The 50,056-nt window shown below is 38.7% G+C and carries 35 protein-coding genes; 27 read left to right on the plus strand and 8 right to left on the minus strand.

The features are described 5' to 3' along the window. The 3 genes from ABIB40_RS18080 to ABIB40_RS18090 form a co-directional block, all read right to left on the minus strand. Positions 1–176 (minus strand): tyrosine-type recombinase/integrase (locus tag ABIB40_RS18080; protein ID WP_502931069.1); only part of this gene is annotated, 176 nt, incomplete at its 3' end. A gap of 292 nt (positions 177–468) precedes the next feature. Further along, positions 469–2,376 (minus strand): DUF3857 domain-containing protein, encoded by a 1,908-nt coding sequence (locus ABIB40_RS18085; RefSeq protein WP_354360853.1) that lies wholly within the window; start codon positions 2,374–2,376, stop codon positions 469–471. Beyond that, entirely contained in the window at positions 2,377–4,350 is a 1,974-nt protein-coding gene (locus ABIB40_RS18090; RefSeq protein WP_354360855.1) for a DUF3858 domain-containing protein, read from the minus strand. A gap of 46 nt (positions 4,351–4,396) precedes the next feature. On the opposite strand from ABIB40_RS18090, the gene ABIB40_RS18095 reads away from it, so the two are divergent. Further along, positions 4,397–4,522 (plus strand): hypothetical protein, encoded by a 126-nt coding sequence (locus ABIB40_RS18095; protein ID WP_354360857.1) that lies wholly within the window; start codon positions 4,397–4,399, stop codon positions 4,520–4,522. 198 nt (positions 4,523–4,720) lie between these two features. On the opposite strand, the gene ABIB40_RS18100 is transcribed toward ABIB40_RS18095, so the two are convergent. Beyond that, positions 4,721–5,611: an AraC family transcriptional regulator gene (locus tag ABIB40_RS18100; RefSeq protein WP_354360859.1), complete on the minus strand. Its 891-nt coding sequence runs from the start codon at positions 5,609–5,611 to the stop codon at positions 4,721–4,723. Between the two features lie 162 nt (positions 5,612–5,773). On the opposite strand from ABIB40_RS18100, the gene ABIB40_RS18105 reads away from it, so the two are divergent. The 10 genes from ABIB40_RS18105 to ABIB40_RS18150 all read left to right on the plus strand — a co-directional run bounded on the left by ABIB40_RS18105 (position 5,774) and on the right by ABIB40_RS18150 (position 19,615). Continuing rightward, on the plus strand, positions 5,774–8,872 hold the full coding sequence (locus ABIB40_RS18105; RefSeq protein ID WP_354360861.1) for a PVC-type heme-binding CxxCH protein: 3,099 nt from the start codon (positions 5,774–5,776) through the stop codon (positions 8,870–8,872). A 23-nt stretch (positions 8,873–8,895) separates the two neighbouring features. Then, positions 8,896–9,660, plus strand: coding sequence for a ThuA domain-containing protein (locus ABIB40_RS18110; protein ID WP_354360863.1), 765 nt, complete (start codon positions 8,896–8,898; stop codon positions 9,658–9,660). 44 nt (positions 9,661–9,704) lie between these two features. Further along, positions 9,705–10,823 carry a Gfo/Idh/MocA family protein gene (locus ABIB40_RS18115; protein WP_354360865.1) on the plus strand — a complete coding sequence of 373 codons (1,119 nt, stop codon included), beginning with the start codon at positions 9,705–9,707 and terminating at the stop codon, positions 10,821–10,823. A gap of 24 nt (positions 10,824–10,847) precedes the next feature. After that, entirely contained in the window at positions 10,848–11,696 is an 849-nt protein-coding gene (locus ABIB40_RS18120) for a sugar phosphate isomerase/epimerase family protein (RefSeq protein WP_354360867.1), read from the plus strand. A 61-nt stretch (positions 11,697–11,757) separates the two neighbouring features. Next, positions 11,758–12,981: an MFS transporter gene (locus ABIB40_RS18125; protein ID WP_354360869.1), complete on the plus strand. Its 1,224-nt coding sequence runs from the start codon at positions 11,758–11,760 to the stop codon at positions 12,979–12,981. 344 nt (positions 12,982–13,325) lie between these two features. After that, positions 13,326–15,620, plus strand: coding sequence for a glycoside hydrolase family 20 protein (locus tag ABIB40_RS18130; RefSeq protein WP_354360871.1), 2,295 nt, complete (start codon positions 13,326–13,328; stop codon positions 15,618–15,620). Further along, positions 15,621–16,934: a gluconate:H+ symporter gene (locus ABIB40_RS18135; protein ID WP_354360873.1), complete on the plus strand. Its 1,314-nt coding sequence runs from the start codon at positions 15,621–15,623 to the stop codon at positions 16,932–16,934. It abuts the gene before it with no gap. Between the two features lie 15 nt (positions 16,935–16,949). Further along, positions 16,950–17,420: a RidA family protein gene (locus ABIB40_RS18140; protein WP_354360875.1), complete on the plus strand. Its 471-nt coding sequence runs from the start codon at positions 16,950–16,952 to the stop codon at positions 17,418–17,420. 2 nt (positions 17,421–17,422) lie between these two features. Beyond that, positions 17,423–18,535 (plus strand): D-TA family PLP-dependent enzyme, encoded by a 1,113-nt coding sequence (locus tag ABIB40_RS18145; protein WP_354360877.1) that lies wholly within the window; start codon positions 17,423–17,425, stop codon positions 18,533–18,535. A gap of 9 nt (positions 18,536–18,544) precedes the next feature. Continuing rightward, positions 18,545–19,615 (plus strand): dipeptidase, encoded by a 1,071-nt coding sequence (locus tag ABIB40_RS18150; RefSeq protein ID WP_354360879.1) that lies wholly within the window; start codon positions 18,545–18,547, stop codon positions 19,613–19,615. A 195-nt stretch (positions 19,616–19,810) separates the two neighbouring features. On the opposite strand, the gene ABIB40_RS18155 is transcribed toward ABIB40_RS18150, so the two are convergent. Beyond that, positions 19,811–20,866 (minus strand): hypothetical protein, encoded by a 1,056-nt coding sequence (locus ABIB40_RS18155; RefSeq protein WP_354360882.1) that lies wholly within the window; start codon positions 20,864–20,866, stop codon positions 19,811–19,813. Positions 20,867–21,249: 383 nt separating this feature from the next. Between ABIB40_RS18155 and ABIB40_RS18160 the strand changes: the two genes are divergently transcribed. From ABIB40_RS18160 to proA, 5 genes are all read left to right on the plus strand, one after another. Then, entirely contained in the window at positions 21,250–21,435 is a 186-nt protein-coding gene (locus tag ABIB40_RS18160; protein ID WP_354360884.1) for a hypothetical protein, read from the plus strand. Positions 21,436–22,131: 696 nt separating this feature from the next. Continuing rightward, on the plus strand, positions 22,132–23,367 hold the full coding sequence (locus tag ABIB40_RS18165) for an exonuclease SbcCD subunit D C-terminal domain-containing protein (protein ID WP_354360886.1): 1,236 nt from the start codon (positions 22,132–22,134) through the stop codon (positions 23,365–23,367). Between the two features lies 1 nt (position 23,368). Beyond that, positions 23,369–27,103: an AAA family ATPase gene (locus ABIB40_RS18170; RefSeq protein ID WP_354360888.1), complete on the plus strand. Its 3,735-nt coding sequence runs from the start codon at positions 23,369–23,371 to the stop codon at positions 27,101–27,103. 45 nt (positions 27,104–27,148) lie between these two features. Continuing rightward, positions 27,149–29,530 carry an AAA family ATPase gene (locus tag ABIB40_RS18175; protein WP_354360890.1) on the plus strand — a complete coding sequence of 794 codons (2,382 nt, stop codon included), beginning with the start codon at positions 27,149–27,151 and terminating at the stop codon, positions 29,528–29,530. A 176-nt stretch (positions 29,531–29,706) separates the two neighbouring features. Continuing rightward, positions 29,707–35,583 carry an anti-phage protein ProA gene (proA, locus tag ABIB40_RS18180; protein WP_354360892.1) on the plus strand — a complete coding sequence of 1,959 codons (5,877 nt, stop codon included), beginning with the start codon at positions 29,707–29,709 and terminating at the stop codon, positions 35,581–35,583. Positions 35,584–35,761: 178 nt separating this feature from the next. On the opposite strand, the gene ABIB40_RS18185 is transcribed toward proA, so the two are convergent. Continuing rightward, positions 35,762–37,114: a M20/M25/M40 family metallo-hydrolase gene (locus tag ABIB40_RS18185; RefSeq protein WP_354360894.1), complete on the minus strand. Its 1,353-nt coding sequence runs from the start codon at positions 37,112–37,114 to the stop codon at positions 35,762–35,764. 168 nt (positions 37,115–37,282) lie between these two features. Beyond that, positions 37,283–38,407: a DUF4407 domain-containing protein gene (locus tag ABIB40_RS18190; RefSeq protein WP_354360896.1), complete on the minus strand. Its 1,125-nt coding sequence runs from the start codon at positions 38,405–38,407 to the stop codon at positions 37,283–37,285. Positions 38,408–38,608: 201 nt separating this feature from the next. On the opposite strand from ABIB40_RS18190, the gene ABIB40_RS18195 reads away from it, so the two are divergent. The 11 genes from ABIB40_RS18195 to ABIB40_RS18245 all read left to right on the plus strand — a co-directional run bounded on the left by ABIB40_RS18195 (position 38,609) and on the right by ABIB40_RS18245 (position 49,249). After that, complete coding sequence (locus ABIB40_RS18195) at positions 38,609–39,283, plus strand: SGNH/GDSL hydrolase family protein (RefSeq protein WP_354360898.1); 675 nt, start codon at positions 38,609–38,611, stop codon at positions 39,281–39,283. A gap of 460 nt (positions 39,284–39,743) precedes the next feature. Further along, positions 39,744–41,030 carry an acetyl-CoA hydrolase/transferase family protein gene (locus ABIB40_RS18200; RefSeq protein ID WP_354360900.1) on the plus strand — a complete coding sequence of 429 codons (1,287 nt, stop codon included), beginning with the start codon at positions 39,744–39,746 and terminating at the stop codon, positions 41,028–41,030. 211 nt (positions 41,031–41,241) lie between these two features. Further along, positions 41,242–42,432: a hypothetical protein gene (locus ABIB40_RS18205; RefSeq protein ID WP_354360902.1), complete on the plus strand. Its 1,191-nt coding sequence runs from the start codon at positions 41,242–41,244 to the stop codon at positions 42,430–42,432. A gap of 233 nt (positions 42,433–42,665) precedes the next feature. Then, a complete protein-coding gene (locus tag ABIB40_RS18210) occupies positions 42,666–42,944 on the plus strand; it encodes a DUF427 domain-containing protein (protein WP_354360904.1) in 279 nt (92 codons plus the stop codon). 167 nt (positions 42,945–43,111) lie between these two features. Continuing rightward, a complete protein-coding gene (gene coxB, locus ABIB40_RS18215; RefSeq protein WP_354360906.1) occupies positions 43,112–44,065 on the plus strand; it encodes a cytochrome c oxidase subunit II in 954 nt (317 codons plus the stop codon). Next, the gene (locus ABIB40_RS18220) at positions 44,065–45,714 is read left to right on the plus strand and encodes a cytochrome c oxidase subunit I (protein ID WP_354360908.1); all 1,650 of its coding nucleotides are present in this window, start codon (positions 44,065–44,067) and stop codon (positions 45,712–45,714) included. Before coxB ends, ABIB40_RS18220 begins: the two co-directional genes overlap by 1 nt. Before the next feature lies 1 nt (position 45,715). Then, the gene (locus ABIB40_RS18225; protein WP_354360910.1) at positions 45,716–46,267 is read left to right on the plus strand and encodes a cytochrome c oxidase subunit 3; all 552 of its coding nucleotides are present in this window, start codon (positions 45,716–45,718) and stop codon (positions 46,265–46,267) included. 12 nt (positions 46,268–46,279) lie between these two features. Then, positions 46,280–47,110: a cytochrome c oxidase assembly protein gene (locus tag ABIB40_RS18230; RefSeq protein ID WP_354360912.1), complete on the plus strand. Its 831-nt coding sequence runs from the start codon at positions 46,280–46,282 to the stop codon at positions 47,108–47,110. After that, positions 47,103–47,372, plus strand: coding sequence for a hypothetical protein (locus ABIB40_RS18235; protein ID WP_354360914.1), 270 nt, complete (start codon positions 47,103–47,105; stop codon positions 47,370–47,372). The genes ABIB40_RS18230 and ABIB40_RS18235 overlap by 8 nt, the downstream gene beginning before the upstream one ends. Next, positions 47,350–47,859, plus strand: coding sequence for a QcrA and Rieske domain-containing protein (locus ABIB40_RS18240; protein ID WP_354360916.1), 510 nt, complete (start codon positions 47,350–47,352; stop codon positions 47,857–47,859). The genes ABIB40_RS18235 and ABIB40_RS18240 overlap by 23 nt, the downstream gene beginning before the upstream one ends. A 1-nt stretch (position 47,860) precedes the next feature. Next, the gene (locus tag ABIB40_RS18245) at positions 47,861–49,249 is read left to right on the plus strand and encodes a cytochrome b N-terminal domain-containing protein (RefSeq protein ID WP_354360917.1); all 1,389 of its coding nucleotides are present in this window, start codon (positions 47,861–47,863) and stop codon (positions 49,247–49,249) included. Between the two features lie 382 nt (positions 49,250–49,631). Here the strand turns inward: ABIB40_RS18245 and ABIB40_RS18250 are convergent, their stop codons facing one another. Beyond that, a complete protein-coding gene (locus ABIB40_RS18250; protein WP_354360919.1) occupies positions 49,632–49,808 on the minus strand; it encodes a hypothetical protein in 177 nt (58 codons plus the stop codon). Positions 49,809–50,056: the final 248 nt, after the last annotated feature.

A 50,056-nucleotide genomic window follows, 5' to 3' on the forward strand; every position in this document is an offset into this window, starting at 1 on the left:
TTTTGTAAACTTTTGGTGCTTACATGTGTATATATTTCGGTGGTCTTGCTGCTCTTATGTCCCAAAATTTCTTGTATATATCTCAAATCGGTTCCTTGTTCTAACAAATGTGTAGCAAAACTATGCCGTCGGTTAATTGATGAGTTGTTTAACAGTTTAACCAACAAGATTTTCATAAATTTAGTTGGCGAAGTGTTTTGTTGTTCAGTTTGAGAAAGGTTTTACAGATTAAAACGGTTTTGGGTTACTTGGTGGTGGCTATTTCGAGGTGGCACGCGGCCTGGATGGTAAGGGCCGAATGCAATGAGGGTTAAGTTTTTTCTTTCAGAAAAAAAAACTTAACGGAACCCCTGTACAGCCAGAAATTGCCGCCCAAAAAAAAAAGGAGCAAAGAGCAAGGAACAAAGAAGAAAGATACAAGAGACGCAAACCCTGAAACGAGTTCAGGGTGATGACGCGCTGATATACCTATTTCTTCAAATTAAGAATGATTTTTAACCCGTCGGCAGCATTTACATCGGTAATAAATTTATAAAAATCTGCATAACTTTCTGGCGGAAAAGTTCCATCGTTTAAAACGAATTTTCTATAGTAGGTTAACTTGTTATCTGTTAAGGTTGTCTTTGCGGTATAACTCCCAAATTCATTTTTAAATTTCTTGTCGATTGGGAAGATGTTGGTCGTTACCACCTCATCTGGCAGTTTATAGGTAATGGTATCTTCGTCGGTATAACCACGATTAATGTATACTGGCAGTTTTCTTTCCATTACCTCTGCAATGCCACTTTTTACATTAAATGCATTCAGTTTTATAAACATTCGGCCATTGTTTACAGCGGCATAATTTCTAATGTCTACTGCAATATTTTCTGTAAGCTCTGGTTTAATGGTTTTTTTTACCACGTAATTTACAGCATCGAAATTTATATTGTCGATGTCGTACACGCTGGCTAAAAGTTTTTGCTGCTCGTTAATGGGTTTGTCTAACATTTCTTCATGATTGTCGAACTGCGAACCGAAAAATAAGGTTTTAATAGTGCCTTTTGCATTTCCAGTAGCTGTTATCTTTAATTCGCTGTTGCGGATTTGAAGGTTGTTTTGGACACTTAATTTGGGCGTCCTTAACAACTTTCCGCCTTCTGGTGTACAGGCAAGTACCAGCCTATCATCTGTAAACGTACTTAAAAACCCGAATGGAATTTTCTGACTCGTACATTCCAGCCAAGTCGTATCGCCTTTAAGCGGCATGCAAAGAATGATGTGATTGCCTTGGTTCATGCTTGCGTAAGAGGGATCTAAACTTACCTTTTGATTTCCGGCCTCTACCACGCAATAAAGAGATTCTATACCGGCGGCTTCTAAAAGACTTTGCGTGTAGTTAACCAAGGCCTTACAATCGCCGTAACCTAAACGGTCGACCTCGGCAGCGGCAACCGGCTGAAAGCCGCCAATACCTATTTGTACGCTGATGTATCGGGTTTTATTCTGCATGTACTCGTAAACTTTTCTTGCCTTATCTTTATCTGTCTTTTCGTTTTTAACCAACGCTTTAATCATTGCTACAGTTTCTGGCGGCAATATTCTACGCGTTTTAAGCAAATCGTTGTATATCCATTTTCCTAAACCTAGCCAATTGGTGTAACTGCCATCGTGCTTGTAGTACGTAAAATCTTTGGCAGAAATTTTTACATTGGTTTGGTAAGTGTCTCTATCTGGACTAAATGGCTCTGGCTTAATGGCATGTACATTGCTAAGTTTCCAAGTCAGCATTTTTTGCTTTTCGTCGGTAGATTCCTCTGGCTTGCCTGTAAAATTTTGGGGCTTAATTCTAAGTTCGTCAGTTGGTTTGCAGATAAAAGTGTAACTGCTTTTTTCTACAGAAATATCATTTGCAGTTTGGGGTGTCCAATCGGGGATAATTAAATTTTGCTTGTATCTTATCTCATAATTGTAAACAACCGTGTAAGGATACGCCGATCCTGTGGGTTTAAAATGCTTTACGCGACTATCAACAAACAAAGAAAAGCCATCGGCAGCGCTTACATCGCTAAAATTCTTTTGATTGAACTTCGTTATTGCTATTCCCGATTCATTGTAAACCTCGCCTTTTATGTTTTTTATAGAAGTATTTTTATCATAAAACAACACCAGCTTGGCGTTTTCATCTCCATTTTCGTTTAAAATGGTAATGGCTTTTGTTACGTTCAACGTCACATTATCGGGCGAACGCATATCAACCACGGTTTCCTCATTTCTAATAACTGCGTTAGCGCGATTTTTTAGATTGGAAGGAATTAAATCTACACTATAATTCTCTTGGGCAAATCCGCGTGCAGCGAATAGAAGCAAACAAAGTACGGTAAGTTTGGCTTTCATTTAGTTGATTTTTTTTAATTGAACATCGGCCTTTTGGTTCTGAATAATCCTACTGTAAAATTCTTTTAAGTATGGATATTGATCTGCTTCATAAATGGCATCGCTAAACTCTAATATTTGGCTTACCGATAACATATTGTTTATCATTTGTGTTTGCAACAGATACTTGCCTCCGCTGTTAGGCAGGCCTATAGCCATGTCTTTAGGTTTTTCGGCTAACTCAAAATCGCCAGGTAGCGTAATGTTTAGGTTTATACGCTGGTAAGATGGAAAACCAAGATCTACAGGGTAAGTTCTCTCTGTTAAGTTAAATGGATTTTTTCTAATTGGATTTATAAAAAACGGATTGAAATTTAATTCGCCGTTTCCGCTGTTTGCCATCGGAGACATTTCTATTTGATAAATCTCAGTTAAAATATTCTCTACGCTATCTATGTTTCTAATTTCGTGCTTTAAGATTTTTAAATTTGGCAAGCGCTCATCTAATTTTTCTACATATTCATCTGGCGAACTGTACTTCTTAATTTCGGTACGCGTGCTAAAGGCTTCATAGCCGGTACTATTTGTTACAATGTTACCGGTAATTTTTCCATCGGCACCCAATTTCGCATCCATTGAATAAGTTACCGTCGATTTTTGCTTAGTGGTTAAGTCTATCCAGTAAGAGGGCTTTTTAAGGTTTATAACGCGCCCCTTATCATTTAAACAGCGTAAAGGCAAGAGACCAAAAGGCAGCAAAGGTTCTGTGGCGTCAATTAAGTAACTTTTATCGCCAATGTTAACTTTCGCTATAAGGTAATTAAAATCAGAAATTACCGGATATAAATTGTTTGGCTTACCGTTTTCGCGGGTAGAAAGAATTACGGCTTCTGCATCTAAATTTGCTGCAGACAAAGCTGCAATTAAACTCAAATTAACATCTGCAACATCTCCAGAATGTAAACTCAGGGCTTTTTTAATGTTATCTTCGCTGTATATTCCATAATACCTATTCCATTTTACTTGCTTTTTAATGTATTCGTAAATGGCTTTAGCTTTGCTTAAATCATCATCGGTATTTTTTAGTATGGATGGCATTAGGTCTTTAAACAATTCATCTCGCTTCATCTGTTTGCCCAATGTTTTTTCGGTTTTCAGCTCATAATCTACATCTTTCCAAGTTTTGGTGTAGCTCTGTCTTCTCCCGTCGGGCATTTGCCAATCGGTTAACTCGAAGTAAATGGCCGATTTGAAATTACTCGGCGCCGTCATATATTCTTCTTCAATAAATGCCGGAATGTTTTTCATTATGTAGGTAATTTTAGAACAATCTATAGGTACACCGTTTATCCGCAAGCATTCTTTTGAAACCTCCGTTTTTGTGTCGCTTAACTTATAATATCCGCGAAGCGAAACATTGTAATTGTAAATGGCTGGAATAAAAACCAAATACTCACTATATACTTTCGGAATGTCTGTTTGAAATTCCCAGGTTCTAAAATTAAATATTCTTGGAGATTCTAAGCTGAAGCTGTATTCTATAACAGAACCATCTTGTATGTTGGGCAATGTAAACTTTGTAAGGGTAACATATTTTGATTTGTTTTCGGAAAAAATTGCCTTTTTATCCATAGCGGTTTCTACAAATTTTCCGTTTACACTATTAAAAGTAGCCGCACGAATTTCTGAAACCGTTTCTTCTCTAGAACCATTTTTATAGGTTGGGATAAGAATATTGGCCTGGCCGTAACCTTCTTTATTATAGATTTTAATTTTTACGTGATAAATAAAAACCAATTCTGACTGCCCTGTATCATCATTAATATTTATACGAGAAGTTCCAAATTCTTTTAAAACAACTGCATTTGCATTGCTGTCTAACTTATTCCTATCGAAATTAAAATCATCGGAAGTGATCTGACCAAAAGAAAAATCTTGCGCAAACGAATTAAAGACGCATAACGAGAGGAAAAAGAATAGAAAAATGGTTTTCATTAGAGCTTGGTTAATTTGCTGCAATATAAATTTCGCGTTTTAAATAATGAAATTTATTACAGAAGTTCCTTATTTTTTTGAGTTTGGCAAACAAAGAAATAAGTTTGGCGAAACGATTAAGCATCATGGTTTTGCGGCCTGGATGGTAAGGGCCGAATGCAATGAGGGTTAAGTTTTTTACTTCAGAAAAAAAAACTTAACTGAACCCCTGCACAGCCAGAAATTGCCGCCCCGTCAGCCATTATCGAACAATCAAAGAGATATACTTGAGCGCTCAGGAAGGACGAACCGTATAAAGACAGACCCCAAAAAACATGAGATTCGTTTCACTCAGCGTTATTTAGTCGTTTAAAGCTGATAAAACTACGTGCTAATACCGGTAGGAATCAGTCGTTACTTTTAAAAACTCATTCCTGTATTGATTCGGTTGCTTACCCATTACCGTCTTAAACTGTTTATTAAAATTAGACAGCGTTTGGAAGCCGCATTCGTAACCAATTTGATCAATATTCATATTTCCTTCTTTCAATAGCTTGCAGGCAGATTCAATTCTGATTTCTTTTACAAAATCTGAGAACGATTTATTTACCCTCGATTTAAAATACCTGCTGAAAGATGTTCGCGTCATATTTACCAGCGAGGCCACCTCAACAGCACTAATGGTATCTTTATAATGTCTCATCACGTATTCATATACTTTGTTCATTCTTGTGGTTTCGGCTTCTGTATTGGATGAAATCTGATAGTTATGGGTAACAAAGTGATATTCGCTAGATTTGGTTAATACATTTAAAATTTTAATCAGTTGGATCACACCGTCCATGCCATCCAGTCCTAGCATTTTACGCATCATCCGGCTTACCGTTTTTTTGGTATGACCATATATTTCCAGTCCACGTTCTGATTTTTTAAGCAGGCTGTCCAGCTGGTTCATTTCGTCTTTTAGGTGTAATGCATCACCAAAAAAGTGGTTGTGAAAGTAGATTACAATCACAGTTGTCGACAGCCGACTTTCTTTATCAAAATATTCATTGTCATTTCTCCATACATGCGGTAAATGAGGGCCGATAAGCACCATATCACCAGCTTTAAAGGAGGTAAGGTTGTTTCCTATAAAGCGGTTTCCTTCGCCTTGCAACACACAATTCAGCTGAAATTCTGGATGGGAATGAAAGGTTGGATCAAAATGTGGTGCGTTTATTTCCTTTACCACATAAACCTTAGTTTTTGATATAGGAGATTTGGGTATTACATGTGTCATATCACAATCGTTACATTAAAATAATAGAATCTACAGTATAGATGATACAATATAGTCATTATCAGGCAACATATTGCAGGTATTATCACTCAATAAAAATTAAGTTTGTAATAGTCAATTATAGTTTGACCAAAACTACATTAGTAATTAAATCCTAACCAGATGAAAAAAATATTGATCTTATTGTTTATCAGCGGTTTATTTTTCTTGAGCTGCGCCAATAAAAGAAAACTAACAGATACCTCGGGAACAACAGATAAACCAACAGAAAGTGCCCGCAGAGCGGAAGTACTTTTTCTTGGTAACGAAGGCCGTCACCATGATTCTGGAAAGTATGCCCCATGGCTCGCCATTGAACTTTTTAAAAGTGGGATTAACCTGACATACACTACTGACCTTAACGATTTGAACGAAGAGAATCTGGCCAAGTATGATGGATTGATCATCTACGCGAACCATGATTCTATAGCTCCATCGCAAGAGGCAGCGTTGAAGAATTTTGTAGAAAACGGAAAAGGTCTAATTCCTTTGCATTCTGCATCGGGTTGTTTCCATAACTCTGAATGGTATATTAAAGCAATTGGTGGTCAGTTTGCCTCGCATGGCAACGGATCATTTACCAGCCATACCCTAAAGCCCTCCCACCCGGTGATGAAAGGGGTTGCTGAATTTACAACTACCGACGAAACTTATGTGCACAAAAAGCTAAACCCGGATATTGAGGTATTAATGGAGCGTGAGGAAGATGGAAAAAAAGAGCCTTATACTTGGGTTCGCAATGAGGGGAAAGGCCGCGTGTTTTACACCGCCTACGGTCATGACGATGCCACTTGGAAAAACCATAATTTCCTAAAGATGGTTAGTAATGGCGTGTTATGGGCTATCGGCGATGAGGTCAAAACTAAGATTGCCAATTTAAAAATTCCGAATGTGAGCATTTATCCAGACAGTATAGCCAATTTTAATGCCCGACATTTGGTACCTAAAATACAAGAAGGATTAAGCCCTGAGGAATCAATGAAATTGATTCAAGTCCCTGCAGATTTTGAGGTTAAGCTCTTTGCCGCAGAACCAGATATTACCAACCCTATTGCAATGGCATGGGACGAAAGGGGACGATTGTGGATAGTGGAATCCGTAGATTATCCAAACACCTTTGTAGAAACTGATGGCGCAGCGAATGATAGGATCAAAATTTGTGAAGACACAGATGGCGATGGTAAGGCGGATAAATTTACCATTTTTGCAGATAGCTTAAATATTCCTACAAGTATTGTGTTTTCTAATGGTGGGATAATTGTTTCCCAAGCGCCAAACATGGTGTTTTTAAAAGATACCGATGGTGATGATAAGGCGGATATTCACCAAATACTCTCCACAGGATGGGGCAAAAATGATACCCACGCCGGCCCCTCAAATCTGCAATATGGGTTTGACAATAAGATCTGGGGTGTTGTTGGCTTCTCTGGTTTCAAAGGTAAAATGAACGGGAAAGATATAAAATTTGGTCAGGGCGTGTACCGTTTCCAACCTGATGGTAAGGATTTTGAATACCTCGCCACGACCAGTAACAATACTTGGGGACTTGGTTTCTCTGAAGATAATAACGTTTTTATATCTACAGCAAATAATACGCATAGTGCGTTTTATTCGATGCCGGCGTCTTATACAAAAAAAACATTTCCTGGGTCAAATCTCCAGTCGGTTCAGAAAATTGACGGTCATTATGATGTACACACAATGACGCCCAACCTGAGACAGGTAGATGTGGTAGGCGGCTTTACTTCAGCAGCAGGACATCATCTATATACTGCCAGAAACTTTCCGGAAGAATACTGGAATAGGGTGGCATTTGTTAATGAACCCACCGTAAAGTTAATACACCAAGCGATTATTGAAAAAGATGGTGCAGGTTTTAAGGAGAAAGATGGTTGGAATTTGATGGCCAGCTCAGATGAATGGGTTGGGCCGGTGCAGGCACAAGTTGGTCCTGACGGGGCGGTTTGGGTTGCCGACTGGTATAATTTTGTTATCCAGCACAATACTTTCGTGCCAGGACAGGCACTTACAGAATATATTTTGCCTCTTACATTTGCCGACCAAAAGCGTGGACAGGGCAGTGCGCTCGAAACCAAATTAAGGGACCTTGATCGTGGTAGAATATACCGTGTTGTCTACAAAAAAGCGAAACCATATAAGCCGTTATCTTTAGCTAAGGATGATGTTTCGGGACTTGTAGAAGCGATTAGCAGCGACAATATGTTTTGGCGTTTGACCGCGCAGCGACTGCTGGTAGAGAAAAAAGACCCTACCGCTATTCCAGGTCTATTAAAATTAATCAACGATAAGTATGTAGATAAAATAGGCTTGAACGGACCAGCTGTAAATGCATTGTGGACATTACACGGAATGGGCGTTTTGGATGGCAGTAACGTAGCAGCAATGAACGCCGTTACATCGGCACTTTCTCATCCGGCAGCGGGTGTAAGAAAGGCGGCCGTAGAAGTGTTGCCGAAAAATGAACATACCGTCCACCTGATTCAGGAAAGCGGTATTCTTAACGATAACAACCTAAACACGAGAATGGCTGCGGTATTAGTACTTGCTGAATTGCCCCCTTCTGCGGGTATTGCCAGTATTGTTTATGATGCCTCCATGAAGGAAGAAAATGGAAAAGATAAGTGGCTTGCCCAAGCTTGGCTGATAACTGCTATAAACAATAAAGTTGAATTCCTAAAGCTGGCCAATGATAAAAATGATAAATTGAGCACTGCCAGTTTCAGCGAACAGATGTTGGCCATGGTAAAACAGGATGTCGATAACGCAGGCAAGGCAGATAAACCCGAAAAAGTGGCTGCGGTAACACCTAAAAAATCAGCCGATGCTGAAGTGATCAAAATAAAAGTTGTGAAAGACCTAATGCAGTTTGACAAAAAGCTTATTGCTGTTAAGACAGGTCAAAGGCTGGTATTTGAGATATCGAATCCTGATGGTATGCAGCACAATATGCTCATTATAAAGCCAGGAACTTTACAAAAAGTAGGCAAAGCGGCAGATGATATGCTGCGTGACCCTAAGGCAGCCCAGAAACAGTATGTACCTGATATGCCCGAGATACTGCATGCAACTAAACTGTTAAACACCGGTGATGTGGTGACTTTTGAATTCACAGTACCTAATATTGCAGGAGACTATCCTTTTCTCTGTACCTTCCCTGGGCACTGGAGAGGAATGAACGGAATAATAAGAGTAACTAAATAATTTATAAAACTAAATATTTGAATATGAGATCTAATGTAGTATTTATCAGGTTCCTGTCGGGCAAAATTATGCTGACGAGCCTAATCCTGCTTTCCCTGTTGGGAAGTGGCTGTGGAGTTCAATCCTCAGCAAATACTCAAAAAAAGTCGGCTATACGCACGTTAATTGTTGGCGGTGGTTCTTCGCACGATTTTGATAAGTGGTACAAGGAAGTAGATGTAGCAACATTAGAAAAGGATGGTTTTGCATCGGTAAAGTATACCAGCAATGTGAGTGAAGTACTTGCACAACTGGCAAATTTAGATGTATTGATTCTTGCAAATAACCAGCCGATGGAAGACCCCGCGCTTCGTAAAGCTATTTTTGCATTTGTAGCCGAAGGTAAAGGCTTAATCATTGCCCATGCCGGACTTTGGTACAACTGGAAAGACTGGCCAGAATATAACCAGCAGCTGGCGGGCGGCGGTTCTAACAGTCATGATAAATATGGCCCCTTTGACGTTACGGTTGTAGATACAAAACATCCGGTTACCAAAGGTGTACCCGAAAAATTTAATCTGAGTGATGAACGCTATTATTACAAACCAGACCCAAGCGGCCCAGGTATAAAAGTTTTAGCAAGTTCCAGCGCACAAGGTTCGGAAGTTATATACCCATCGGTATTTGTTGTCAATAATTCAAAAGCCCGTATTGTTGGCATTGCTTTAGGCCATGATGCCGCATCGCATGACTTGCCTGCTTACCAAATCCTGCTTCGCAATGCAGTAAAGTGGGTAAGCCGTAAATAAAAATATAAGCACTTAAATAACCGTTAATTTTTAATTTAAAAAATATGAACCAAAAAAAAATTACCGTAGTAATTGTAGGAATGGGATTTGGCAAAGAGTTTATCCCGATTTATCAAAATCACCCAAATATTGAAGCAGTTGGTATCTGTACGCGCAATCAAGATACTATTGATGAGCTTGCCACTAAGTTCAACCTGGACAGAAACCTGTGTTTTACAAATTTTGAGGATGTTCCAAAGCGCGACGACGTCGATGCCATCCACATTGTAACTCCAGTTCCAGAACATGCTAAAATGACTTTAGCTTCGCTAAATGCGAACAAACATACGGCTTGTACCATTCCAATGGCGATGACTGTTGAGGACTGCACCGCAATTGTTAAAGCCAAGAGACGTGCAAATAAGGTTTACATGATGATGGAAACCGCTTTGTATACCAGAGAGTTCCTTTACGGATTAAAGCTGGCCGATAATGGTGAACTTGGTCGGATACAGTTTGTTAGAGGTTCGCATATACAAGATATGAGTATGGACGGATGGGGAGAATATTGGAAAGGATATCCGCCAATGCTGAACGGAACACATGCCATCTCGCCATTGTTAAAAATAAATAATACTACAGCAGAAACGGTGGTATGTCATGGTTCAGGTAGATTAAGCGATGACCTAACCAGCAGATATGGTTCTCCATTTGCAGTAGAAACCGCCACATTTACCTTAAAGAACTCGGATGTAGTAGCCGAAGCTACCCGTTCATTATTCGATGTGGTTCGTCAGTATCGCGAAAGCTATGACGTTTACGGCACCAAAATGTCATTTGAGTGGGAACAGTTGCAAGATGAAGATCATATCATATTTGATGGCGGCGAGAATGCACGCAGAATAAGTGTACCTGATACAGATGAGCGCTTGATTCCAGAGATTGCCAATTTTACAAAGCGCGAAAAAATAGATGACCCAAACCATGTTTCATTTTTACAAGGTGCCGGCCATGGTGGTTCGCATCCGCATTTAGTGCAGGAGTTCATTGCCGCTATTGTCGAAGGAAGAGACTCGGCTGTTGATGCGGTGCTGGCAGCAAATTATACTTGCGCGGGTATTTGTGCACACGAGTCTGCAATGAATGGCGGAAAACGCATCAGTATTCCTGATTTTGAAATTTAGTTTAAAAATATTTAATTATCCCACATGCAATTTGGAGTAAGTACATTTCTTTGGAAATCACCTTTTACTTCCCATTCCTTTGATCTTGTTAAAAAGATCAAGGGAATGGGATTCGACATTATCGAAATCGCCGTTGAAAAAGAAGAATTAATAGATTGGCCCAAGCTGAAAGAACTGGTTAGAGAAAGCGGATTGCAGGTAACAATTAGCGGGGCATTTGGCGCTGAACGCGATATATCTAGTGATGACCCTCTAATTCGTAAAAATGGATTGAAATACATCACAAATTGTATTAAATTAGCCCACGATATGGGAAGCCCTATTTTTGGTGGCCCAGTATATTCCGCAGTTGGAAAAACCCGCTTTATCACCGAGGAACAGAAAAAGAGAGAGCGAGGCTGGTGTATCGAAAATCTTGTCGAAGTTGGCAAGATAGCAGAAGATTATGGAATATTTGTTGGCGTAGAGCCCCTAAATAGATTTGAAACTGACATGATCAATACTGCAGATCAGGCCATATCTTTAGTTACCGAAGTGGCTAGTCCCAATATTAAAATACAATTGGATACTTTTCATTGCAATATTGAAGAAAAGAGTATCCCTGATGCCATAAGGAAAATTGGCAAAGACCGATTGTGTCATATTCAGGCAAATGAAAGTGACCGGGGCACTCCAGGAACAGGAAATTTAGATTGGGTCGGAATTAAGCGAGCCCTAACCGAAATTGGATATGACAAAGCAATTGTAATCGAAACTTTTGGTGAGGTATCTGAAGAGATTGCCAGAGCAGCAAGTATATGGCGGCCATTGGCAAATAGTTCGGATGAACTTGCTGTAGAAGGTTTGGCTTTTTATAAAGCGCTTTTTTCCTAAATTACACCGAGAAACGTTGACCACGTCTTTTGAAGATTTTACTAACCAAATAATATAAATTATGAACCAAACCATTAACAAAAGTGCATTATTTAACGGGAGTTGTTTTGCTGTTATCACCACTGCCTTTACCTTCTCTATCAGGGCGGGTATTTTACCCCAGCTTGGTGAGCAGTTTCATCTGACAGCGGAACAACTTGGATTTATTAACCTGATGTTCTTTTTAGGATTTCCTATTTCTATGATCATTGGCGGATTGGTTTACCATACTTTTGGCCCTAAAAATATTATGAAGGCTGCATTTGTAGCACATACTATTGGAATTCTATTGACAATTTTTGCCGGTGGATATACGGGTTTACTTATTTCTACACTTTTTATAGGATTTGGTAACGGATGTACGGAAGCAGCATGTAATCCTTTAATTGCAGATACTTATGCGGGCTCGAAATTGAATAAAATGTTGAGTAGGTTCCACATGTGGTTTCCTGGGGGAATTCTTATTGGCGCCTTAATCTCCAAATTTATGACCGATTTTGGATTTGGCTGGCAAGCTCAAATGTGGATTACAATGGTTCCTACCGTTATTTATGCCGTAATATTCTATGGAAAAACTTTCGTTACACCAAGTGCCGATGGAAGTACGTCACTCGGACGAAATTTTAAGGCTATGCTTAGTCCGTTATACATATTTCTATTTATCTGCATGGCCCTTACGGCGATTACAGAGTTTGGCCCGAACCAATGGGTAAGTGTGATTATGAGCAACAGTGGAGCCAGCCCTATGTTGATCTTGGCACTTACAAGTGGCCTTATGGCAGTTGGACGTTTTTTTGCTGGTCCGGTTGTTAAAGCATTAGGTCAGACAGGGGTGCTATTGGCATCAGCTGTTTTAGCCGCTATTGGTATTTATATGTTCAGCGTAGTTACGGGGCCTCTTGCTTATGTTGCCACCGTAATATTTGCTGCGGGCGTATGCTACTTCTGGCCTGTTATGGTTGGTGCGGTAGCGCAGCGCGTACCATCAAGTGGTGCCTTGGGCATGTCTATTGTTGGTGGAGTAGGTATGTTTTCTACCGCTATTTTCCAGCCTTTTATTGGCAGTTGGATTGATTCTGCAAGAGCGGCTAACAGTGCTGCTGGTCTAACAGGAGGAGCTTTAGAGCTGGCAGCGGGTCAGGATACTTTATTAAAAATTCTTGCTTTTCCTTTAATCCTGATCGTATTGTTTACCATATTCTACTTCTGGCAGAGAAAGTCGCCGGTAGTTGCGGAGGCTCATTAATATATTAATAATCGCTCGTCATCCCGACGGTACATAGTAAAGGAGAAATCTCTTGTTCAGGCACAGTTCAAGAGATTTTTTCTTTTTGTTAACACCACACTAAAGCAATCATGGTCAGTATTACTTCACATGTTAAGCAAATTTTGTAATTCAACTATGCGAGATATTAGCTTAAGCGCATCTCGAACGTTTGATATAAACGGATTTTATTCCGATACAAGTTTAAACTTTTGAAGGATGTATTAAAAGTTTAAAGCCCGCTACTTGTTTCCGCATCATTGATATTCTAGCAATAACAAGAGAAATTAAAATTAAAGCTACCTTAGTTTTTTTTAAATTTCCGCATGATTAAAACAGTCCCAATCAAAAACACACTGGTTAATAGCCAAACCGGCTTGCTTAGTGTTTTCTTTCTGCTTTTTTTCATAAACTGCTTTGGCCAAAATAATGCTTCAACCATTATTCCAAAGCCTAATGAGTTCGTTCAAAAAGACGGCGTATTTAAATTGACCAAACAGACTGTTATTTTTTGTGGTGCGCAAAAAATGATTAATCTAGATTTCCTCCAATCATACCTGACGGATATTGTGGGGTTTAAACTCGAAACCTCTAAAACGCAAAATCAGCGAAACAGCATTAATTTAGTTGTCGATACCACAACAAGCATTCCTGACGAGGGATATAAACTTACAGTAGAGACATCGAAAATAAACATAATTGCAACTACCGAAAGTGGTCTTTTTTACGGAATACAATCTTTAACCCAATTAATAAACAAAACAAAAACCGGCTTAACTATACAAAATTGTGTGGTTAATGATTCTCCAAGATTTGCTTACCGGGGTATGCATTTAGATGTTGCCCGCCATATTTTTAGCGTCCAAACTTTAAAAAAGTGGCTAAATATTCTTGCTTTTTATAAGCTTAACACTTTTCACTGGCATTTAACTGATGATCAGGGGTGGAGGATAGAAATAAAGAAATACCCCGAATTACAATCTAAATCTGCATGGCGTGATGAAACTATAATCGGTCATAAAAGAACTGATCCACATCTGTTTGACGGAAAAAAATATGGTGGATTTTACACGCAAGAAGAGGTTAAAGAAATTGTTAAATATGCTTCAGAAAGATTCATTACCGTAATTCCAGAAATAGAAATGCCAGGGCACGCAAGGAGCGTTTTGGCTGCCTATCCTGCTTTGGGTTGCACGGGTGGGCCATACGGAACAGCCAATTTTTGGGGCGTTTTTGATGATATTTTTTGTGCAGGGAACGAACAAACTTTTGAATTTTTAGAAAACGTTTTGGATGAGGTCATCCCCTTGTTCCCATCCAAATACATTCACATTGGCGGAGACGAATCTCCTAAAACGAGGTGGGAAGTTTGCCCTAAATGCCAGAACAGAATTAAGAGCGAGCATCTTAAAGACGAGCACGAATTGCAGTCTTATTTTATACAACGTATAGAAAAATATGTAAACTCAAAGGGAAAGAAAATCATTGGCTGGGATGAGATTTTAGAAGGCGGACTTGCTGCAGATGCTACGGTGATGAGCTGGCGTGGAGAAGAGGGCGGTATTGCTGCGGCGAAACAGAAGCACGATGTAATTATGACTCCTGAGAAATTCGTTTATTTGGATTACTATCAATCACTCAATCCAAATGAGCCGATCGCTGCTGGAGGTTACACAAACTTAAAAAAAGTGTATGATTACGAGCCTGTTCCTGCAATATTAAATACCGAAGAACAAGCCTACATAAAAGGGGTGCAGGCAAATGTTTGGTCAGAATATTTAGATTCTGATAAAAAAGCAGAATACATGATTTTCCCAAGAATTATCGCGCTTGCGGAAATTGCATGGTCAAGAAAGGAAAGCAAAAATTATCCAGATTTTTTATCCCGTTTGGATAAGAGTATGCGTTTTCTTAAAGATGTTAATGCCGCAAAATCCTACTATGAAATTACGGGAAAAAGTACAAGCTCAAAGTCTGCGCTCGCACTTCATACAGATTTACCAAAAGCCGAAATACGATATACCACGGATGGAACTGAGCCAAAATCTAACAGTTCTATCTACAAAGGTGCCATTTATATAAATAAGACTACACTGCTAAAAGCAAGAGTTTTTAAAAAAGGTATCCCACAGGGGAAAGTATTTCAGCAAGAATTGATAAAAAGCCTTGCCACGGGCCATTTGGTCACTTTAAAAAATGAAGGTAGTGGAAACTACAATTTAGATAAACAGGCGTTGGTAAATGGTATCCAAGGAACTTATCTTTACAATAACGGAGAATGGCTTGGCTTAAGCGGGAGTGATTTTGATGCTACAATAGATTTGGGATCCGTAAAGCCAATTTCTGAATTTGGAATTAATGTACTCAATTATCAGTGGCAAAAAATGCATCCGCCAAAATTATTAACGGTCGAAATTTCTACTGACAACGTAGATTTCCATGAGGTTTGTCGGCAAACAAAATTTACAGAAGAAGGAATAAATAAAGTGCTGCTCAAATTTAATCCTACAAAAGCACGTTATGTTAGAATTAGAGCCGTAAACGAAGGAATCATTCCCGAGGGGTTTTACGGTTCGGGAACAAAAGCCTGGCTACTTTTAGATGAAATTATAATTAATTAAATGACCATAACAATCGTTTTTCTCTGCATTGCCTTATTAATTGTGTTGATTTCAGTTTTTAAAATCAATGCCTTTTTAGCATTTCTTATCGTATCATTCGTAGCCGGATTGTCTTTGGGTATTCCCGCTGTTAAACTTGTTGGAAGTGTAGAAAAGGGAATTGGCGATATACTTGGCTCTTTGGCCATCATCATTACGGCGGGCGCCATGCTTGGTAAATTGGTCGCCGAAAGCGGTGCTGCTCAAAAAATTGCCAAGGTAAGCATGGATGTTTTTGGTAAAAAATACATTCAGTGGGCAATGCTCATTACAGGTTTCGTAATAGGCATTCCTTTATATTATGGCGTTGGTTTTGTGTTGATGGTGCCGCTCATTTTCTCGGTCGTTTACAGGTACAAATTGCCTGCACTCTATATTGGTGTGCCAATGCTTGCTGCGCTTTCTGTTACACACGGCTTTTTGCCTCCCCACCCTTCTCCTGCTGCTTTAGTGGTTTTGTTTAATGCCAATATGGGTTTAACGTTAATTTATGGTCTTGCGGTTGCAATACCCGCAATAATATTAGGCGGACCAGTTTTTTCTAAAACATTAAAAAATATAAAGGCTGTTCCACTCGAATCTTTCCGGGCAAAAGAAATGGATGACGACGCATTACCAAGTGCATTTAAAAGTTTTTTTACAGCGTTGCTTCCAGTTCTTTTATTGGCTCTTGCATCCTTTCTACCGTTTGTTTTAAAATCAGATTCAGCAATTTTGCCGGTGGTTTTATTTTTAGGAAGTCCATCAGTTGTGATGTTAGTTGTTCTTATTGTTGCAACTTGGCTGCTTGGTACTTCCCAAGGGAAGAAAATGGAAAACATTATGATTGTATTTGGTGATGCAATAAAAGACATAGCGCCTATATTGTTAATCATTGCCGGTTCTGGGGCGTTAAAACAGGTACTTACAGAAAGCGGCGTGAGCAATCAAATTGCAGGTTATCTACAACATATAGATGCTGAACCCTTATTTTTGGCTTGGTTGATTGCGGCAGTTATTCGCTTCTGTGTGGGTTCTGCTACTGTTGCCGGTTTAACAACTGCAGGCATTATTTTGCCACTTATGGTGCAAACACATAGCAATCCAAATTTAATGGTTTTAGCTGTTGGTGCAGGTAGCCTAATGTTCTCTCATGTAAACGACTCTGGTTTTTGGATGTTTAAAGAATATTTTGGTCTAAGTATGAAAGATACTTTCAAATCTTGGGCAGTAATGGAATCGATAGTTGGCATAGTTGGCCTTGCAGGCGTATTATTGCTTAATACAGTTATATAAATAGAATTAAAAAAAATGGAAAATTTAACCGCAGACGAGCGTTTCGATCAATTAAAACTTAATCTGCCACCTGCACCTGCACCACTCGGCGTTTACAAACCGTGTCTGGTTGATGGGAAATATCTTTATTTAAGTGGCCACGGACCAGTTCGGGATGATAAATCTTTAATTATTGGCAGAATTGGTTCTGAAATGAGCCAAGAAGATGGAAAATTGGCTGCGCTGCAAGTTGGTTTAACCATGCTTTCTACCATTAAGACAAATATTGGAAGTTTAAGTAAAGTTAAGCGTGTCATTAAAGTTTTGGGTATGGTTAATTGTACGCCGGAGTTTGAAAAACATCCATTCGTCATCAACGGATGTAGCGAATTATTTGCAAAAGTTTGGGGTGATGAAAATGGAATTGGCGTTAGAAGTGCTGTCGGTTTTGGGTCTTTGCCCGATAATATTCCTGTAGAAATCGAAGCGCTGTTCGAACTTTACTAAGTATGGAAAATGCTGCATGGTATGTATTACCGAACGAGGCGGATATTGAAACCCCATCGCTGATTTTTTATGTTGATCGTATAAAGGAAAATATCCGTCTGCTCATAAATATGATCGACGATAAAAGCCGATTGCGACCTCACGTTAAAACGCATAAATGTATTGAGGTAACGCAATTGCTCCTCCATGCAGGAATAAAAAAGTTTAAATGCGCAACCATCGCCGAAGCTGAAATGCTAGGACTAAGCGGCGCTGATGATGTTTTGCTTGCTTATCAGCCTGTGGGGGCAAATATCCTACGTTTTATAAAGTTGATTAAGCAATTTCCAAACACGAATTTTAGTTGTTTGGTTGATGATTTTAAAGTTGCAGCGCAATTGGCGGAGCAAGCTTCGGCAGAAGATTGCATCATTCAAATTTACATCGATTTAAATGTCGGGATGAATAGAACCGGTGTTTTGGTTAACGAAGCAACCGCGCTTTTTAAACAGCTTTCTAAACTGAAAAACCTTTCAATGATAGGTTTGCATGCGTACGATGGGCACATCCACGATTCGGAAATGCGCGTTCGTAAAGAAAAATCAAAACCGATAATCGAAATATTGAAAAACTTGTCAAAGGAGCTTGAGGAAATTGGTGGCAGAAAATTAAATATTGTTGCAGGTGGAACGCCAACTTTTCCCATTTATGCAAAAGAAACCGATTTTGATTGTAGCCCTGGTACTTTTGTTCTTTGGGATAAAGGTTATCAAGATGCATATAGCGAACAGCCTTTTCTTCCTGCTGCGCTAGTTATTAGTCGGGTTATTTCGCAGCCAGCTAAAGAATTAATTTGCCTAGACTTAGGATATAAAGCCGTCGCATCAGAGAAACCGCTGTTAAACCGGGTTTTCTTTTTAAATGCACCAGAATTACATGTTGAAAGTCAGAGTGAAGAACATCTTGTCCTCTCTGACACTAAAAGTCACTCTTATAAAATCGGTACCGTGCTTTATGGTCTGCCATATCACATTTGTCCAACCGTGGCTTTATACGAAAAAGCAGTTATTTTAGATGCTGATGGCAACATTCAATATTGGGACATTATCGCACGCAAAAGAAAAATTACAATTTAAATAGAACGGATGTTTACAATAGATGCGCACCTTGATTTAAGTATGAATGCCCTCGAATGGAACAGGGATTTAACGCGACCTTTAGAAGAAATCAATCATCGCGAAAAAAACTTAACCGATAAACCAGACCGCGCAAAGGCAACGGTTTGTTTGCCAGAGCTTCGAAAAGGCAACATTGGCTTGGTTGTGGCCACACAAATAGGTCGGTACGTAGCGCCAGAAAATGATTTGCCCGGTTGGCATTCGCCAGAACAAGCATGGGCACAAACACAAGGGCAACTTGCCTGGTATAAAGCTATGGAAGATGCTGGCGAAATGTTTCAAGTTAATAATCTTGAGACACTGGAAAAACATCTTGCCTTATGGAACAACGGAGAGGCATCAGAAAAAAAACCTATTGGTTATATTTTGAGCTTAGAAGGAGCCGATTCTCTTATTACGGTTTCGCATTTAGAAAGAGTATTTAAAAATGGTTTAAGGGCTGTCGGACCTGCGCATTATGGGCCTGGGCGTTATGCACAAGGAACTGGCGCGGTTGGAAAAATGACAGCAATTGGCCACGAATTATTAAAGGAGATGGAGCGGTTAAATGTTATTTTGGATGCTACCCATTTATGCGATGATAGCTTTTGGGATGCCATGGATAGATTCAATGGCCCTGTTTGGGCGTCTCATAACAATTGCCGCGCTTTGGTTAACGACGGTAGGCATTATAGCGATAAACAAATTTTAGAATTGATAGGCCGTGGAGCGGTAATAGGTGGCGCTTTAGATGCTTGGATGATTGTTCCAAATTGGCAACGTGGAATTTCAGACCCTAAAACAATGAAATGCAATTTAAATGCAGTGATAGATCACATCGATCATATTTGCCAGCTAGCCGGCAATGCAAACCATGTAGGTATTGGCTCTGATTTAGATGGCGCATTTGGAACAGAACAGTGCCCTTACGATTTAAAAACCATTGCCAACCTTGAAAACATGGCAGATTTATTCGGAAAAAGAGGATATAAAGATATTGAAATAGAAAACCTGATGCATGGAAATTGGTTGCGTTTTCTGAGAAGAGCGTGGGCTTAGAGAAAAACTTTTAAAAGTCCAAACGACAGCAGGATTTTTTTTTAATTGTAAAAGGAAATTCATTCAGACAGAAAAATCTTAAATATTTAAGTTTCATCTGAAGTAAAATGATTTTCGGTCAAAACACTGACTATTAAGAACTCTGCTAGAAATGGCAAATTTATGAAATTCTAATTTTTTGAGAAAAAAGTTAAGCTATGTCTTTTCTTGTGGAGTGTTTATTTCTAAAATCTGCGAGAGCTCGTCCATAAAGCGCTCTATTTCTTGGCTTTTTTTGAGCGTTATCAAAAGTAAAGCGTCTGGTTGACCTCCGCGAATAGGGGTAAAATGCATGTATATATCAGTCCCTGTGTATGCGAGGTTCATTGTTTTTCTTAAGGTTTTAATGCCCATAAAGTCTTTCAACAGATAGGATTTTTTTCCAAGGCCAATAAGGTTTTGCCTTTCAACTTTTCCTATAGCAGTATCTACAGAAACCTTCATAATTTCTGTTAGTAGGATAATAAGACCTAAAAACACACCAATACCCATAATAATCGGTTTTTCATCATGGTCAAAAGAAGTTAAGAAAGCAGTTGGCAGCAGCTCATTTATTCCTAATAAAATTAATACGACCCCAACAACAAGCAGGAATATTTTGTTGTTTTTAACCTTATACAGCTTTCCTTGTTCCTTAAAATATTTGTAATTTGTAATGTTGCTTTTTTCTTGGATTTCCAACATTCCGTGTTGGTCTAAAAACTTGTGAATGATTGGTACAATTTCGTTTACAAAAAAAGCTGCATTTGGATCCTCTGTTTTTTGATAACCGCTCGATACCGCAGTACCCCTTCCATATCTGCTTTCTTTAAGGTACATTCGATAACTATATCCACCTGAAACATTATTTAAAGCTTTAACTCCGTACAGCTGTTCGAATTTTACAGTTAGAATGGTTATAAATCCCATTAGTTTTTTGCGCATTATACCCGATTCATTATCAAATTCTACAGCATTAAATCCAAAGCAGAAGAATATTACGACAACTAATGCGAGAAGTACCATAAATGGTGGAGAAGCTGGGAAATTTACTTTTGCCGCGACACTAATCCCTACAATAATTGCAAACAAAATAGCCAATACTATGCCCAAAAGAAAACAGATGCCGGTTGGATAAAGCGTAATGCGATTTTTCTCTACTTTCCAACGCGTTTTTAAGATGTTTTTTGTTACCATGAGATCTGCCTTCGAATATACAATGATTTTTTTCAATCGATTTCCAAAAAGTTTATTTTCTTAATTAGTATTGGATATGATTATTTTGCAGCGAAATTACATTTATTTAAATGTATGTTTTTAGTTTTTTAATTCGTGTCTCCACAATTGATTCCTAATTTCTATTTGTGCGGAGAAAAGTTAAACACCGTTACTGTAGAGAATAGCTTCGCCAAAGACTAGGTGCTTAGATAAATTTTTAATTCGCACACGTTTAAGTAGCAAAAAAAAAGTTTGACACCTCAGTTCGCCTTATTCGGCGCGTGCTAATGTGTCTCAGAAATTTTGGTTACCATGCATCAAGAATAAAATAAAAAATATTTTTATGAAATTTGAAGAATGTTGCATCTAATTAGAAAATCTCGCTAAAACATTTTTCAATGGAAGAAACATCCTTACTCAAAAAAATTGCTACCTGTTTGATCTTCGGTCTAACATTGGCTGCATTATGGTTAAGTATTGGTAATGGAGGAACAATTAGTTGGCTTCCGCCAACACTTATTTTCTCTCTAGTCGGACTTTCAATTTACTTCCGCTCATTTGCCCCTTTATATGGCATCGTCTAGAAAACAGAAAAACAGCAAACTCAAATAAAATTTACGGACTATTATATTCTTTAATACGCTATGCAATTGCTTTCAATTTATGTAGGTTCGGTTGGGCAAAATTATTTGGCTTACAATTTATAGTACCATTATCAATTGCTTCACAACCTCAGGCGAGTGGCTAACCTGGTTTTCTCTATGGTCTTTTGAAAATCGCCTACTTGGCGTCGAATTTATCAAAGGAGATTAAATAGAAATTTTAAAACATTTTAATTTACAGAAATTTATTTTCATTAATGCAATTACCAACTTTTTATTTAAACTTTGGCCAAAGTTTGTTGATGAAACTATTGCTTATTAAAAACCTCAACTAGAAAATTTATTTCGAATCCTAAAAATCAGCAAAAATACCGCTAAGTTGTGCCCTTCCAAATTATTTTAAAAATTTTTTGAAGCCCTTTTCGTTTCGATATCGTAGAAAAACGAAAAAATAGTCAACTTTCGATGCTATCGTTAGATACTGTTAACATCTTTTTAAAACATACACCAATCAACAATACAGTTAACTAATTAAAATTAAATACATTGCATTAATTAACAATCTCCATCCAAAATGACGAAATTAAATAGGTGCAAAATTTTACGTGTTGTCCGGTTAAAATTTTCAATGAATCAAATTTCTACATCATAACTATTTAATATTTTCAATTACCCGTTATGAAAATCCTCCATACTGCAGACTGGCATATAGGCCAGTTATTTCACGAATATGATCGCACACACGAACATCAACAATTCCTTAATTGGCTGGTGCTGACTTTACAAATTGAGCAAATTGATGTTTTATTGATTAGTGGAGATGTTTTTGATATTTCGAACCCTTCTGCTACGTCTATAAAGATGTTTTATACTTTCTTGAATCAAGCCACGAAAGCAAATCCTGATTTACAAATCATCATTACCGCTGGTAATCACGATTCTGCATCCCGTTTAGAATCGCCAAAGCCTTTGTTAGAATCCTCAAATGTTCATATTATCGGCTTAGTTGAAAAGGATGTAGCAGGAAATATCGATTACGAAAAGTTACTTGTTCCTATACATGATGCTTCAAAAAACGTGAAAATATGGTGCCTTGCCATTCCTTTTCTAAGGATGGGCGATTATCCAAACGTGTTAAATTGCACAAATCCTTATACTGAAGGAGTGACCATGTTATACAAAGAAGCATTTGAATATGCTGTTTCGAACCAGCAAGATGGACAAACCATCATCGCCATGGGACATTTGCACACTCACCATGCCGAAATAAGTGATATGGATAAAACGGAACGGCTGATTATGGGAGGTGTGGAGTGTATTCCTGCTACAGCATTTCACCCAGATATTAAATATGTAGCTCTAGGCCACATCCATAAAGCACAAAGAATTGGCGGAAAAGAACACATTCGGTATTCAGGAAGCCCATTGCCCATGTCTTTTTCAGAAATTAATTACAAACATCAAGTTATCGTATTTGAACTCGACAGTGAGGTCAATAACCTGAAATCGGTGGAAATTCCTGTATTTGTGCCACTTCAAAGAGTTCCGCTAATTCCTAAACCATTACACGAAGTAATTGCATTATTAGAGCAATTACCAAACATAGATGACAATTCAAAAGCAACCCCTTACCTCGAAGTACGGGTATTGCTTGATGGCCCAGAACCTGCTTTACGACATAAAATAGAAACAGCATTAACGGGTAAGAAAGTAAGGCTTGCTAAAATCGATGTAAAATATCCAGAATCGACCCAACATACGACTGAATTTATTACACAAGAAAAGCTTAGCGAACTGCAGCCGCTTGATGTTTTCAATAAGGTATATAAATCAAGATACAGCGATGATGTCCCTCCTATTATTATGCAGCTTTTTAAGCAGGTAGCAAATGAAGTAAATCAAACAGGAGAATAAGATGAAGATATTAGCAATACGCATAAAAAACCTGGCCTCTTTAGAAGGGAATACAGAAATCGACTTTACGGCAGAGCCACTTTGTTCGGCTGGGATTTTTGCCATTACGGGAGCTACAGGAGCTGGTAAATCTACCATATTAGACGCTTTGTGTCTTGCCTTGTATGGTAAAACACCGAGATATTTGCAGGCAAAAGAAGCGGGAATAGAAATTTACGATGTTAAGGGAAGTACGCTTAGCCAAGGAGATGTGCGTGGTATTTTACGCGATGGAACAGCCGAAGGATTTGCCGAAGTAGACTTTAGGGGCATCGATGGGCAGCATTATCGTGCCAATTGGAGCGTAAGGCGTGCCAGAAACAAAGCCGAAGGCAGTATGCAGTCTGATTCGATTACATTAAAAGATATTACTTTGAATATTGATATTCCGGGCAAAAAACAAGAAACTTTAAATGAGATAGCACGGCTGGTTGGTTTAAATTTCGAACAATTTACTAGATCGGTATTATTAGCCCAAGGTGATTTTACCGCTTTTATGAAAGCAAACAAAGATGAAAAATCTTCCTTGCTCGAAAAACTTACCGGAACGCACATTTACTCAGAAATCTCTAAAAAGATTTATGAAAATTATAAGCTAGAAGAACAACAACTTCGCGATCTTGACCTACGAAAAGAAGGAATTTCAATACTAAATGAAGAAGAGCTAAAAACTTTACTGGAAGCACAAAACGTTTTGGAAACCCAGATTAAAGTTTTAGAAAAAGAAATACAAAATATAACAGCAGAAATAAGTTGGCATGAGCAACTTGTTAAATTGCAAATTAATCATGCAGCTGCCAATAATGCATTAAATCATTCAATAGAAGTCAAAACAAATGCATTTCCACGCAAGCAAAAATTATTTTTAGCCGAACAAGTACAACAAACCAGAAGTTGGGCAGATGCATTAGCATACTCACAACAACAGCAAACAGAAAAAACAACGACTCTCGCAACTTTAAAAGAAACCATTAGCGCTCTGCAAGAACAGAAAGAAAAACTTAAAATGCAGCTTGTGGCGGCAGAAACTGAGCTTGCAGCGCAAACCAAATCCCTTAATGAAGCCTCTCCCCTATTAGAAAACGCAAAGAAACTAGACGTTCTCCTTATCGAGAAAAGCGAGCAATTGGCAAAAGTTAAAAATGAGGTCGAAAGCGATACTGAGACAAACAGCCATCAACAAAAATTACTAGCAGATAAGCAACTAGAATTTACGAATCTTTCTGCTCAAATTAAAACTGCAGCAGACTGGAAGGCAGAAAATACCGCGCGCAGCCCAATTGCAGAAAATAGGAACATTATCCTTTCCAAATTGCAAGATGCTGAGAAGCTTTTGGAAAGCTTACTTTCCTCCACTAAGGAATTGGATGTTCTAAGTGACAAAATCAAGACAAGCGAAACAAAGAAAACAGCAATTGAAGAGAATTTGGGCAGACAGACGCAAGAATGGGAAAGTTTAAAGAACACCTACGATGCACAGTCCAAAAAGCTGTTATCCATACCAATCGAAACCTTAAACCTGAACAAAGTAGCTGCGGATCAATTTGTTGAAAATACAATAAAGGCTCAAGCCAATTGGCAACTGCTCTACAATGCACTTGCTGAACTTGAAACTTTGAGTAAAAAACAAGTATCAGATCAATCCGATTTAAAAACAAAACAGCAAAAACTAAAAGAACTCGCTCAACAATTGGTTGTAGAAATTGCTCAGAAAGAAACTGCCGCACAACTGTTGCAACAAGCTCGTTTGGCATCAGCAGAAAATGTAGAAACGCTTAGAGCTACTTTGATCGATGAGGAGCCTTGTCCGGTATGTGGCAGTGCTAGCCATCCGTACACAATACATAATCCGCAATTGGAAAACGTGCTGGCAAAACTAGAAGAAACCTACGGAGAAAAAGAACGCCTTTATCTTGCTAGTTATCGCCAGCATAATGCACTAGAGGAAGCTTTTCAAACACTACAACAAACCATCCAAAGTCAAAGTGACGCTATTATTAACAAACAAGGTGACTTGGAAAACAGAAAGCGAACATGGCAGCAATTTGATATTGCGAAAGAAAGCCTTTCACTTGCCGATGTAGAAAAAGCAGGTTGGATTGAAGAAAAGTTACGAACACTTAAAACAGAACAAGCAGGTTTACTCGTACAAATACAGGCTCATGCAAGCCAGAAACAAAAACTGGAAGCTGATAAAAATAAAATCGACCAGCTGAAAGAAACCATTGACAACCTTACTAACCAAGTAAAGGAAATGAAGAATGGCATCGCCTTGGGTCAGGAACAACAAAATGCAAATAGTAAGGAGCAGACCAAAGCCACATCAGCGCTAAGCGAAGTAGAAAAAATACTTTCACCCTACTTTACAACTCCAAACTGGATGGAAAATTGGAAGGCAGCCCCAACTTCGTTTATAGAACGCATTGACACGTTTGCCAACTTATGGAAAGAAAATAATGAAAAGTTAGCGCAATACTCCCTTCAAAAAGGCGCACTTGAAGCAACGCTAAAAGAATTGGAAAGCCAAGCAAAAAGCTTTGCAATTGAGCTTGCAAAAAAGTCGGCAACTTATGCAACGCAGAACCAAAACTATCTTGATCTTAAGCAACAACGGATGGCCATTTTTGATGGAAAATCTGCAGAAGAAGTCGAGACTCAATTGATGCAGGCCAAAACCGAAGCCCAAAAACAGTTAGATCGACTGAAAGAATTGCAGCAAGAATCGAACATTAACAATGCCAAAGCCAACACCCAAAAAGAGGAGTTGCTTGCCGCATTAAGCGCATTAGAAACAGAAGCTAAAAAAGCTCTGCAAAGAATGGAAGTCTGGCTTGACGACTACAACAGCAAAAACAACCAATCTTTGAGTATTACCGAATTGCATGAACTCCTTAAATTAAACAACGATTGGATTGATAATGAGCGCATTGCATTACAAGCTATTGATGATGAAGTAACCAAAGCAAATTCCATCCTCGCGGAACGAAAACAATCGCTGGATATTCATAAACAAAAATCACTATCCGAACATGCACTTGATGACCTCAATGCATTGATTACGATTGCAAAATCAGACGCTGAAAAACAGAAGCATAAAAGAGGCGAAATTGGTTTCCAATTGCAGCAAGACGAGGCGAATAAGAACAAAATTGGCGACCTGCTTAAAAGCATTTCCAAGCAAGCCGCTATAACAGAAAACTGGAGTAAACTCAATGAAATTATCGGTTCTGCTGATGGTAAAAAATTCCGGCAAATTGCGCAAGAATATACACTTGATGTGCTGCTTGGTTATGCCAATATTCATCTTCAAGATCTTACCAGCAGGTATAAAATCGAACGTATTCCGGCTACGCTTGGCTTGCAAGTGGTAGATCAAGATATGGGCGATGAAGTACGCACCGTTTATTCACTTTCTGGAGGAGAATCTTTCTTGGTATCGCTTGCTTTGGCATTGGGTTTGGCCTCCTTATCATCTAGCAGAATGAAAGTAGAATCTTTGTTTATTGATGAAGGCTTTGGTTCCTTAGATCCTACGACGCTTAATATTGCCATGGATGCCTTGGAAAGGCTGCACAATCAAGGTCGTAAAGTTGGCGTGATTTCTCATGTGCAAGAAATGACTGAAAGGATTCCGGTGCAGATTAAAGTGAGTAAGCAGCAGAGTGGGAAGAGTTTGGTGGAGGTTGTGGGATATTAATAATATATCAAGAAGGAAAAATACATAAGTCTTTAAATTAAAAATATGATAACGAAAATAGATATCTCAAAATTCGGCCTTTACGATAATTATATTTGGAACACAGAGATTGGCAATAGCGAAACTTTTAGAAGATTAAATATCATATATGGCAGAAATTATTCCGGTAAAACAACTTTATCAAGAATATTTAAATGTCTGGAAGATTCTGCTATCCACAAGAATTACTTGACCTGTGGTTTCACAATCAACTTTTCTGATGGTAGTACATCATCAAATCTACAATTACTAAATAATTTCAAGATACGTGTTTACAATTCTGATTTTGTAAAGACGAATTTGAGCTGGCTGTATAATGATGATGGAACAATCAATCCATTCACAATTTTGGGTGCAAAAAATGTCGAATTAGATAAGCAAGTAAAAGACATTGATTTGGCTTTAGGCAATATTATTGATAGAGTGGGGATGCTTTTTGATTATGATGAAAAAGAAAAAGTATTCAATAATGAAAAAGACGCCCACAAGTCAATTCACGATGCGTTGGAGTACAAGTTGAGAAAAAAGGCAAATGATAAGATTAAAGTTGACACTAATCTATTTATTCCGACATCATCTAAAAAGACATACACAATCTCAGATATTAAAGGCGATATATTGAGAATAGAACAGAATATTTCGAAACATCTTCTTGCTTCAGAGGCTGGCGCTGAAAAGAAACGATTTTTAAAAGAAGTTCCTATGCCTAATATAATTTTGCTAACGGGATCCAAGCCCAATTTCGCAATATATTATAAGCAAGCAAAGGATATACTTTTGAAAAAAATTAAACCTAATGAGCCAATCAATGATTTATTGAATGATAGTCTCCTTCAAGAATGGGTAAGGCAAGGAATCGATAAACATAAAGGGAAAAGAACAAAATGCGGATTTTGCGGAAATCCATTGAGTAAAGATTTATGGGACAAATTAAGTTCTCATTTCAGCAAGGAATCAGAAGATCTTAGAAGCGAAATCGAAACTCAAATTGAAAATTTATTGAAAGCGCAAGAAAACTTATCAGGTTTTATAAAACTCAGTAAAGATCTATTTTATCCAAGTCTGCGTTTTAAGTTTGACGAAAGTTTCGAAACCTGGAATGCTCTAATTAAAGCCTATGGAAATAACTTAAATGAAATTATAAAAGAACTCAAGAATCGTGAAAAAAATATTTTTATAGAAAAAACGCTATCTGATATTCCTGATATTTCTGAATTAATACTTGAGTGCTTAAAACATTTTAATACTTTAATTACTGAGCACAATAAGAAAACAGAAACATTATCCGATGATCAACAAAAAGAGAGACTAATACTTAGGGAGGCTGATGTTGCGGAGTTTATGATAGATATTGATTATAAATCTGAAATAGTGAATATACTTGCCGCTGAAATCAAATATAAGAAAACTGAAGCAGAGCTATTTGGCGTAGGAACCGAAATAGGTAAACTTTCCGAAGAAAAACGAACTTTAGAAGCTCAAGCTATGGATGAAAGTAAGGGTGCTGAACTTGTAAATCAACATTTGACACATTTTTTCGGACACAACGAATTAAAGTTAATAGCCGAAGGAGAAACACCAAACATGAAATTTAAAATTCAGAGAGATGGAGATGATGCCAGCAATCTAAGTGAAGGAGAATCTAGCTTAATTTCTTTCTGTTACTTCGTAGCAAGAATGGAAGACGAACTAAAGGGTAATGATAGCAAGAAGTTACTAATTTATATAGACGACCCAATTTCCAGCTTGGACAGTAACCATATTTTCTTTATGTTTAGTCTTATAGAAAGTATCATAGCCCTACCAAAAAAATATGGACAATTATTTATATCCACCCATAATCTTGACTTTTTAAAGTATCTGAAAAGATTAACTACACCCAAATATAAACCTCAACCTAATGGCAAAGATAAAGCTGACATGAAACACTTCATTATTGATCGCAAAAGTAAGGGAAAGACCTCGTTGAAATTAGCTCCTGATTATCTAAAAAACTACATTACGGAATTTAACTATTTATTTAGACAAATTTTTATATGCTCCACTTCTGACAACTCAACTATTTCTCACGAGTATCAATATAACTTTGGCAACAATATGAGAAAATTCTTAGAAGCATATCTATTTTATAAATATCCAAGTCACAAATTAACTAATGATCAAAAAATACAAAAATTTCTAAATAATGATACTGTTTCAATCAATTTAGTAAATCGTGTAATTAATGAATATTCTCACATTGGTGAACAGTTTGACCGGGGAATGCAACCTGTAGATGTTGATGAAATAAGCAAAATATCTTCTGTAATAATTTCGAAAATAAAAGAACGTGATCCAGATCAGTATTCTGCATTAGTAGAAAGTATTGATGAAGAAGCGAACGCATAATGTGAATATTCAATAATCAATGCATTTGTGAAGCTGGAAATTCAAAGGATTACTTCTAGGATATTTTATTCGTAAACTATTAAAGAGTTGTTATTCTTGGACTTTATCAAAATTATTCAAGTCTTCATAAATAAGAAACTCCTCCAAAATCCTCAAATATTTATTACCTTAACCTCATGGATTCAACTACGCTCTCTGGCGATCATGTAAAATTAATATACACCCCAGCCATCAATTATGCTTTTCAGCAGAATCATGTTCCGACGATCAGGGAATTAACGTTGACAAACAATACAGGCGCTGAATGGAAGGATATTAGTTTTGAAATTGTCTCAGAACCAGATTTTGCGAAGGTTTGGACGGACCAGATTGAGGCTCTTGGTAATGGAGAAAGCCACCAAGTAAGAAACATAATGCTTTCTATATCCAATAAATTTTTGGCAGACCTTACCGAAAAGGTTAATGGAAACTTAACTCTAACCGTTCGTATAGGAGAATCAATTGCCTATCGGCAGGAATTCCCTATTGATGTGTTGCCTTTTGATCAATGGCCAGGTGTAAACATCCTTCCCGAGATTATGGCTGCTTTTGTAACCCCAAATAACCAGCAAATACCCAAAATTATACACAAAGCGTCTTCCTTGCTAGAGAAATGGACAGGGAGTCCATCATTTGATGAATACCAAAGTCGTAATCCAAATCGTGTAAAAAAGCAGATGGCAGCCATTTTTGAGACGATCGCTGCCATGCAGATTGTCTATTGTAGTGTTCCAGCAAGCTTCGAGGAAAGCGGCCAACGGGTAAGATTGGCCGATACTATTTTTGAGAACAAACTTGCCAACTGCCTGGACCTCTCGCTACTTTACGCGGCATGTTTGGAGGCGATAGGTATAAATCCCATCATCGTAATTATTAAAGGACACGCTTTTACTGGCGGCTGGCTAATCGATGAATCTTTTGCAGATGTTGTAAATGATGATCCTTCCCTATTGAGCAAAAGAGCGGCTGACGGCATCGGCGAGATATGTTTGGTAGAAGCTACCTGTATGAATGCAGGTCAGCAGCATTCCTTTGACCATGCAGTAAATTCGGCAGAACAAAAGCTGATCAATACCGATGATTTTATTTTGTTTATAGATGTCAAGCGAGCAAGGTTCGGGAGCATTCGCCCATTGCCGCTTCGTACTTTTACAAACTTGGGTTGGCAGATACAGGAGGAAGAGCGACCTGAACGAGAAAATTTTTCGCCTGAAGAGCTCTCCATTGGAGAAAGGCTGATATATGCAGAAAAAGTTGAAGTATCAAAACAAAGACTTTGGGAAAGAAAACTTCTAGACCTTACGTTAAGGAATAGTTTACTTAATGTACGTATCACCAAGAGCGTAATCCAGTTCATTACTGTTAATTGCGCTAAGTTGGAAGATGCGCTAGCAGACGGTGAAGAATTTCAGGTACTGGCAAAACCGAGTGATTGGGATAACCCAGTGAGGGATACGGGCATTTATCAAGCGCTACATCAGACTGATCCGATCGCAGAATTAGTTAACCATGAGCTAGGACACAAACGATTGCGGAGTTATTTGAGTGAAAATGAGCTCGGATACGGATTAATCCATTTGTATCGTGCCTCTCGCACGGCGATGGAAGAAAATGGTGCAAATACCTTATTTATTGGTTTGGGCTTGCTCAAGTGGTATGAAACCGATGCAAGTGAAAGGCCACGCTACTCGCCAATATTGTTGCTTCCTGTAGAAATTATTCGAAAATCGGCACAGAAAGGATATGTTATCCGTAGCCGTGGGGAAGAAACGATTATGAACGTAACCCTTTTAGAAATGCTTAGGCAGGATTTTGGGATAGCCGTCGGCGGGTTGGAAAACCTACCTAAGGACGAAAGTGGTGTTGATGTGAAAGCTGTATTCAACATCATGAGGCAGGCTATTATGGCCAAGTCTAGGTGGGATGTTGAAGAGCAGGCGTTGCTTGGAACTTTTTCTTTTAGTAAATTTATTCTCTGGAACGATATACACAATAACGCCGATAAGCTTTGTAGAAATAAGGTTGTGGCTAGCCTAGTCTCAGGCAAATTGGAATGGGAACCAGAAGAAAATGCCACTATAAAAGAAATCTCAGATAGCCGATTGCATCCATCTGAAATTGCGTTGCCAATAAGTACAGATTCATCTCAGTTGCAGGCCATACTTAGCGCCGCGCAAGGTAAAAGCTTTATTTTACATGGCCCTCCTGGAACAGGCAAGTCTCAGACGATTACAAACATTATAGCCAATGCATTGTACATGGGCAAAAAAGTACTTTTTGTTGCGGCAAAAAAAGCAGCACTGGATGTTGTGCAAACTCGGCTGGATTCTATTGGCATTGGCCCCTTCTGCTTGGAATTACATTCTAATAAATCAAAGAAATCCGACGTCTTGCAACAGCTAAAAGTCGCAAGTGAGGTCATCAAAAATACCCCTCCAGAAGATTTTGCAATTGAAGCCGACAGGCTCCATCAACTCCGAAATGAGCTGAATGGATATGTAGAAGCACTACACCGGAAATATGCTTTCGGTTATTCTTTATTTGAACTTTTTACAGAATTCAGTAAAATCAGTTCAACAGACAATAAGGTTTATTTCGCAACCGCCACTTTTGCTTCTTTTGATCGAGAAAAGCTACGTATTTGGCAGGACAATATTGAGGAAATATCGGCGGTAGCCACAATGATTGGTAAGGCACACGGTCATCCGTTGGCAGAATTGGTTCCTCAGCAATATACCCCCTCCGTAAAACAGGATGCTATTGAGTTGCTAGATTATTTGGCTAAAATCTTAACGGAATACAAACTTGTGAGCGATAACGCCAAACATCTTTTGAAACTAGAGGACACTTCTTCTACCAGAGAGGAACAAATAGCGCTATGCGAGATTGCAAAACTATTAATTGCCCAACCTGACTTTCCAGCAAGTATGTTGGAGACGAATTCGTTTGAACAGACATACGCTCAAGTGATCGGTCTATCAGCGCATGGACAAAAAAGGGACGAACTAAGGTCTGGTCTTTTAGCAGATTTCTCCAAAGATATACTTCTATTTCCAGCAGAGCAGAACTTACTGCAGTGGCAGATTGCAGAAGAAAACTGGTTTTTACCCCGTTGGATAAAACATAACGCTTTGCTCAAGCCTTTAAAAAAGTTGAGCCTTATCGGGAGTTTGAACAGGGATAGCGTGAGCCAAATCCTCGGTCAGATTATAGATTACCAAAAAGAGCAAGAACATATCAAAAAAGCAAGTTTTTTACCATCATTATTGGGCTTTCTATGGCAAAATGGAGATCCTGATTGGAGTAAAATTGGAAACCTTAGTCAAGACCTAATCGACTTAAATAGAAATGCATCATTAATATGTAAAACAGATACGGTTGGCACTTGGCGCAAAAAATTGACGTTGGAGTTCACTGAAGGAAGTACTAATTATTTAAATAAACATAGTAAAACCCTGAAATCGTTACTATTATCAGTTGAACAGATGTCTGCATTGGAAAACAAGATCTTGGCCTTACTTAATATTGATTTTGAACATTTAGAGAATGGCGGAGACTGGCTTACTTTCATTCAAGGCAAAGTTGCCACATGGCGATTAAATATCGATCATCTTAAAGATTGGTATAATTGGACAACCATAAAAACAAAGGCAGTTGAAGGCGGACTTGCACCTGTTATTTCTGCATTTGAATCGGGAGAACTTCTTAGCGCTGAAATAAAAACACAATTCTATAAAGGCTTTTACCGTGCTGCAGCTGATTATATTTTTGAACAGAACCCTTCGCTAACTACTTTTAATTCGCATTTATTTGAAGAAAAAATCAACAGATTTAAATCGATTAGTAAAAAATTTGAAGAGTTGACAAAAGCAGAACTATGTGCCCGTTTGGCAGCTAAAATACCTTCATTTACTAAAGAGGCATCTCAAAGTTCGGAAATCGGAATGTTGCAAAGGGCAATAAAAAATAATGGCAGAGCGCTATCTATTCGGAAAATATTTGATTCTGTACCGAATTTATTACCGAGGCTTACACCTTGTATGCTGATGAGCCCAATTTCCGTTGCACAATATTTTGACGCGGAGAGTACAAAATTTGATCTGGTTATTTTTGATGAGGCCTCTCAAATGCCAACTTGCGAAGCGATTGGTGCTATCGCCCGTGCAGAATCTGTAATTGTTGTCGGAGATCCGAAACAGATGCCTCCTACCAACTTTTTTGGCAGTAATAACTTTGATGAGGATAATGTTGATAAAGAAGATCTGGAAAGTATTCTCGATGATTGTCTGGCGCTTTCCATGCCTTCTCAACATCTGCTGTGGCATTATCGCAGCAAGCATGAAAGTCTGATTGCATTTAGTAATGCTAAATATTATGAAAACAAATTGCTCACGTTTCCTTCTACAGATGATATTATCAGCAAGGTAAAGCATGTTCACGTTCCGGGGCATTACGACAAGGGGAAATCAAGGCAGAACAAATTCGAGGCAAAGGCAATTGTAGATGAGGTAGTGCGCAGACTTTCTGATCCTGAACTTTCTAAAAAGAGTATTGGAATTGTAACTTTCAGTTCTGTTCAACAAACACTTATCGAAGACAAACTCAATGAGATATTTGCGCTTCGTCCAGATCTGGAACGTACTGCCTTAGAGGCTGAAGAACCGATCTTCATTAAAAACCTTGAAAATGTTCAGGGCGATGAGCGCGACATTATTCTCTTCTCTATAGGTTATGGGCCTGATGAGAAAGGTATTGTAAGCCATAATTTTGGACCTATAAACAGAGAAGGTGGATGGAGAAGACTGAATGTAGCGGTTTCTAGGGCAAGATATGAGATGATCGTATTTTCCACACTAAAGTCTGAGCAAATTGATCTGAACAGAACAAACTCAGAAGGTGTTATGGGATTGAAAGCATTTCTGGCTTATGCTGAAAAAGGAAAAGTTGCACTTCCAATTAGAAATAGAATAGAAAGTGGCGCAAGTGCTGGTTTTGAATTGGCAATTGCAGAGGAACTTAGAAAACACGGGTACGAAGTACACACTCAAATTGGATGTTCTGCCTATAAAATCGATTTGGGAATTGTTGATAAGAAAAATCCATCATCCTATATTTTAGGCATCCTTACCGATGGTAAGAACTATCAACGTGCTCATACGTCAAAAGACAGAGAACTAACCCAGGTCGACGTTTTGAAACAATTAGGCTGGAATATCCATAAAGTTTGGTCAACCGAATGGTGGGAAAAACCAGACAAGGTAACAAACGATATATTGGAAGCTATAAGACTATCTGAAAGTCGTGAGCATAATCCAACCATTATAACAAAGCAGGAAACCTTGGAAAACCTCGCTCCCGTTACACTGAAAGAATCAGCCCCAGATACGTTGGATGGACAACCGAACCTAATGTTGAATGGAATCAGTGAACAATCCATAGTGCGAGACAACTCAACGAATTATTACGAGATTGCAGTTTTGAATTCTGTAGATACAATCTCCAGTGACCAATTCTTCTTGCCAGAAAATAAAGAGAAAATAAAAGCGCAGATTCTTGAAGTTTTCGAAACAGAATGGCCAATTAGTAGAAACCTGCTTTCTAAGCGTGTGCTGAATGCTTGGGGTATTTCTAGAATGGGTACAAGAATTGCATATCAATTTCAAACATTGTTTAGCGAGATGGAACTCCAGTCCGTAAAAGATGATCACCGCGAATTTTTCTGGCTTAAGCTTGAGCAGCTCAAGGATTATAAAACCTATCGAATCCCAAAGAGGGATACCGAAAAGAGGGATGCCGAAGATTTAGCACCTGAGGAAGTTGCAAATGCAATTAAAGAAATTTTGGAGCACCAAATCAGTCTGACCCAGGGAGATTTGATACGTGAGACGGCAAAGCTCTTTGGTTACTCCAGAGTTGGCACTAATGTAGATTATTCGATTTCAAAAGGACTGGAAAAAGCCATTGAAGACGGATTTGCCATAAAAAATAATGAGCGAATTGTTTATGCTGGTTAGCAAAGTATATTTGAGCACTTAATCAAAAATCTCCCAAACCTTAAATAAAATGGGGTTCCATTAACATTCACATCAAATATTGTTCTAAATCATTTTTCCAAGCGATAAAACCTTTCAGTTCATCTGTATAGTCGTGTAAAATTCGACTAAAATTAACTAGAGCTGATTCCAAAAAACTCTATTTCAATTTTGGTATTCTTGTCGGGGTATCGGTTCCATTTATAATAGAGCTAGCACTTTTTGCAATGGCTTTAATGGTAGACAAAATATTTTCTATATCCAACGTGCTGTATTCGTCTTTTACGGTATGATAATATTTATCTACATCGATTTGATCTGTGCTGATGGTATGTGCCGGAACACCAAGTGCAGCAAGCGTTGCATTATCGCTTCTGTAAAATAAATTTTGGGCTGGATAGGGATCCGGATAAAACGTAAATTCTGTTCCCGCTAGGTTTTTCTGCAAAATCTTTCCGAAATCAGAACGCTCATATCCTGTAATGAAAGCGGTGTTCTTCCCAAATTTAGAATCCTTTCCAATCATCTCTATGTTAAACATAGCCACCACACTGTCGGGATTTAACTGTTCTGAAAAATATTTCGATCCATAACCCCCAATTTCTTCTGCGGTAAATGCTGCAAAAATTAATGTGCGCTCGTTGTTGTTCATTGCCTTATAGTATTTTGCCAATGCAATTACAGCGGTGGTGCCAGAAGCATCGTCATCTGCACCGTTGGCAATACTATCTCCTTCTACTGGCTTTAAGATTCCAAGATGATCATAATGGCCAGAGAAAACTACCAGTTCTTGGGCTTTAGATTTCCCAGGAATTACGCCTACCACATTAAACAAAGGCATTTTTTCTATGCTGCTAGTAAACGAACCGTTAAAGTTGTTCGCATCACTTCTACCCAAAACAAAAACCTGAACGGCAGATTTAGCTCCATCAGTTGGGGCATCAACGCTTTGAGGCGCAGAAAAGTGATCATGATACCGCTTGAAATCTGCTTGAAATTTTTCATCAACCAAGATCAATTGATTTTTACCCGACGCCATTAATGGACGCATTTGCTCTCTAAAAGATTTGCTGGAATCTAATTTAACTACGGCGGTGTTTTTATTGTCTAAGCTTACCTTTTCTTTGGTTAAACCCGTTACCATTAAATGATCTGGGGCAATGTTTTGACCATCGATAGAGAAATTGGCTGTATTTTCTGTAATTCGATATTTATAGAATGTCTGTCGATAAGATTTTTGCCCTGTTAAAGGCTGCAAACCTATTTTTTTAAACTCTGAGGAAATAAAATTTGCAGCCTTATCTATGCCTGGCGTAAATGTTCCCCTGCCTTGCATATCGTCTGCGCTTAGCGTTTTGATCAGATGATCTGCATACGCTCTGGTAACGATTTGATTGATGTCGGCGTTGCTTTTAGTTGGCGCAAGTTTGGGCGAGCAAGAAGTTACTAGCAACAAAGAAATTGCCATAGCACAATGAGAAATAATTAAGGATGGAGCATTTTTTCTTCTCATGAGTGTTGTGTTTGAGGATTATTTTTTACCTGCGAATTTAACCAATTCTTTCTAAATTTTGCATTGCGAGACATTAGAACGATCTCCTGAACATTATTCTTCTTTATCACCAAGAGCTATCCTAACGCATTTAAAACCCTCTGCCCTATCGCCTTTTACCTCTTCAAACTACTCTTTATCCCAATCATACCGTTCTAAATCTCTGTATGCGCTACCTTTTACAATTTCCTTTCGTTTGGTGGTTTCGGCCTCAACCCGCGTTTCCTGCACATTATCGGTAACTTCAACATTAAAATTCTTATCCTTTTTAGAGCGATGAATAGACACCTCATCCCCATCTGCAATGGCGTAATCGTATGGACCGCGCTGGCTCATTAACTTTACAAACACGGGCAAACATTCGAAAAAGATAAACAGCAGACCAATAAACGTAACCGCTAAATCTGTATTGCTATCGGCTGTTCCATTTGCATTTTTCTTCAACTGGCCTAAGGCCCAATTTCTATCGGCAAAACCTGCAACATTGGCTAGGCTGTCTTGTTGCTTATTGGTGTACAGTTTTTCTGAAAACATTCTGTCGAATTGCTTTCGGTTGTCGATAAAGGTTTGCGCATAGTTGATCTTTGCGTTTAAGGTATCTAATGCTTCCGTACGTTCTTTTATTTCTACCTCTTTCCGTTTTGCGTAAGGGCCATACCCCATAACGCCAGAGGTTTCTGTTGTTTTATTGCCGAAAATTTCGAAGTTTAGCTTTTTACGCGATACTTTGATGTCGCTTTCCAATGAATCTCTTTCGGCTATTTGCTCAACTAACCGTCCAAATTCCACCTTGTATTTGCTTTGAAAAGAGGCATTTAATGTGTCGATTTTATCTCGTTGTGCCTTTAAGTAGCTTACCTTTAAACGATCTTTAATTTCTTTGTCGAAGATTTTAAGTTCCAATGGTCGAGAGATTACAATCCCGATCATAATGGCCAATAAAATACGAGGCGTAGCCTGTAAAAGCTGTTTTCCAGTACTGCCGCTTTTATTTATGCTAGAAACGATATATCTATCCATATTAAAAATGGCCGCGCCCCAGATTAACCCAAAAAGAATAGCGAAAAATACCGCAAAATCATCTCCCTTAAACACAAAATACATGGCGTAACCGCCAGACAAAGCCGCAAACAAACCGGTAAAAAATATAGTGGCACCAATGCCAAAATACCTATTTTGTTCTGTGGGATAATTTTCTAACGTCTCGATATGAACGCCAGAGCAAAACCAAAAAAACCGATTTATTTTGTCCATAATACCTTTTATATTTAAACTCATCGCCTTGCGAAATGTTACAATAAAGTTAAGTTATTTTGCAACTTTAAAAGCGTGTTTACCTGGCGAATAACTAAAATGTAACGGGTAATAAGCGCTTTATTGTATTTATTTTCGGGCTTTCTTTGCAGTTTGCAATCCAAGACTATATATTTGTTTCATAACCTATCACTGCAACCCATGAAATACGCAACTATCAAAATTTTCTTTCTTCTTATGGTTTTCTCAACACTTGCAAATGCTCAAGATTGGCCCAATTTAGGCAGGTATCGAGATGCAAATGATAAACTTAAACAAGACAATACCAAAGTTGCTGCTATTTTTATGGGAGACTCCATTACCGATTTTTGGGTTAATTCGTCATCTGGTTTTTTCTCTGACAACCACTATGTAGATCGCGGCATAAGCGGCCAAACGTCGCCACAAATGTTGATTAGATTTAGAACGGATGTGTTGGAACTAAAGCCTCAAGCCGTGGTTATTTTATGTGGCACTAATGATATTGCCGGAAACACAGGGCCTTCAACGCTAAAAATGATCGAAGACAACATTATGTCTATGGCGCAACTGGCCAAAGCGAACAAAATTAAGGTGGTTTTATGTTCGGTAACACCGTCTAACAAATTTGGATGGAAACCTAATTTAATGCCCGCAGATGATATTGTAGCCTTAAATAGTTGGATTGCAGAATACGCCGAAGCAAATCATTTTAAGTTTGCCAACTACTATCCAGCATTGGTAAACGACACCAAAGGAATGAAAGCCGAATATTCTAAAGATGGCGTACACCCAACCAAAGAGGGTTATACCGTTATGGAGAGCGTAATTCAGCCGATTTTAAAGAAAATACTTTAGATAGGCGCTAGGTTTGAGGTGTTAGGTATTGGATTTGAAGTGAATTTAATATATGGAATCGGAGGCCGAACATTCGTAGTAAAAAACTCAGGTTTATTGCGATAATCGGTTTCTTCTGTAGCGCTAGCGTTTACTTATTCTAAAACGTGTTGCTGTTAAACCTTTAAGGGGCGCGTTAGGGATAGAAGAGGCATCTTTTTATTGCGCGTTTAACGCAATAAAAAATATAGTCCCGCACGGGCGGGATTAAAACGCCTGAAAACTTTACAAAATCCTTATCTCAGGTTCGACCTCAACCTCGACCTCAACATCAATATTAAAAATGATAAAAATCATGTTTTAAAAACCTACTACCATTTACCTTTGCATAGAAATAATCAAGAAAAAGTATTTCTTTTACTAAAATATAGCGTTAATGCTTTCGGGTTTAGCAGTAAAGACCCCTTAACTCATTAATAACATGACTTTAAACAATGCATACATTTCGGTCGAAGAAGCCGTTAAAATGGTTAAATCGGGTGATCGCGTTTTTTTGCACGGCAGCGCGGCAACTCCAACCTACACTATAAAAGCACTACAAAAACGATATAAAGATTTAAAAAATGTTGAGTTGGTCAGCATTACCACACTTGGAGAAACAACATTTGACGATGAAAAATACAAAGACAGTTTTTTCTTTAACTCCTTATTCGTTTCTGAAAATTCCAGAACGGTAGTCAATACATCCAGGGGCGATTATGTGCCGGTATTTTTAAGTGAGATTCCCTTGCTGTTTACGCCAGAATTTTTACCAATAGATGTAGCCATTTTACAGGTTTCGGAACCAGATAAACATGGTTACTGTACCTTGGGTACATCGGTAGATGTGGCTAAAGCAGCATTTGATAATGCAAAAAAAGTAATAGCGCAAGTAAATCCAAATATGCCGCGCACCAACGGCGATGGCTTTATTCACATCAGTAAAATAGATGCCTTGGTTTGGCATGAATCAATTTTACCAGAAGTAGATTACTCTGCGAAAGCAAGTGACACCATCATTTCCATCGGAAAAAATGTAGCATCTCTAATAGAAGATGGCTCGACGCTACAGCTTGGCATCGGTAGCATTCCAGATCAAGTTTTAAAAAATTTAGCTGGCCATAGGCATTTGGGCCTACATACCGAAATGCTCTCTGACGGTGTAATTCCATTGATAGAAAGTGGCGTAATAGACAATTCTAACAAAAAGCTAAATCGAGGAAAATCTGTGACTTCTTTTATGGTTGGCACCAAGAAATTGTACGATTTTGTTGATGAAAACATAAGCATTAGGGTAATGAATATCAATTATGTGAACGACACAAGCATTATCCGCCAAAACCCAAAGGCCATTGCCATTAATAGCGCTATAGAAATAGACCTTACGGGGCAAGTATGCGCAGATTCTATTGGCACTTTTCAATATTCTGGTATTGGCGGGCAAATGGATTTTATTAGGGGAGCGTCTTTATCTCCAGGAGGCAAGCCCATCATCGCGCTACCATCTATAACCAATAAAGGCATCTCTAGAATTACACCTTTTATTAAAGAAGGCGCAGGTGTTGTAACGACCAGAGGCCATGTGCACTGGGTTGTAACCGAATTTGGCAAGGTAAATCTCTTCGGCAAAAACCTTAAACAACGTGGAAAAGCGCTGATAGAAATTGCCCATCCAGACCATAGGGAGCATTTAGAAAAAGCATTTTTCGACCGATTTAAAAGCCAGTAATAATGCCCAGTATTCTTTGGGTTGTCTTTAGAAGATAAATGTAAGTGAAGGAATTTATCTTTTATCGGCAATAATTCGTGCTTGTTTTCAATCCCTTTTTTGCACAACAACGTAACTTATGTAACCGTTTGTTCTTTGTGCAGATTAATTGTTGAGCAATTTTCATCAGAAATTCATCGAATTAAAGCATATTGCAGTATAAATTTTTGAAATGAAAAAACTTATTTTAGTCTTATTATCGTGTATTCCCCTTACAATCTTTGCGCAAACCATTAAAACAGATGTACTGGTTATTGGAAATTCTAATGCAGCGTTTGCAGCGGCGGCTCAGGCAAGCATATCTGGCGTAAAAACCATCCTGCTTTTACCAAACAATCAGCTTCAATTAAACGATTTTAAGCAATTTTTTGGCAATGGTGTTGCAAAAGCTTTTGAAAAAAACGCAAAAAAATATCTAAAACTTCCAGACAGTGTGGCCTTGCCTGTGCTAGATGCACCTACTGCCAATGCCGTGATTAAATATTGGGCAGATAGCTCTAAGCTTTTGAGTATTTACACCAACAGCTCTTATTCCGACTTAAAGCGAAGTGGCCGCGGTTGGTCCCTTAAACTCGCCAACGGCAGAGACATTAAAAGTAAGGTGTTAATTATGGCGGGCGACCCGAAGCCGTTATTCGAATCGCTCAAAATAGCTAATTTATCTCCTGCAGAAACAGACACGCTGACTTACCAAAACAACGTTTATAGAACAACGGTAGCAGGTATTATTGCCTCAAAACCTCGCTTTCTATCTTTATACAGCCTATTAAACGCAACAGAAAACAACCTTATTTATTTAACCGCAGGCACTTTAGAAATTGGCCAAGCAGCTGGAGCTACCGCAGCCTATGCCGCCTTTTACGGTAAAAAAACGAGCGAATCTAATTTAAAGGCCATTCAGGGTGAGCTTTTACAGTACAAATTGCCGTTAATGCCCTTTGCAGATGTTAAAGTTACAGATACAAACTGGCTTGCCATACAAAAAATAGGACTTACAGGTATTCTTAAAGCCGAAATTTCTAACCACCAAGCCTTTTTTAGGCCTGCTAAGGAAGTAACTTATGCAGAGATAAAACAACCCATAAAAGAGTATTACTACAAAGCCCAGATTTGGTTCGACGACCACAAAGATAAACCGGTAAATTTAAAAAATCTAGTAGATTTAATAAGTTATGTTGGCAACAAAGCAGAAGATGCAACCTTAAAAACAATTAAGACAAACTGGAATAAAAGTTACGGCTTAACCTCTACTTTCGATTTGGAAAGGGTACTAACAAGACGAGAATTTGCCGAAGTGGTTACGCAATTTTTAAAACCTTTTGATGACGTAAACATCGGCAAAAATGGGCGGGTAATTAGATAACGGCATTAACATCACGGCAGCAAATCAAAAATAAGCTAAAAATTAAAATGTACTTATTGCAACCTGATTTAAGTCAACTCTTGATATATGTATCTCAGAAAATAACCCATTAGTATCTTAAAATTTAAATCTTCTTAAAGTTCCAAATAAGTCTGCGCCCCATTCATTTTTAGGCTTTTTTAAAAATAAAAAAAATAAATAAATCAAAGCATTTTAATATTTGTTAAGCAAATATGAAAGCAACTTGGAATGGCGCAACCCTAGCCGAAAGCGATGATACCATCGTAATAGAAAACAATCATTATTTCCCAGAATCATCGATAGAAAAATCGTATTTTAAGCAGTCTGATATGCACAGCACCTGCCCATGGAAGGGTGAAGCGTCTTATTATTCTGTTTTTGTTGATGGGCAGGAAAATAAAGATGCGGCTTGGTATTATCCCGAACCGAAAGACGCGGCCAAAGAAATTAAAGATTACGTAGCATTTTGGAAAGGAGTGAAGATAGGTTGAGGTTAAGGCAAAGGCTAGTTACACATCAGGTTAAAACCCGACGTTACTAATTCGGCCGCTCCTACAGAGCTTAGGAATGTTATAGAGAGCTGAGGTTAAAGGCAACGCGTCTTTATTCCTTGCTCCTTGTTCTTTTATTCGAGTTGAATTTTAAAATTACCCGCCGTATGCCCGATTCGGTACAATACGTTAAAGACATTTCTATTTTTAGTCCGCGAACCAGCGAGGCTGTAGAATTACACACGCTAAACATTTATTTCATTATCGCCTCTTCGGCAATTTTAATTTTAGTTATCGGGCTGCTCATTTTCATTTCCTTCAAATTTAGAGCTAGACAAAAAAACCAAGCTGAACCGAAACAGATTTACAGCAATCGATTACTTGAAATCTTTATGGTCGGCGTACCGTTTTTAATGGTTTCGTATTTTTTTTACCTTACTATTAAAACCATGAAAGATACGGAGTCGCAGGTGTTAAACGAGAAACCCACGGTGGTAATTACTGGCAAGCAATGGTTTTGGGATGTGCATTACCCTAACGGCGCGGTAACTGCAAATGAAATTCACTTGCCGGTAAATGAAAGAGTATTGCTCCAACTAAAAGCTGCAGATGTAATACACGACTGGTGGGTACCTTCTTTTGGCGCTAAAATGGATATGATTCCGGGCGTTACCAATTATTTATGGTTACGTATTTTAAAACCCGGAACTTACGTGGGCGCTTGTAGCGAATTTTGCGGGAGACAACATGCCAACATGCGCATAAAAGTGATTGCCCAAACACGAAAAGATTACGATAAATGGCTTGCAGAAAATGCAAAACCTGCTATCATCTCTCCTGATGAAAATATTAAAAAAGGAGAACTACTTTTTAGCAAAAATAGTTGCGGCTCTTGTCATAGCATCCGCGGCACTGGTGCAAATGGAAAAGTTGGCCCGGACCTTACACACATAGCCAGTAGAGGCACCTTATTATCTGGATTGGTAGAGAATAATAAGGAAAATCTCACTCGTTTCATAAGCAATCCTCAAGAAGTAAAACCTGGCGTAAATATGCCACGTTTTATCTACGCCAAAGATAGTATTGCTGTTTTGGTTGATTATTTAAGCAGTTTAAAATAATGGAAGAACTAGATATACCAGAACCAGAAGAGCAAATACCGGGCGTTAGTGTTAGTTATAGCCAAGGCTTGTTACAATGGATCTCTACGGTAGACCATAAGCAAATTGGCATTTTATACCTATTAATGTCGGTGTTGTTTCTTTTGGTCGGAGGCTTTGCTGCGCTTTTAATGAGGATTCAGCTTGCGGTGCCAAACAACACGTTCCTAAGCCCAGAGGTATATAACCAATTGTTCACCATGCACGGCACAACGATGGTTTTTTTGGTGGCAACACCTGCCATCTTAGGCTTCTCTGTGTATATGACGCCACTTATGATCGGCGCAAACGAAACGGCCTTTCCTAGAATGAACGCATTTAGCCTTTGGATAAGCCTTTTTGGCGGCCTATTGTTATATTACAGTTTCCTTGCAGGAGGAGCGCCCGATGCAGGCTGGTTTAATTATGCGCCATTAAATACAAGTCAATACTCTTTAACCAGCGGAGTAGACTATTATTGCATTGGTCTTTTGCTAATTGGAGCGGGCACAGTGGCCACGGCAATTAATCTTGTTGTTACAATCATCTACTGCCGCAGCCCGGGGATGAGCCTGAAAAACATGCCTGTTTTTGTATGGATGGTATTAACCAATTCTATTTTAATTGTCGCAGCTTTTCCACCGCTAAATGCAGCGTTAGCCATGCTTTTGATGGACAGGCAATTACATGCACATTTTTTTAACCCTAACGATGGAGGTTCTGCCCTACTTTGGCAGCACTTATTTTGGGGTTTTGGACATCCAGAGGTGTATATCCTTATTTTGCCATCCTTTGGAATATTGTCCGAAGTGTTTTCTGTCTATTCGCGTAAACCCATTTTTGGCTATTGGATTGTTGTTGGCTCCGGGATGTTAATCGCCTTACTTGCATTTGGCGTTTGGGTGCACCACATGTTTGCCGTAGGTTTAGGCTTAACCGTTTATAGCTTTTTTGCAGCGAGCAGCATGTTAATCGGCGTACCTACCGGGATAAAAATATTTACCTGGTTGGCCACCATGTGGGGCGGAACGCTTCGTTTTACCACCTCTATGCTTTTCGCGATGGCTTTCTTGGTAGAATTTACCATTGGTGGCCTTAGCGGAATTTCCTTCGCCATTGTACCCATCGATTGGCAATTGACCGACACCTATTACGTAGTTGCCCATTTGCATTATGTTTTTGTGGGAGGAAGTTTATTCGGGCTATTATCTGGACTGTTTTATTGGTTTCCAAAAATTACTGGCCGCATGATTAGCGAGAAGTTGGGACGTTGGTTTTTTTGGCTATTTGTTATAGGCTTTAACACTACTTTCTTTATACAACACGTGTTGGGCGTAAACGGTATGCCACGTAGAGTTTATACTTTTGCAAATTTTAGAGGCTACGCATGGATGAATATGGTATCTACGGTTGGTGCTTTCTTAATGGGGTTTTCTACCCTATTTCTACTCTACATCATTTATAAAAGCAGAAAAACTGGCAAGCTTGCTAGCAACGATCCGTGGGCTGCTTATACGTTAGAATGGGCAACTACTTCGCCTCCACAATTAAAAAACTTTACAAAAGTTCCGCCGGTAGCCACCTTCAGGCCATTAAGAGACTTGAGAAAAAAATTAGCCGACAAAAAGTGATATGGAAAATAAATTGATGATAAAATTGGTTATTGCCACAGAAGCCATCCTCTTCGTATCGCTGATGATTGCCTATGTGTACTTTGCCTTAAACTCTAATTTCGGCAGTCAATCTAAATCTTTACTGAACATTAAAGAAGAAAGTCTTTTTACTCTTGCACTCTTTCTAAGCAGCTTTACCCTTCATCTCGCTGAGCGCAATTACAGAAAAGGCAACTATAAAAACCTTAAAATCTGGATGATTGTTACCGTGTTGTTAGGTCTCACTTTTTTATCGGGCCAAGCCATAGAATATAAAAACCTGCTTGCCGCCAACTTTACCATCAGCAACGATATGTTTGGCACCAACTATTTTACGTTAACGGGTTTTCATGCCTTCCACGTTATTTTGGGTCTCATTATGCTTTGCATACTAATTTATCTAATTTTTAAGGGCAATTTTAGAGACCATAAATCAACCGTTATAGAAACCATTGGGTTGTATTGGCATTTTGTAGATGTGGTTTGGGTCTTTGTGTTTACACTAATTTATGTTTCACCCTATTTCTTTTAAAATGAGCTAAACATGGAGAATTTATTAACTTATTGGATGTTTGATTGGGGCGCAGTTATCTTAACGGTATTCCTTACCTACGCATACTTTAAATTATCTGGAGGAAAACTAGTAAAAGGCGCAGGAAGTTATTTTTCGGGTGTGGTTTTGATGCTCTTAATTACCAGTTCTCCGCTGCACTTCCTCGGGATGCATTATTTGCTCAGCGCATACATGCTTGTTCATATCTTTCTACTACTCCTTTGCGGACCACTGTTGGTTATTGGCTTGCCGAAAAATCTTCCTACAGAAAACAAGGTTCTTAAAACTATTTCTTCCACGATGAAAAGATGGCCTTGGCTGGGCTGGATTGCAGGCATTGGTCTAATGTGGTTTTGGCATATCCCAATTGTTTTCGATGCCGTGTTCCCGATGCATCACGCCGCTTTCGGCTTTCATATTTTGCCCGTGCTACACACCGTTACGCTGCTTTTTGCAGGTGTGTTATTCGCTTGGCCAATTATGGGGCCAATAAAAACTATGCGTTTACATCCGCTTTTAGGGATTGTTTATTTGTTTACCGCTTGTATTGGTTGTTCTATTTTAGGATTATACCTAACTTTTGCTCCGCCAACGTTATACAGCCATTACTTTATGCCTGATGAATACGGTTTCTCGAACATGATTGTAAACAACTGGAACATCAGCAGAAGTACAGACCAACAAGCGGCGGGTTTAATTATGTGGGTGCCATGTTGTTTCATATACATTTCTGGCTGCTGCTATCTTTTTCTTAGTTGGATAAAAGATAAAGAAATACCTAAAATTAAAACGCCTATTTGGAAAGGAAGCTATTATGAGTGAGAAACCCGACGTTGGGGCAATGAATAGAGAAATTACAAATGATATTTTAATAGAGCAGGTAAAAACTTGGAAGGACGAAGCACGGCCTCAAAAATTGCCCAGACCAACCTACTGGCCATTTTTCCTAGCTTTTGGCTTTGCGTTTTTGCTCTGGGGAATTGTAACCACCTGGATTATTTCTGTGGTTGGCTTTGTAACTATTGTGGTATCTATACGTGGATGGATAAAAGATTTAATCGATGAAACAAGAGAAGGAAATTAGCGAGGGAAGACGGAACTTCCTGCTTAAACTAAGTATTGGTTTAGGAAGTCTTGCTGCTTTAGGCGCAGGCATTCCAGTAATTGGAGCATTATTTAATCCGCTTATTAAAAAGCATAAACAGACTTGGCGCGCTGTGGCAAAGCTAGATGGCTTTGCAGTTGGAAATACCGAATTGGTTAAATTTACAAACGCAAACAACAACACCTTGGCAGGAAAAAGCGACCAATCGGCAGCGTGGTTGCGTAGAGATTCCGAGAATAAATTTACGGCCTTTTCTATAAATTGTACGCATTTAGGCTGCCCAATCCGTTGGGAAAAAGGTGCAGATTTATTTATGTGCCCGTGCCATGGCGGTGTGTATTACAAAGACGGTTCAGTAGCTGCCGGGCCGCCACCAAAACCCTTAGTACAATATGAGGTGCGGACAAGAAATGGCAGCATAGAAATACAAACGGCACCAGTACCCATTACAAAAATGATATCCTAGCATGGCTTGGTTTAAAAAATTAATTAATTACTTAGAAGATAGAACAGGCATAGGCGCTGCCGTAAAGCCCTTGCTAAACCATTTGGTGCCACCAAATAGCAAATGGAGCTATGTGTTTGGAAGCGCTACGCTCTTTTGCTTTTTACTGCAAGTAGTTACTGGAATTGGCTTAAGCTTCTTATACGAGCCATCTTCTGCCAACGCCTATCATTCTTTGCAATACATTACCAATCAGGCATTTTTGGGTAACGTACTGCGTGGCATCCACTATTACGGCGCATCGGGCATGATTTTATTTGCCGGCATCCATCTTATTAGGGTTTACATCACCGCAGCGTATAAATATCCAAGAGAAATAAACTGGGTTACAGGCGTTATTTTACTTTTTTTAACAGTTGCCATGGGCTTTACTGGGCAACTGTTACGTTGGGACAGCAACGGCGTTTGGAGCACGGTAGTTGCTGCAGAACAAGCTGGTCGTGTGCCAATTATTGGTCATTATTTGGCTCAAGTGCTGTTGGGTGGCCCAACTATTGGAGACAATACGCTGAGCAGGTTTTTTGCGTTCCACGTGTTTGCCATCCCGGCGCTTATGTTTTTATTAATTGGATTGCATTTATTTTTGGTGATAAGAAATGGCATTTCTGAACCGCCAAAAGTCGGGCGCTTGGTAAATCCAAAAACCTACAAAAAATGGTATAACGACATGCTTAAAAAAGTTGGTGTTCCGTTCTGGCCAAATGCTGCTTGGCGCGACGCCCTTTTTGGCGCTTGTGTAGTGTTGGCCATTATCGGATTGGCCATTGTATTTGGCGCACCAGCGTTGACCAAAGCTCCAGATCCTTCTGCCATAGATGCTGTTCCAGAGCCAGATTGGTACATGATTCCATTTTTTGCGGTGTTTGCGCTCATGCCTCCAAAAATCGGTTCGTACATTATTTTCTTCGGGCCATTGCTTACCATCTTAATCTTTCTATCTATTCCATTTATCTCCAATCGTGGCGAACGTCATGCCATGAGGCGGCCTTGGGCAATTTTTGGAGTATTGACTACCCTTTCCTTCATTTTTGGGTTTATGTATCTGGGTTATCAGGCAGACTGGTCGCCCCATTTCGATACACCGCCCCTTGCTAATACCATGAAATTTAAACAGCCCAATTTAGAGCATGGACTAAACCTATTCTATAAAAAAGGTTGCCAGTATTGCCATAGAATAAATGGCGTTGGCGGCAAACGTGGACCAGACCTTTCTATTATTGGTAGGTCTTGGAATGAGCAGCAGCTTAAAATAATGATCACCAACGGCGCACTAAATATGCCTGCTTACGGCGGTATTTTGACTAACGTGGAGATGAATGATATTGTGAGTTTTTTGAAGATGAGGAAGTAGAGGGTGAGACTCAGGTTGAGGTTAAGGTTTCAGGTTGAAAGTTGAAAGTTGAAAGTTGAAAGTTAGGACGGTTTAAACTCTCGCATCCTAAAATCGTCTGAATCAGGATTTTCAAGATTAAAAGATGAGCAGGATTATGCGGCCGAAAATCCACCAATCCTAAAATTCTCAAAATCCTGATTCTGACAATTGGCAGCCCATTCTTTGGGATATTGAGCTTGCCCATACCGAAGTGAATATACTGCGGATTTCTTAATCCGAAAAAACACAACTCCTTTTGTATTCTTTCATCGGGACTACAAATCCCATTTATCTAAAGTTCTAAATCGCCCTGCGGAAGGTGTGGAACAGCGCAGATTATTAGTTAAATACCTATTCGATATTAAAATTCATACATATCATTTGCCCGCAAATTTTCAATTATGCCTATCGCCTCATCTTTTAATGAGTAGTTCATGCGTTCCTTTTCTTCTGCTTTTTTGATCGCCTCAAACCCAGCTTGATTAATAAACAATTTTATATGCAGATAAAACTTCTCTAAAAAATCGGTTAACGACAATACATCAGCATCAAAACCCTCGTTCTCAAAATTAAACTGAGAAGAAATATTATAAGAAAGAATTATATCACCTTTGCCAAATTCAAAACTAATGTGTTTTAAAAACTTATCGAGTTACTTACTTAATAAACACGTATATTAGTATCAAAATCAAATATATGAACAATATTTTTAGGGGTGAGAATATTTTAGCCTTCATAAAATCATTTCCAGATGATGATAGTTGTAGATTGGCAATAGCAACTGAG

Source organism: Pedobacter sp. UYP30 (genome assembly GCF_040547165.1).
In the GTDB taxonomy this organism is placed as follows: Bacteria; Bacteroidota; Bacteroidia; order Sphingobacteriales; family Sphingobacteriaceae; genus Pedobacter.

Excerpts from the sequence above, each read along its gene's own strand:
- ABIB40_RS18130 (WP_354360871.1), top strand. The coding sequence starts at position 13,326 with ATGATTAAAACAGTCCCAATCAAAAACACACTGGTTAATAGCCAAACC.
- ABIB40_RS18225 (WP_354360910.1), top strand. The coding sequence starts at position 45,716 with ATGGAAAATAAATTGATGATAAAATTGGTTATTGCCACAGAAGCCATC.
- ABIB40_RS18245 (WP_354360917.1), top strand. The coding sequence starts at position 47,861 with ATGGCTTGGTTTAAAAAATTAATTAATTACTTAGAAGATAGAACAGGC.
- ABIB40_RS18210 (WP_354360904.1), top strand. The coding sequence starts at position 42,666 with ATGAAAGCAACTTGGAATGGCGCAACCCTAGCCGAAAGCGATGATACC.
- ABIB40_RS18220 (WP_354360908.1), top strand. The coding sequence starts at position 44,065 with ATGGAAGAACTAGATATACCAGAACCAGAAGAGCAAATACCGGGCGTT.
- ABIB40_RS18240 (WP_354360916.1), top strand. The coding sequence starts at position 47,350 with ATGAAACAAGAGAAGGAAATTAGCGAGGGAAGACGGAACTTCCTGCTT.
- ABIB40_RS18185 (WP_354360894.1), bottom strand. The coding sequence starts at position 37,114 with ATGAGAAGAAAAAATGCTCCATCCTTAATTATTTCTCATTGTGCTATG.
- ABIB40_RS18200 (WP_354360900.1), top strand. The coding sequence starts at position 39,744 with ATGACTTTAAACAATGCATACATTTCGGTCGAAGAAGCCGTTAAAATG.
- ABIB40_RS18230 (WP_354360912.1), top strand. The coding sequence starts at position 46,280 with ATGGAGAATTTATTAACTTATTGGATGTTTGATTGGGGCGCAGTTATC.
- ABIB40_RS18150 (WP_354360879.1), top strand. The coding sequence starts at position 18,545 with ATGTTTACAATAGATGCGCACCTTGATTTAAGTATGAATGCCCTCGAA.
- ABIB40_RS18100 (WP_354360859.1), bottom strand. The coding sequence starts at position 5,611 with ATGACACATGTAATACCCAAATCTCCTATATCAAAAACTAAGGTTTAT.
- ABIB40_RS18170 (WP_354360888.1), top strand. The coding sequence starts at position 23,369 with ATGAAGATATTAGCAATACGCATAAAAAACCTGGCCTCTTTAGAAGGG.
- ABIB40_RS18110 (WP_354360863.1), top strand. The coding sequence starts at position 8,896 with ATGAGATCTAATGTAGTATTTATCAGGTTCCTGTCGGGCAAAATTATG.
- ABIB40_RS18125 (WP_354360869.1), top strand. The coding sequence starts at position 11,758 with ATGAACCAAACCATTAACAAAAGTGCATTATTTAACGGGAGTTGTTTT.
- ABIB40_RS18175 (WP_354360890.1), top strand. The coding sequence starts at position 27,149 with ATGATAACGAAAATAGATATCTCAAAATTCGGCCTTTACGATAATTAT.
- ABIB40_RS18085 (WP_354360853.1), bottom strand. The coding sequence starts at position 2,376 with ATGAAAGCCAAACTTACCGTACTTTGTTTGCTTCTATTCGCTGCACGC.
- ABIB40_RS18140 (WP_354360875.1), top strand. The coding sequence starts at position 16,950 with ATGGAAAATTTAACCGCAGACGAGCGTTTCGATCAATTAAAACTTAAT.
- coxB (WP_354360906.1), top strand. The coding sequence starts at position 43,112 with ATGCCCGATTCGGTACAATACGTTAAAGACATTTCTATTTTTAGTCCG.
- ABIB40_RS18120 (WP_354360867.1), top strand. The coding sequence starts at position 10,848 with ATGCAATTTGGAGTAAGTACATTTCTTTGGAAATCACCTTTTACTTCC.
- ABIB40_RS18145 (WP_354360877.1), top strand. The coding sequence starts at position 17,423 with ATGGAAAATGCTGCATGGTATGTATTACCGAACGAGGCGGATATTGAA.
- ABIB40_RS18135 (WP_354360873.1), top strand. The coding sequence starts at position 15,621 with ATGACCATAACAATCGTTTTTCTCTGCATTGCCTTATTAATTGTGTTG.
- ABIB40_RS18105 (WP_354360861.1), top strand. The coding sequence starts at position 5,774 with ATGAAAAAAATATTGATCTTATTGTTTATCAGCGGTTTATTTTTCTTG.
- ABIB40_RS18235 (WP_354360914.1), top strand. The coding sequence starts at position 47,103 with ATGAGTGAGAAACCCGACGTTGGGGCAATGAATAGAGAAATTACAAAT.
- ABIB40_RS18115 (WP_354360865.1), top strand. The coding sequence starts at position 9,705 with ATGAACCAAAAAAAAATTACCGTAGTAATTGTAGGAATGGGATTTGGC.
- ABIB40_RS18205 (WP_354360902.1), top strand. The coding sequence starts at position 41,242 with ATGAAAAAACTTATTTTAGTCTTATTATCGTGTATTCCCCTTACAATC.
- ABIB40_RS18195 (WP_354360898.1), top strand. The coding sequence starts at position 38,609 with ATGAAATACGCAACTATCAAAATTTTCTTTCTTCTTATGGTTTTCTCA.
- proA (WP_354360892.1), top strand. The coding sequence starts at position 29,707 with ATGGATTCAACTACGCTCTCTGGCGATCATGTAAAATTAATATACACC.
- ABIB40_RS18190 (WP_354360896.1), bottom strand. The coding sequence starts at position 38,407 with ATGGACAAAATAAATCGGTTTTTTTGGTTTTGCTCTGGCGTTCATATC.
- ABIB40_RS18165 (WP_354360886.1), top strand. The coding sequence starts at position 22,132 with ATGAAAATCCTCCATACTGCAGACTGGCATATAGGCCAGTTATTTCAC.
- ABIB40_RS18090 (WP_354360855.1), bottom strand. The coding sequence starts at position 4,350 with ATGAAAACCATTTTTCTATTCTTTTTCCTCTCGTTATGCGTCTTTAAT.
- ABIB40_RS18160 (WP_354360884.1), top strand. The coding sequence starts at position 21,250 with ATGGAAGAAACATCCTTACTCAAAAAAATTGCTACCTGTTTGATCTTC.
- ABIB40_RS18095 (WP_354360857.1), top strand. The coding sequence starts at position 4,397 with ATGAAATTTATTACAGAAGTTCCTTATTTTTTTGAGTTTGGCAAACAA.